We start from the raw sequence: 57,335 nt of genomic DNA, 5'->3' as shown, positions 1-57,335 counted from the left end.
TCGAGAACGCCCGCCAGGAAGTATCGCTGATCGCCACTGCGACGGCGCGCACCAACATGGTCGAGCGCGCCTACAAGGACGAGCGCCGCCGCGACGAGCGCGAACGCTCCGACCGCGAGCGGCTCGATCTGATCATGCAGAAGCGAACCTCCGACGGCTGATCATCGCAAGCCTGCCACAAGCTTCTTCAGTCATTGTGCAACTAACAAAACCGGCAAAGGGCGGACTTTCTTGGCCATTTCCCCACCCAGCGACATCGTCATGGACGTTGCCCGCGCAGCGGAGCCGGCCGATGTCGAGGCCGCGCGCGCGGCGCTCGCGAGAAGGGCGAATGGCACCTCGGCGCCTTTCTCTGTCGATCCATCCGCGACGGTCGATGCCGGCTCCATTCTCTCGCGCGCAACGGCCGACAAGGCGGAAGCCGCCAATCCGGCGAAGAAGTTCCAGCGCTTCGAGGCGATGGTGCTGACCACCTTCATCCAGAACATGATGCCCAAGGACACCGAGGGTGTTTACGGCAAGGGCCTGGCCGGCGACATGTGGAAGTCGCAGCTCGCCGAAAAGGTGGCCGATGTCATGGCCGCGCATGGCGGCATCGGCATCGCCAGATCCATGCTTGCCGACCATTATCTCGACGGCAAGCACAAGGTGCCGGTCGGCCCCATTGCCGGTGGAGCGCAGAAAACCGAGATCGACCGGCAGACCCGGCTTTCGAACTCGATGATCGAGGAGCTTGAGCGCAAAGCAGCACGGTCGATGACCGGCGACGAGACGACCATAAAAACAGATATCAAGATCTAGGGACCTACATGGCCGACCAAACGGACCTTTCCAGCCTTCCCGTACGCACCAGCGCAATGGAGGCGCCCGCCGCCGCGCGACCCGGCAACCTCGCCGCCATCATCGGCCGCATCGAGGAAGTCGTGGACGAGGAAACCGCCGGCATCCGCAGCGGAACGGCCTATGATCTCAAGGCCTCGAACGCACGCAAGAGCCGGTATCTCTACGAGCTGAACCGCGCCATGAAGGGCGCCAACGAGATCGAATTCCTCGAGCAGCATCGCGAAGGCCTGCTGCGGCTGCGCCAGAAGCTGGCCAGGAACGAGGCGGCGATCCTTGCCCATCTCAACGCGGTCAACGAAGTCGCCACGCTTTTGAGGAACGCCATCCAGCGCGCCGATACCGACGGCACCTATTCGGCCGGTGAGTTCGGAATGGCGCGAGCCTGATTGAGATGATCGAGGCGCAAGGACAGACCCGGTGATAAAATTCATCGCCGCCGCGCTGTGGATCTGCGCCGTGACGCTCGGCGCGGTCTTCTATTCCTTCCAGGCAGCGGGCCAGCGCGGCGCGGCCGAGCCGCCGAAGCCGATGCTGGGCGGCCTCGACTATGTCAAGACCGACATGATCTCGGTGCCGCTGCTGCGCGACGGCACGATCGAGGGCTATTTCCTCACCAAGCTCGTCTACACGGTGGAGCCGGACCAGATAAAGAAGCTGTCGATCCCGGCGCAGGCGCTGATGACCGACCAGGTCTATTCCTATCTCTATTCCAACCCGCAGATCGATTTCACCAAGAAGGAATCGATCGATCTCGACGCTTTCCGCAAGTCGATCCGCGACACCATCAACACCCGCGTCGGCGTCGAGCTGGTGCACGAGGTGCTGATCGACCAGGTCAACTTCCTGTCCAAGGACGATATCCGCGACAACGCGCTTCGGCGCCGCAAGAATGCCGGCGACACCGCGGCGGCGATGACCAAGCCTTTCCAGGCGCCGGAGCATTGACTGCCTGGCCGCGTGCGCCGGCGATAGACATGGCCCAGTTTCCCTAAGCGATATGACGCATGGTGACCGCGTTGACGTAAACGTCAACTCGAAGCTATATGCGCCTGTGGTCGCGCTGGAGCGCGGCGCGTCTACCTCGCCCAGCGGCCAAGCGCCGGTGCGCGTCAACGCAACCAACGAGGAGAACCGCCATGGGCGTTCAGGAGATTGCCGACAAGATCAAGTCGCGCGTGGCAAGCGCCGGCTTCGAGCATTCGGTCAAGTTCGACACCGGCAGCGACGGCGTCATCGTCATCGACGGCGCGACCGTCTCGACCACCGACGCGCCGACCGACTGCACTGTCAAGCTGTCGCTCGACGATCTGGATTCGCTGATTGCCGGCGACCTCAATCCGACCATGGCCTTCATGTCCGGCAAGCTGAAGGTCGAGGGCGACATGACCGTCGCCATGGCGCTCAGCCAGCTGCTCGGCTGATCCTTCGCAAAAACAGCAACGCCGCCCGATGGGCGGCGTTGCTGTTTTTGTCGAACCTAAAGCAATTCCAGGAAAAGTGCGTAGCGGGTTTCCGTCCGGAATTGCGTGAAAACAAAGGCTTCAGGCGACGAAACCCAGCGCCTGTCCTTTGATCTTGCGGCCGGCGGCCTTGATCGTGCCTTTGGCGCCGTCCAACGCGCCTTCCTGCAGTTCCAGCGCCAGAAGCCGGTGCCGCTCATAGGGGCCGGGCATGGCAAGCGCCCCCGTGCGGTCGGCTGAGAAGCCGAACCGCCCGTAATAGGGCGCATCGCCGACGAGCAGGATCGCGCCATGGCCGAGCCGCGCCGCTTCGGCGAGTGCGTGCCGCATCAGCGCCGAGCCGATGCCGCCGCTCTTCAATCCCGGCTCGACCGCGAGCGGGCCGAGCAGCAGCGCTGCCGGACCGCCCTCGCCCAACCTCACATCCCACAGCCGCACCGTGCCGACGACCGCGCCCGACGCATCGCGGGCGACAAAGGCCAGGCCTTCCGAGGGCCGGCGGCCGCGCCGCAGCTTCTCGGATGACTTCTTCTTGCGCTTCGGCCCCATGGCGCGGTCGAGCAGCGCTTCGCGCGCCGCGACGTCGCCCGCGCCTTCGCCAAGAATGACGAGGGCCGGCGCCTGGGCGGCCCCCTCGTCCGGCGCGCCGCGCGAGCCAGCCTGTGCCCGCAGGGCCAGGGAGGGCGCAAACACATTTTCAGGCGAAGTGGAAACCGGTTCGCCGTAAGAAAATGAGCCGAGAAGCGCTGCCGTCGAGCCGTTCTCCCCCGCGGAGAAAAGCTCAGCCAACGGTCCGGACGAGGGGGCAATTTCAGTGGCCGCGAAGGCCGATTTGGTCAGGTATTCCATGTCCGCGATCCTTCACGAGCGGAGATCTGTCCCACAAGCGAGCCCGGGCGGGCGACAGGCGCCCGCGCCGGTTTGATCTGAGCGGTTTCTTGCGAAATGCTCAGATCACGTAGGATCGGAGAGGTTCGAAGCCGTTGAAGGCGACCGCCGAGTACGTGGTCGTGTAGGCTCCGGTGCCTTCGATCAGCACCTCGTCGCCGATGGTCAGCGACAAGGGCAGCGGATAAGGCGTCTTCTCATACATCACGTCGGCCGAATCGCAGGTCGGGCCGGCGAGCACGCAGGGCGCGGTCTCCGAGCCGTCATGGCGGGTGACCAGCGGATAGCGGATCGCCTCGTCCATTGTCTCGGCGAGACCGCCGAACTTGCCGATGTCGAGGAACACCCAGCGCACATTGTCGTTGTCGGCCTTCTTCGAGATCAGCACGACTTCCGACTTGATGACGCCGGCATTGCCGACCATGCCGCGGCCCGGCTCGATGATCGTCTCGGGCAGCGCGTTGCCGAAATGCTTGCGCAGGGCCGAGAAGATCGCCTGGCCGTAGGCCTGAGCCGCCGGCACGTCCTTCAGGTAACGGGTCGGGAAGCCGCCGCCCATGTTGACCATCTTCAAGACGATGCCTTCCTCGGCGAGCGTCGCGAACACCTTCCTGGCGTCGCCCAGCGCGCGATCCCATGCCGCCAGGTCGGTCTGCTGCGAGCCCACATGGAACGACACGCCATAGGCATCGAGGCCGAGGCCCTTGGCATGACGCAGCACGTCGACGGCCATCGCCGGCACGCAGCCGAACTTGCGCGACAGCGGCCATTCCGCGCCTTCGCCGTCGGTCAGCACGCGGCAGAACACGCGCGAGCCGGGAGCGGCACGCGCGATCTTCTCGACCTCTTCGACGCAGTCCACCGCGTAGAGGCGGATGCCGAGTTGGTAGGCGCGTGCGATGTCACGCTCCTTCTTGATGGTGTTGCCGAAGGAAATGCGGTCCGCCGGCGCGCCGGCATCCATCGCCATCTCGACCTCGGCAACCGATGCGGTGTCGAAGGACGAGCCCATCGCAGCAAGCAGGCGCAGGATTTCCGGCGCCGGGTTTGCTTTCACCGCATAGTAGATCTTGGAATCGGGCAACGCCTTCTCGAAGGCGCGGAAATTGTCGCGCACGACATCGAGGTCGACGACGAGGCAAGGGCCGTTCGGACGTCGGGTGGCGAGGAAATCAAGGATGCGCTGGGTGGCCATCGGGTCTCTCCATAACGCCTTTCGGCGTGCAATAAGGCTGCGGGACGCGGGCTGTCGGCCTCGCGAGCACGCGGTGGACAAAGGCGGGACGTCAAATCCATGGGACCAGCCGGTGGAGACCCCGGAACCATGCAATGCCGTCTCGCGGCGATGAACCTTGGCCTTGCCCGGCCTCGGTTCGCTTTGTCTGCCTTGGCTTGGATGGGAGACCCGTCCGCACTGCCGGCAATGAAGGTGTGCCTCTTTAGTAACCCCGGTCTTTGGACAACCGGAAGAGAACCAGAAAGGCCCGCACCGTCGTTGCTTCAAGGTGTCCTCGGTCTTGTGGTTGGCCACTGACCGACTGGAGGGGTTGGCTCCAGTTACCTTACCGATTGCCCTCACCATTCGAGGATCGGCGGACACCCACAGGCACGTGCGACTTTGGGCAAGCGCGATATAGGAGCGAAGGATTTCACAATCAATAAAAATCGTAAGCGCAGGTTGTAAAATTTCTGGCATCGAACAATGCTTGCCGCACTGTATCCGGATATCGAACGATGCCAGGAACCCAAGCACCGCTCAACGCCTTCCTCGATCTGCGCCAAATGCCTGTAGCGAATGCGGAATTGGGCCCGCTCGCAGGCCTTCGCCTGGCCGTCAAGGACATCTATGACGTTGCCGGCTACCGCACAGGCTGCGGCAACCCGCAAAAATTCGAGGAGGCGCACGCTGCCTCGCGCACGGCGCAAGCGGTGCAGACGATCCTCGACGCTGGCGCGCGATTCGTCGGCAAGACCCAGACCGACGAGCTGGCCTTCTCGCTGTTCGGCCAGAACGCGCATTTCCCCTACCCGATCAATCCCGCCGCGCCCGAGCGCGTCACCGGCGGCTCCTCCTCCGGCTCGGCGGCCGCGGTTGCCGGCGGGCTGGCGAACATCGCCACCGGCTCCGACACCGGCGGCTCGATCCGCGCGCCGGCGAGCTTCTGCGGCCTGATCGGACTGCGCACCAGCCATGGCCGCATTCCGCTCGACGGCGCGATGAAGCTGGCATCGAGCTTCGACACTTTCGGCTGGTTCGCCGACGACATCGAAACCTATGAGGCGGTCGGCAAGCTGCTGCTTGGCCGCGACCCGCACCAGCATCCGCTCAACCGGCCGCTGTCGATCCGCTGGCTTGATGCCTTCGTCATCGGTCCGGCCGAAGCCGCCGAATATGCGCGCATGAAGGCGCTGGCGGCCGGCGTCATCGGGCAGCCGGTAGAGACCGAATACGCCTTCGCCTCTTTCCCGGACGAGCTTTACTGGTGCTTCCGCCGCTTGCAGGCCTTCGAGGCCTGGCGCGAGCATGGCCCCTGGATCGCGGCCGGCGGCCGGCTCAGCCCGGGCGTCGAGGAGCGTTTCGGCTTCGGCCGCACCATCGACGCCAAGACTGCCGCCACCGAAGCCGCGCGCCGCCTGGCGTTCCGGGCCGAATTCGCGGCGCTGCTCGGCAACAACGGCTTTCTGGTCCTGCCCACCGTTCCCGGCGCGGCGCCGCTCGCTTCAAGCACGCCCGAACAGTTCCAGGCCTATCGCGAAAGGGCGCTGCATCTCTTGTGTCTTTCCGGTCTCTCGGGCTTTCCGCAGATCACCTTGCCGATCGGCTCCGTCGACGGCGCGCCCTTCGGTCTTTCGCTGCTCGGCCCTTCCGGCAGCGACGTTGCCCTGATACGGCTCGGCCGCAGGATTCTCGACGCGGCACGAAAGGTCTGACCATGGATACATTGACGCGCATGCGCGCCTTCATCGACGTGGTCGAGGCGGAAGGCTTTTCGGCCGCGGCGCGCAAGATCGGCCGCTCCAAGGCGCTTTTGTCGAAATATGTGCGCGAGCTGGAGGACGAGCTCGGCGCGCTGCTCTTGAACCGCACCACGCGCCAGTTCTCGCTGACCGAAGCCGGCCACACCTATTATCAGCGCGCCTCCGAGATCGTGCGCGAGGTCGACAGCCTCGCCGAGGCTGTGCGCCAGTCTTCCGGCGACGTTCGCGGCAGGATCAAGCTGTCGGCCGCCCGCACCTTCGCCGATGCCCCGATCGGCCAGTCACTGGTCGACTTCGCCAGGCAGCATCCCGACATCGTGCTCGACATCCATCTCGACGACCGCTTCGTCGACCTCGTCGAGGAAGGTTTCGACCTTGCCGTGCGCATCTCGCGGCTGGAGAACTCCTCGCTGATCGCCAGGCGGCTGGCGCCGTTCTCGGTCAGGCTTTGCGCGTCGCCGGAGCTGATGGCCAAGCATGGCAAGCCGACACGTCCGCAGGATCTCGCCAACATGCCCTGCATCGTCGACACCAACGGCCGCTCGCTGTCCAACTGGCGCTTCAAGGGCGAGGGCGAGGACTCCATCAGCGTCGCCGTTTCAGGCCCGATCGAGGTCAACAGCCCGATCGTGGCGAGAGCCGCCGCGCTCTCCGGCCTGGGCTTTGCCATGCTGCCGGATTTCGTCGCCGCCCCCGACGTCGCATCCGGCAAGCTGGTCACCGCGCTCGACGATCGTCTCCTGGCGGGGACCGGCATCTTCGCCGTCTACCCGCACCGCCGCTATCTGCCGGCCAAGGTAAGGGTCCTCGTCGATTTCCTGGTGCAGTGGTTCAAGACGCGCGACACAGCGTGATAACCCGCGTCCCAATTTCGCCCCCTTTATGTTAACTCTCGGGCCCTCACTCCCGAAGTCGATGGAATCGCGCCCGGAATGCATCTGAAACGGCAAGCAGCCATGCTGGCTTCGGCCATAGTGGCCACGTTCGCCTCGGTCGAGCAGGCCGAAGTGCACCCGCATGTTTTCGCCGAGGCTCGCCTCGACGTCATCCTCAGCCAGGATCACCAAAGTGTGACGGCGCTGCGCCACCTTTGGCGCTTCGACGACCTGTTTTCGAGTACGGTGATGATGGAGTTCGACAAGAACTCCGATCTGAAACTTGACGACAAAGAGCTCAAGGAAGTGGCCGACACCGTTCATTCGTCGTTGGCCGAGTTCAACTATTTCCAGCTCGTCACCCAGGACGGCAAGGACGTGCCGATGGTGCCGCCGCCGCATCTGATGGCGAACTTCGACAACGACCAGCTGATCATCCTGTTCGAGTCGCAGCCGAAGACCCCGATCAAGCTCGCCGGCAAAGTCGACATCGGCGTCTACGATCCGACCTTCTATACAGCGATCGACTTCACCGACGACGCCAACCTTGCCGTCGAAGGCCTGCCCTCGACCTGCACCAAAAAGGTCATCCGGCCCGATCCTGACGAGGCGATCAAGGAAAACCAGAAGACCCTGACGGAGGCGTTCTTCAACGATCCGACAGGCACCAACATGAGCAAGATCTTCGCCACCAAGCTCGAGTTGAACTGCCCGCCGGAAGGATGATTTGGTGATGAAACCGTCGCTGCGCGCAAACAGGTTCCGCAAAAGTGTCTCACGGTTTTGCGATCGGAACCTGCGACAAACAAGGGAATCCAAGCGGATATTCGTGGGGCATCCCACGAATATCCGACTGGCCCTCGGGCTCTTGGCCGCCGCCTTGATTGTGACCCATCTGCCTGTCGCGGCGCATGCGCAAAGCTCGCTCGGCATCGGCACCAATGACGGCATGGCGCCCACCACCACCGGTCCGTTCGCCCATATCCTGATGTGGATCAATCTGCGTCAGCAGGAGTTCTACCATTCGCTGGCGGCCGCCATGAAGGCGATGCGCCAGGACGGCAGCAAGCTTTGGCTGCTGATCGGCTTGTCCTTCGCCTATGGCATCTTCCACGCCGCCGGCCCCGGCCACGGCAAGGCGGTGATCTCCTCCTATATGGTCGCCAATGAAGTGGCGTTGAGACGCGGCATCATGCTCTCCTTCGTCTCGGCGCTGCTGCAGGGCCTGACGGCGGTGGTCGTGATGATGCTTGCCTATTTCGTGCTGCGCGGCACCGCGATCTCGATGACCGACGCGGCCTGGTTCCTGGAAATCTCGAGCTATGTGCTGGTGACACTGTTCGGCGCCTGGCTTTTGTGGCGCAAGCTCGGTCCGTCGATCCTGCACCTGTTCGGCAGGACGCCTGCCTACAGCCTGTCGGCCGCTCATGCCGGCCATTCGCATGGCGGGCATGCGGGCCACTCGCATGCTCATACGCATGCACTGCACGTGCATGACGATCATGATCATTCGCACGGTCACCATCACACCGACCACGACCACCACGATCATGGCCCGGGAGAAGTCTGCGAGACCTGTGGCCATTCGCATGCCCCGGATCCGGCAATGCTGTCGGGTGACCGCTTCGACTGGCGCACGGCCTGGTCGGCGGTGGCCGCCGTCGGCATCCGCCCCTGCTCCGGCGCGCTGATCGTGCTGAGCTTCGCGCTGCTCAACGGCCTGTGGGTCGGCGGACTGCTGTCGGTGCTGGCGATGTCGATCGGCACCGCGATCACCGTCTCGGCGTTGGCGACGATCGCAGTGCTGGCGAAGAACTGGGCCGTCTATTTCGCCGGCGACGGACGGCTCGGCAACCGCATCCATTCGATTGTCGAGATCGGCGGCGCGGCCTTCATCTTCCTGGTCGGCCTGCTGCTGTTGTCGGCGAGCGTAGCGACGGGTGGATAAAGCAGTCCATCATTACGTGGCGATACTGAGCACCCGAAGTCAGCATAAGATTTCTCGGTTGCCATCCGACCCCTTGGCCTGAAGAGCTATTTTAACGATTGTCCTCTTTGATGGATACCTGCCGACACGGTGGGAATCCCAAAATGAATCAAGACATCAGGACACTACTGTTCCGTCTTTCAATCAGCGCCCTTGCCAGTGTCGTGGGCGTTGTATTTCGCCCGTTTTGGCTGTCCTACTGGGGCATGCCCACCTTCATTTTTCTGGCTTGGCTGACCATATCGGTCGCATTGGGATGGGTCGGAAGAAGCCAGCCAAATTCATTTCGTTTCGGATTCATCGCGGGAAGCGGCTTTGCTTCATCCCTTATCGCGACAGTTCTGACTAAGAGCGTAGTTGTCGGAGCAGGGTTACTTATCGCTTTGGCTTACATTGGCATAAAAACAAAATTCTTTGCCCGATGGGGCGGCGAGTCGGGTTCTCATCCGAAACAATAGCATTCGCTGCGAAAACGCATCGCTCAATTGCCGCCCAGCTCATCCTCGATATGCGCGCGGATGATCTCGTCAAAGCTGCTTTCGGCGGTAAACCCCAATTCCCGCGCCCGCCTTGCCTCGAAGCGCGTCGGCCAGCCTTTGACGATCGCCCAGATGGTCTCGTCGGGCTGCTCGCGAATCCGCTGCGCGACGTCGGCGCCGGCTATGCGCTGCAGCGCCTCGATCTGCTCGCCGACCGTGACGGCGACCCCCGGCATTGTGAGGTTGCGGCGCGGACCGACCTTGTCGCCGTCGATCTCGGCCGCATGGATGAGGAAATTCACCGCCGAGCGCGGGCTGGCATGGGTGTGCAGCACCGAGCGCGGCACCGGCAGGATCGCCTCCTGGCCGGCGAGCGGCTCGCGGATGATGCCTGAGAAGAAGCTCGACGCCGCCTTGTTCGGCTTGCCGGGGCGGACGCAGATCGTCGGCAGCCGGATGCCGATACCGTCGAAGAAGCCGCGCCGCGTATAGTCGGCGAGCAGCGCTTCGCTCATCTGCTTCTGCGTGCCGTAGGAGGTGAGCGGCGTCGGATGGAATTCGTCCGGGATGACGTCCGGAAACGGGGCGCCGAACACGGCGATCGACGAGGTGAAGACGAGGCGCGGCGCGAACGCCGCCAGCCGCACGGCGTCGAACAGGGTGCGCGTGCCGTCGAGATTGACGCGGTAGCCGAGGTCGAAATTAGCCTCTGCCTCGCCCGAGACGATGCCCGCCAGATGGAATATCACATCCGGACGCGGAGCCACGAGAGCGGACATGGCGCCGGGCGCGGAAAGATCGCCGGTGTGGATCGAGACATCGACGCCGGCGAGCGCCGGCGCCTGCGGCGCCACGATGTCATGCAGGTCGAGCGCCGTGATCTTGCGCCCGCGCAAGGCGCCGTCCTTGGCGAGCCGCGCGATAAGCTTGCGGCCGACCATGCCGGCCGCGCCCGTGATCAGAATTCTCATCTTCAGAGACCTTTCTTGCGCTGGCTGCGTCCGCGCAGCCACAGGACGACGAACAGACCAACCATGAAGATCACGGCGATGACGGCCGCGAGCACCGTCGACACCTTGCCGGCGGCCAGCATGATGGCCGGCAGGAAATAGGCGGCGAGGCCGAACACGAGGAGTATCACGGCCGCGGCCGTCGCCGCGTTGCGGGTGTCACGATCCATCAGCTGGCGTTCTTTAGTTCGAGGCTGTTCGGGTTCATCATCACGCCGCGATCAGTGATAGTGCCGGCGATCGCGCGGCGCATCATGCGCATGGTCGTGATCATGATGGTGGTCGTGCTCGTCATGGCTGTCCGCGCATTGGCCGAATTCGGGTTCGACAGTGGCATGCTCGATGCCATGCTCGGCCGCAAGCCGTTTCTTGATGGCGCTCACCGCCACATGCGCATCGACGCCGTCATTCAGGCAAGCATGCAGCGTCGCCATGTTGGAGGTCCCGTCGAGAGACCAGACATGCATATGGTGCACCTCGCGCACGCCCTTGACAGCGCCTTCGATGTCCTTGGCGATCAGGTCGCGATCGAGGCTGGCCGGCACGCCTTCGAGCAGGACGTGGGCCGCCTGGCGCATCAGCGACCATGCCGTCGAGAGAATGAGCAGCGACACCAGCACCGACAGGATCGGATCGATGGGCGTCCAGCCGGTTGCCAGGATGATGAGGGCTGCCGCGATTGCCGCGGCCGACCCAAGCAGGTCGCCCAGCACATGCAGGATGGCGCCGCGCATGTTGAGGCTTTCCCGATCGCCGCCATGCAGCACGAAGAAGGAGGCGATGTTGACCAGAAGGCCTGCCACCGCCACCACCAGCATCGGCCCGCCGAGCACCGGTGCCGGGTTCATCAGCCGCCCCCAGGCCTCGTAGACTATCCAGAGCGCGATGACGAAGATGGCGATGCCGTTGGTGTAGGCGACCAGCGTCTTCACCCGGGCGAAGCCATAGGTGAGACGGCCGGTGGCCGGACGGCCCGTCAGGTGGAAGGCATACCAGGCAAGACCGAGCGCGATGGCGTCCGCCAGCATGTGCCCGGCATCGGCGACCAGCGCCAGCGACCCGGTCAGCCAGCCGCCCAGTGCCTCGGCGACCATGAAGCCCGCGGTCAGGCAGGTCGCGATCAGCACCCGTTTCTTGTCGGTCGAGCCATGCACATGGCCGGCACCGGCCGGGCCGTGATCGTGCGAAGCGTGGTCATGCGCCATCGCTGAACTCCTGTCACGCGCCGAAATCAGCGCGGAAATCCTCAAGCCGCCGCCTCTGGCCGCCTTCGCCATCGAAATTCGCCGGATCGAGCCAGCCCTCATAGGCTTTGCGCAAGGCCGGCCATTCCTTGTCGATGATCGAATACCACGCCGTGTCGCGGTTTTCACCCTTGACCACAAGGTGTTGCCGGAAGATGCCTTCGAACGTGAAGCCGAAGCGCTCGGCGGCGCGCTTCGAGGGCTCGTTGCGGTTGTTGCACTTCCACTCGTAACGGCGGTAGCCGAGATCGTCGAAGAGATATTTCGCAAACAGGAACTGCGCCTCGGTCGCGGCCGGCTTGCGCGAGATCAGCGGGCCCCAATAGATGTTGCCGATTTCGCCGACGCCGTTGTTGGCGTCGATGCGCATCAGCGTCTGGCGCCCGGCGATCTTGCCGCTCGCCTTGTCGATGACGGTGAAGAACAGCGGGTCCTCGCTCGCTTCGGCCTTGTCCAGCCAAGGCTGGAAGGCCGCGCGGGTCTCCGGCGGATAGTCCGGCAGCCAGGCGAAACGTCCGCCGGCATCCGAAACCGAGGAGGCCTCGTAGAGGCCGTCGCCATGCTTTGCCGCGCTCAGCGGCTCGAGCCTGACGGTGCGTCCCTCTATCGCTTTGCGCTCCGGCCGCGGGCGCGGCTGCCAATTCTTCAGATCTTCCGACACGGCCATTCCAATCCGTTTGACTTTTGCCTGCGGACGGTCACAAAAACGCTCGCTCACAGAAAGAACCACAGGAACGGGAAAAATGCTCCACACGATCGCGGCCTTCGACCGTCTCGGCGAGGAAAATGCCTTCGCGGTGCTGGCGAGGGCCACCGCGCTTGCCCATCAGGGCCGCGACATCGTCAACCTCGGCATCGGCCAGCCCGACTTCAAGACGCCGCAGCACATCGTCGAGGCGGCGATCAAGGCGCTGCGCGACGGCCACCATGGCTACACGCCGGCAAACGGCCTCTTGGCCACCCGCGAGGCCGTCGTGCGCCGCACGCTGACCACCACCGGCGTCGAGGTGTCGCCCGAGAACGTGATGATCCTGCCCGGCGGCAAGCCGACCATGTTCGCCGCGATCCTGATGTTCGGCGAGGCCGGCACCGAGATCCTCTACCCCGATCCCGGCTTTCCGATCTACCGCTCGATGATCGAGTTCACCGGCGCCACTCCGGTGCCGGTTCCGATCCGCGAGGAGAACGGCTTTGCCTTCTCGGCCGACGAGACGCTGGCGCTGATCACACCCAGGACCAGGCTGCTGATCCTCAACTCGCCCGCCAATCCGACCGGCGGCGTTACCCCGCGGGCCGAGATCGAGAAGCTGGTCAAGGGCCTGGAGAAGCACCCTGAGGTCGCCATCATGTCCGACGAGATCTACGACGTCATGACCTATGACGGCGAAACCCACTGCTCGCTGCTCAATTTCCCCGAGATCCGCGACCGGCTGATCGTGCTCAACGGCTGGTCGAAGACCTGGGCAATGACCGGCTGGCGCATGGGCTGGTCGATCTGGCCGAACGGCGACAAGGGCGCGCATCTCTACGACAAGGTTCGCAAGCTGGCGGTGAACTGCTGGTCCTGCGTCAACGCGCCGAGCCAGTATGCCGGCATCGCCGCGATCGACGGTCCGCAGGACGATGTCGAGAAGATGATGCGCGCCTTCGACAATCGCAGGAAGATCGTGGTCGAAGGGCTGAACGCGCTCCCGGGCATTTCCTGCATCACGCCGAAGGGCGCCTTCTATGCCTTCCCCAATGTCTCGAAGACTGGCTGGAAGGCGAAGAAGCTCGCCTCGGCGCTGTTGGAAGACGCCGGCGTGGCGCTCATCGGCGGCCCCGATTTCGGCGTTCTCGGCGAAGGCTATATCCGGCTTTCCTATGCCAATTCGGAGGAGAACATCCTGCGCGCGCTGGAGCGGATCGAGGCGTTCCTGAACAAGTGATCGATCAAGCGCTCATCCACGCCCAACGAATGGCATCTTCGTCGCCATCACCGTCATGAACAACACATTGGCGTCGAGTGGCAGGCTGGCCATATGCAGCACCGCGTCGGCGACGCGCTGCACATCCATCACCGCTTCGGCGGCGATCGAGCCATTGGCCTGCGGCACGCCCACCGTCATCGGCTGCGCCATCTCGGTCAGCGCATTGCCGATGTCGATCTGGCCGCAGGCGATGTCGAAGGGCCGGCCGTCGAGCGCCAGCGTCTTGGTGAGCCCGGTGATTGCATGCTTGGTCGCCGTATAGGGCGCTGAGCCTGGGCGCGGTGCATAGGCCGACACAGAGCCGTTGTTGATGATCCGGCCGCCCATCGGCTTCTGCCGCCGCATCGCACCGAAGGCTGCGCGAGCGCACAGGAACGATCCGGTGAGATTGACGCCGACGACGTCGTTCCACACCTCGACCGGAATCTCATCGATCAGCGTCGACTTGTAGCCCATGCCGGCATTGTTGAAGAGCAGGTCGACGCGGCCGAAGCCTTCGAGCACGGTCTCGAACATGTCGTCGACTTCCTCGGCCTTGCTGATGTCGCAGGCGATGGCCAATGCCTTGGCCTGCGTCTTCCCCGCCTCTGCGATCGCCTCATCCAGCAGCGTCTTGCGGCGGCCGCAGAACACCGTGTTCCAGCCTGCCTTGAGCAGCGCCGTCGCGACGCTCTTGCCGATGCCGGTGCCGGCGCCGGTAACGATGGCGGTCTTCTCTGCTATGGCTGTCATCGCCGTCCTCCGGTCATGGATGGAAAGACGTGGCATCGCAAATGCATGGGGTCATGGCAAGCCGCTGTTGGCAATAAAGAAAAGGCCAACAAAAAGGGCGGCCATTGGCGACCGCCCCGATCTGAACCGTGCTTGGGAGGAGGAAAAGCCGGTCCGACTGATTAGAATGATGCGCTTGCTGGGTTAACGGAAGATTAACGACCGGCAAGGCCTCCCCGAAGGACGTTTACCACGCCGAATCACCACGGCGAATTGGGCGCCGTTCCCGCCGGCACCTTGGCCGCCGAAACCGTCGCCTCGACATGATCGACCAGGGCGTCCGGCAGGCCGAGTCGGCCAGCGAGCAGGTCGAGATAACCGCGCTCGGTGCGCGTGTCAGGATCGATGGTGAGCCGCGAGGCGGTGTAGAGTTCGAGCTTCTGCGCATCGGTCTTGGCGCCGGCGACCAGCGCGTCGAGATCGAGCGGGCTTTCGAGCTCGGCAAGCAGGAATTTTTCCGCTTCGGCGCCGATGCCCGCGAGCTTGAGCTTGTCGGCGATCTTCTTGCGCTCGTCATCGTCGACATGGCCGTCTGCCTTCGCCGCCGAGATCATCGCCCTGACCAGTGTCAGCGTGAACTCGGCCTCGCCCTGCGGCGCCTGCGAGGGATGGAAGGCGGTGTCGGCCGGCGGCGGCAGCAGCTCCGGCTCGCGGGCGGCCGGCGCCTGCACCGGCTCCTTGCCGGCCTTGTAGTTCTGATAAGCCTTGTAGGCGAGGCCTCCGATCGCAGCCAGGCCGCCGAGCTTGACGGCCGCGCCCGTGACCTGCCGGCCAGTGCCGGTGCCGAGCAGCACGGCTGCCAGCGCGCCGGCGGCGAGCGGATTGTCCTTTGCCATCTGCACCGCCTGCCCCGCCTTGTCGCGGACAGTCGAGCCGGTCCCGGGGATTTGCGAGCCGAGAAGGTCGTCGAGCAGCTTCTTGGGATCGAGCATCAATGCCTCCAGAATGGGCCCGGCCGAACGCGCCCGGGCAGGGTTTCGGACCGGCAAGAGGTAGGCCCCGTGCATCGACATTACAATGACGGGGGCAGCTTTTCGCTCGCAGAGCTGGCCGCTTTAATTGCCGATATGGCGCTTGCCGCCGCGCGCTTGCGCCAGCTCGACCTGACGGTGGCGTTCGGCATAGCGCTCGCGATCCTCGTCGGACCGCACTTCAAAGCAATGCGGGCATGAGACGCCGATTGCGTATTTCGGCGACAGCCGGTCCTCGACCGTCAGCGGATGCCGGCAAGCCCGGCAGAGCTCCGCCTCCCCCTCGACCAGACCATGCGAGACGGAGACCCGCTCGTCGAACACGAAACATTCGCCTTGCCAGAGGCTCTCTTCGGCCGGCACGTCCTCCAGATATTTCAGGATGCCGCCCTTGAGATGGAAGACGTCTTTGAGGCCGAGCGACTTCACATAGGCCGTCGCCTTCTCGCAGCGTATGCCGCCAGTGCAGAACATCGCCACCTTGCGGCCTTCGAGCTCTCCACGATGCTGCTCGACCCAGGCGGGGAACTCGCGGAAGCTGGTGGTCTTGGGATCGACCGCGCCCCGGAAAGTGCCGAGCGAGACTTCGTAGGCGTTGCGCGTGTCGATGACGAGCGTGTCGGCATCCGATATCAGCGCGTTCCAGTCGGCCGGCGCGACATAGGTTCCGGCGCTCGCCGCCGGATCGATATCCTCGACGCCCATGGTGACGATCTCGCGCTTCAGCCGCACCTTCATGCGGTGGAACGGCATTTCGGCGGCGGCGCTGTATTTGACTTCGAGACCGGCAAGGCCTTCGATGGCCTGCAGATGGTCCACAAGCGCGGCAATCGCTTCCTCGCTGCCGGCGACGGTGCCGTTGATGCCTTCACGCGCCAGAAGCAGCGTGCCCTTGATGCCGCGGCCGCAGCAGAAGGCGGCAAGCGGCGCGCGAAGGGCCTCGTATCCGTCGAGCCGCGCGAATTTGTAGAGCGCGGCGACGCGGACTGGCTGAATTTCCATGGCTGTTGTCATGGTCATGCCACTAGACCGTGCTGAAAGCCGTTTCAAGACGACCGATATTCAGCTGGCCACGCGGCATCACGACACGCCGGGTTTCGTGGACTTGGCATATCCCTTCTGCTAATCGGTTTAAAACGATCGAGATGGAGAACCAGCACATGACCAGCAAGACCGAAAAGCTCCTGTCGCTCCTCAATGGTCAGCCGGTCATCCCGGTGCTCAAGATCGCCAACGTGGCAGATGCCGTGCCGCTCGCCCGCGCGCTTTCGCGCGGCGGTTTGCGGGCCATCGAGATCACCTTGCGCACCGCCGATGCGCTGGAAGCGATCCGCCGCGTCGCGGCCGAGGTCGAGGACGCGGTCGTGGGCGCCGGCACCATTCTCGATGCCAAGCAGTTCGACGAGGCAGCCGCCGCCGGTTCGAAATTCATCGTCAGCCCCGGCATCACCAGTCAGCTTCTCGACGCGGCCAAGGACAGCTCCGTGCCGCTGCTGCCCGGCGCCATCACGCCCGGCGAGATCATGGCCGCGCGCGAAGCCGGCCTGCGCTTCCTGAAATTCTTCCCGGCCGAGCAGTCCGGCGGCATCGCTTCGCTGAAGGCTTTCGCCTCGCCGCTCGCCGACGTGAAATTCTGCCCGACCGGCGGCATTACGGCCAAGAATGCTGCCGACTATCTGAGCCTGCCCAACGTCATCTGCATCGGCGGTTCCTGGGTCGCGCCCGACGATCTCATCAAGGCCGGCAAGTGGGACGAGATCGAGGCGCTGGCGCGTGAGGCGAGCAAGCTCAAGAAGTAATCGGTCCGCCCCATAAAGCAAAAGCCGCGCTGGCGGGCCAACGCGGCTTTTCAGCGGCCACGCTGGCTCGCCTATTTCGTTTGGAAGCGCGCGACCGAGAGGAACTTCACCGCGTTGCCCGTGAACCGGCTTGCGTCCGGCACCCCGCCATCCGCCTGGAAGCCGGCCGTATACACTTCGCTCGGCGGCGTATGCACGATGTTATAGGCATAGCGCGGCGCTGTCGTCGGGTCGGATACCGTGGCAATGTTGACGCCGCTGCCCAACGCCCAGCGCGCGGCTTGCGGCGGCGTCGCCACCACCATGGCCTTGGGCCCGGGCTTCAGATCGTGGGCTGACGCCCTGGCTTCCTTGGCCGTCGTCTTCACGCCGGCGCCAATCGCCTGCGCCGGATCGCTCCCGGCCGGGAGCGCGGCAATGGCCTGGCGCGGCGAGGCCGCATCGACGCCCGACGGATCGTTGAATGCGGAGCGCGGCTCCGGCTCGGTCAGCGACGCAAGCTGATATTCGGCGCCGCCGACGCCATCGGCCTCGACGGTGGCATTGGCCTGTTCGAGAACGGCTTTGACCTCGTCCTGCTTGCCGGGCTGCGGCCGTGCGGTCGGCAGCACGGAGAACGCGTCGGTCGCGCTCTTGTCCTGCGAAGCCGTTTCGGCCAGCGCCAGAAGCACGCTCTTGTCCTTCGGCGCCAGATCGGCCGGCGTCGCCGAGCGGTCGGGACGCCAGGTCGGCAGCGGGATGTTGTTGACCGCTACCTGGGCCGGATCGGTGCTCGCGGCCTCGGCGGCGCTGGCCGTGGCGAACGGAACTTTGTCCGGCACGGGCGCCTGCGCAGTCGAAACCGCCTGCTCCGTCGTCGCCGAGGCATCCGCCATGGCGAACGGCACGTTCTGCGGCGTCTGCTGGCCGACATCAACCTTCGGACGCGGCGCGAAATCGGGCAGCGGGATTTCCTTGGGCGGCAGGGCGGCGATGATCGTCTCCGGCGTATCCTGCTGTTGCTCGTCGGCGCCGTCATCCGCGATCTGCGGGATGCTGGCGCGCTTGGCATCCTTCGGCGAAACAATCGCGATGCCCGGAAGATTGCTGTCGCGTGCCGTGGCAGCAGTAGCGACCTGAACCTGCTTCACGGCTTTCCGCTGGGGCGCCGGGGCACTTTCATCGGCGGCGTCGTCGGCCTCGTCGGCACCGCCGCCGAAAAGGGCCGCGAGCAGGCCGCCGGAGCGCTTGGTCGAGCCGCCGGCGCTGGCCAGTTCGATGTTCGGGGTGCCGGCCCCCTTGCGGGCCTGGTAAGCTGCCACTGCTTGCTCATAGCCGGGCAGCGGGCGTCCGTCGCTCGGCACATGCAGCGTCTTGCCGTTGGGGAACAGGCTGACCAGTTCCTGGCGGCTGATGCCCGGCCAATGGCGCACGTTGCCGACATCCATGTGCACGAAGGGCGAACCGGAAGTCGGGTAATAGCCGACGCCGCCGCCCTGCATCTTGAGGCCGATGTTGCGCAGTTTCTTCAACGGCACGCCGGGGATGTAGAAATCCATCGCCTTGCCCAGCATGTGCTGGCTCTTCTCGGCGACGCCGCGGCTGCGCGAGCGCAACAGCGCGTTGGTCGACGGCGAGCGATAGCCGCAGACGACCTGGATATAGTCGGTCGCGCCGCTTTCGCGATAGGCTTCCCAGACGAGGTCGAGCAGCCGCGGGTCCATCTTGGTCGGCTCGTTGCGGCGCCAGTCGCGCAGGATGATGTTGATCTTGCGCAGGCCTTCGGGATCGTAGCGACCATTGCGCTTGTAGACGATCTCGGCCTTCTCGTGGGTGTGCAGGTGATAGAGCTTGAGCGTACGAACCTCGGCCCGGGCGCCCGACGTCGCCGCGGACAGAAAACCGACGGCCAAAATCACGAACGCCAGCCACCTCGGCCAGACGCTCATGTGAAAATGCCGCCCGTTGTTGTGTCGTTCGACTTTGTTCAAATCAAATGGCCTTGCAGGCTGCCGTTTGTCCCCGGATTTGACCAAACGGATGCGTCGTTTTCACATCCGAATATCGATCCTAATGGTTAATCATCGTTTATTGAAGCCGAAATGCGGTAACACCGTGGCGATATCCCGTCAAAAATGATGCACAGCATTTCGTGGTAAACCGCTGGTTTATATCAAGAATCCGGCCTCGCCGAGAACACGATCTGTTACCGTTAGCCTTAATGCGTGATCCTCGGCAACGCCAACCGCTGAAAACCCAACGTTTTCAGGTCAAAAGCGACAATTTGATTCGGATTTTAGGCAGGCAAGCTGGTTCGAGGCTTGCCCCTCATGAGGCAAGCCGGTCGACGCGACCAGCTTCGGGATCAATGCCATATTCCTTCAACTTGCGGTAGAGTGTCGAGCGGCCGATGCCCAATCGCCGGGCGACTTCGCTCATCTGGCCGTTGTAATGGTCGATCGCAAGCTTGATCATCTCGAGCTCGACGTCGGCCAGCGCCCGCACATTGCCGCGCTCATCGAGCGCGCGAAGCGTTCCGAAACGCGACTGCGGCCTGGCTGACGCTTCGCCGTCGGACAAGCCGGCTCCCATTGCATCTGCGACAGTCTCATCCCCTTGGCGAGTCGTGTTCGCAACCGTATCGGTGATGGCGGATGCCGGTTCCGCTCCGAGATTCACGGTTCCTTCCACCTGCGCCCGGATCTGCGGGAATTCCTCCTCGGTCAGCACGTCGCCCTCGGCAAGCACCGACGCCCGGAAGACCGCATTCTCCAGCTGGCGGATGTTGCCCGGCCAGTCATAGGCCTGGAGCATCGCAAGCGCCGTGGCCGATATGCCGGCAAGGCGGCGGCGAGGATCGGTCGGAGCGACCTTTTCCATGAAATGCCGGACCAGGTAGGGAATGTCGTCGCGGCGGTCGCGCAGCGGCGGCACGAAGATCGGGTAGACGTTCAGCCGGTAGAACAGATCCTCGCGGAACTTGCCGTCCTTGACCTGCTGTAGAAGGTTGCGGTGCGTGGCCGAGATCAGCCTTATATCGACCTTGACGGTCGAGCGGCCGCCGACAGGATCGACCTCGCCTTCCTGCACGGCGCGCAAAAGCTTGACCTGGACGTCGAGCGGCAGGTCGCCGATCTCGTCGAGGAACAGCGTACCGGAATTCGCCTCGACGAATTTGCCGATGTGCTTATCGGTGGCGCCGGTGAAGGAGCCCTTCTCATGGCCGAACAGGATCGATTCGACCAGATTGTCGGGGATAGCGCCGCAATTGACGGTGACGAAGGGCTTCGAGCGACGATCGCCGCTGCCCTGGATGGCGCGCGCCACCAGTTCCTTGCCGACGCCGGATTCGCCCTCGATCAGGATCGGGATGTTGGAGGCCGCCGCCTTCTGCCCGAGGCGTATCACGCGGTCCATTGCCGGGCTGCGCGTGATCATGTCCTTGAAGGTGAGGTGGCCGCCGCCGCGCCGCCGCGACGCACGCTTCATCTCGTCCTCGACGGCTTCCACCTTGAGGGCGTTGGAGATCGCGGTCTGCAGCCTGTCAGGCGACGCCGGCTTGACGACGAAGTCGAAGGCGCCGTGCCGCATCGCCGAGACGACGGTTTCGATGCCGCCCTGGGCGGTCTGCACGATGACGGGAATGTTGATGGCGCGCTCGCGCATCGCCTTCAGCACGCCGATGCCGTCGAGACCGGGCATGACGAGATCGAGAATGACGACGGAGACCTCGCGCGCGTTCGGCCCGTCGAGCACGTCGAGGCCGGCGGCGCCGCTATCCGTGACGATCGCGGTGTGGCCGAACTTGGTCAACGCGGCCTCGACCAGCCTGCGCTGCACCGGATCGTCATCGACTATGAGTATGGAACCTGTCATGACTGTTTGAGTTGTCCGCCCGAGAAAATCCCATGGATCATCTTGGCACAGGGTTCTAAATAAGGTTTCAAAAAACCCGGTGAACGAATTCCTTAGGATTTGACCGGCTTCTCCTTTCCCTTTGATTCTGGCCTTGGTTCAAAGAAGGTATTGTCGATGCGCATGATGTTTGGCCGGCGGCTTGCGGCCCCAGCGTCCGGCCAGGGCGCGGCGGAGCTTGGCGACCTGCCGGAGTGGAATCTCGCCGATCTCTATTCGGGCATGGAAGCGCCCGAGTTGAAGCGCGACATCGCCAAGGCGGCCAGCGACGCCATTGCCTTCGAAGCCCGCTGGAAGGGCACTTTGGCCACCGAGGCCGGGCGCGGCGGCGCCGGCCGGCTTGGCGAGGCGCTGAAAACCTATGAGGCGCTCGAGGAACTGATCGGCCGCATCGTCTCCTATGCCGGGCTCGTCTATGCCGGCAACACAGCCGATCCGCAGCGCGCCAAGCTCTATGGCGACGTCCAGGAAAAGATGACGGACGCCAGCGCCCATCTCCTGTTCTTCGCGCTCGAGCTGAACCTGATCGACGATGCGGCGATCGAGAACGCCTTGGCCACCGACAAGGACTTCGGCCACTACCGGCCTTGGGTGCTCGACCTCAGGAAGGACAAGCCCTACCAGCTCGAGGATCGCGTCGAGCAGTTGTTCCACGAAAAGTCGGTCACCGGCCGCGGCGCCTGGAACCGCCTGTTCGACGAGACGATGACCGACCTGCGCTTCGACGTCGACGGCGAGGAGCTGACGCTCGAGCCGGCGCTGAACCGACTGCAGGATGCCAATGGCGAGGTGCGGCGCCGTGCTTCCGAGGCGCTCGCGGCGACCTTCCGCAAGAACCTGCGCACCTTCACCCTCATCACCAATACCTTAGCCAAGGATAAGGAAATCTCCGATCGCTGGCGCGGATTCCAGGACATCGCCGACTCGCGCCACCTCGCCAACCGCGTCGAGCGCGACGTCGTCGACGCGCTGGCCGCGGCCGTGCGCGAGGCCTATCCGCGGCTGTCGCATCGCTATTACGCGATGAAGGCGCGCTGGCTCGGCATGGAGGTGATGAACCATTGGGACCGCAACGCGCCGCTGCCGGAGACGCCGCAGGCGGTGATCCGCTGGGACGACGCCAGGGACACGGTGCTTTCCGCCTATCAGCGCTTCTCGCCCGACATGGCCGAGATCGCCCGCGGCTTTTTCGATCGCAAATGGATCGACGCGCCGGTGCGGCCGGGCAAGTCGCCCGGCGCCTTCGCCCATCCGACGGTGCCGTCGGCGCATCCTTATGTGCTGCTGAACTACATGGGCAAGCCGCGCGATGTGATGACACTGGCGCATGAGCTCGGCCATGGCGTGCACCAGGTGCTGGCCGCCGGCCAGGGCGCGCTGATGGCCTCGACGCCGCTGACGCTGGCCGAGACCGCCTCCGTCTTCGGCGAGATGCTGACCTTCCGTTCGCTGCTCGAGCAGACCGCTGACCGCCGCGAGCGCAAAGCCATGCTCGCCCAAAAGGTCGAGGACATGATCAACACCGTCGTGCGCCAGATCGCCTTCTACGAGTTCGAGCGCAAGGTGCATGCCGAGCGCAAGAACGGCGAGCTGACTTCAGACAGGCTCGGCGAATTCTGGCTGGAGGTGCAGGCCGAGAGCCTGGGGCCCGCGATCAAGCTGCGCGAGGGCTACGAGGTCTTCTGGACCTACATCCCGCACTTCATCCACTCGCCTTTCTACGTCTATGCCTATGCCTTCGGCGATTGCCTGGTGAATTCGCTCTACGCCGTCTACCAGAATGCCGAGCGCGGATTTCAGGAGAAGTATTTCGAGATGCTGCGCGCCGGCGGCACGAAGCATCATTCGGAGCTTCTGGCGCCCTTCGGCCTCGACGCCACCGATCCCGCTTTCTGGCAGATCGGCCTTGGCGTGATCGGTTCGCTGATCGACGAATTGGAGGCGCTCGACAATTGACGACAGCAACGGCGCAGGCATCGACCGTAATAGTTTAGCCGCAACGCATATTAGCAAGAATCTATTCTTGCCCTAAATAGCTGTTCTTGAATAACTCTCCGGCGCATTTTTCAACTGGCTTTCGACAAGCCATATGATAGCGTCCGGCCTCAAGCTCAGCCGGACGCATCGCGCAGGCCAGAGATGGCTGGTCGCGCCGCCACGGCGAATGCGATGACGGCCGTCGGCTTCGGACAAGGCCAACGTCGATGGCTCGATTGAAGCCGGCGATTGCGCCGATCACGGAACCTTTGACGATCCCTGGCGTGAGCTCGCCTTTCCGGGCCTCGGCCAACAGATCGGACTGGAGAGGGAAATGAGCACTTTTTTCTACATGCTCCTGGCGTTCGTTGTGGGTATCCTGGTCGGCTGGTTCATCTGGGGCCGTCTGCGCGGCGAGCTCGACAGCGTGCGTGGCGATCTCGACCGCACGCGGAGCGAGCGCGACAGGCTGCGCGCCGACAGCGATCGGTTGAAGGGCGAGCTCGACGCCAGCGGCCGTGCCCGCGCCGATCTCGAAAGCCGGCTACGCGATACGCCTTCCGCCAAGGCCGGCGCCGACAAGGCCGCCACGCCGGCGCCGTCGGCGCTGATGCCGACGACATCGGCGGCGGCAAAGGCCGGGCCCGCAAAGCCCGCCGCTGCAAAGAAGCCGGCCGCAACGAAGACTGCAGCGGCACCGAAGCCGGCGGCCAAGGCGGCCGCGCCGAAGAAGGCGGCAGCGCCCGCGGCAAAGAAGGCGGCAGCGACCGGCAAGGCCGACAATCTGCGCCGCCTCATCGGCATCGGGCCGGTCAATGAAAGACTGCTCAAAGGCCAGGGCGTCACCACCTACGCCCAGATCGCCGCCTGGACCGCCGCCGACGTCAAACGCATCGAGGAGGTGCTCAATTTCGACGGCCGCATCGCGCGCGAAAAATGGATCGAGCAGGCGAAATTGCTGGCCGCCGGCGACGAAGCGGAGTTTGCCAGGCAGTTCCCAACAGCTGGAACCGCGAGCAACAGCTGAACAATCCGCCTAGTGGCGTAAGGGCGGCGCCCCCACGGGCGCCGTCTTTGTTTTGGGCCAGCCGCCTTTGCGCCGTTCGACGCCGTTCCCTCGATTGCGCCACGCCGAACCCCCATATAGAGCGGTCGGCTGAATTGTCCGCATCCGAGGCTCATGTCCCTGCCCGCAGCCATTTTCCGCAACGACGCGACCGCTCGTCAGCTGGTCTTCGATCGGCCGGATGAGATCATCGTCGCGCACGGGGCTGAAGAGTTCGGGCCTGCGCTTGAAAGAGCCCAGGCCGCCTCCGACTCCGGCAAATGGCTGGCGGGCTATTTCTCCTACGAAGCAGGTTACCTGCTCGAGCCGAAACTGGTGCCGCTGCTGCCAGAAGGCCGCCGCGCGCCATTGGTCTGTCTTGGCGTATTCGATGCGCCTGTCGACCAGGCGGTGCCGCGGATGCAGGCGTCAGCCAGCAACGGCCCGATCTTCGATGCCCGCGCAGCCTGGTCCGCCGACGACTATGCAAGCCGCTTCGCGCGCCTTCACAACCACATCCGCAAGGGCGATTGCTATCAGGGCAACCTCACCTTCCCGGTCCGTGCGCAGTGGTCCGGAGATCCGCTCGCGGCCTTCGACGCGCTCACCGAACGCCAGCCGGTGAAATACGGCGCGCTGGTCTCGCTCGGCGATCCGATCGTCCTGTCGCGCTCGCCCGAACTGTTCTTCGAGATCGATGCCGCCGGCATGATCGAGACGCATCCGATGAAGGGCACCGCGCCGCGCGGGGCGACCAAGGCCGAAGACGCCCGGCTGAAGGCCTTCCTGCGCAACGACGAGAAGAACCAAGCCGAGAACCGGATGATCGTCGACCTTTTGCGCAATGACATCTCGCTGATCAGCCAAGTCGGCACGCTCGACGTGCCGGAGCTGTTCCGTATCGAGACCTATCCGACGGTGCACCAGATGGTCAGCCACGTGCGGGCAAGGCTTTTGCCCGGTATCGGCATCCGCCAAATCTTCGCCGCGCTCTTCCCTTGCGGCTCGATCACCGGCGCGCCGAAAATCCGTGCCATGGAAATCCTGCATGAGCTGGAAGATGCGCCGCGAGACGTCTATTGCGGCGCCATCGGCTGGATTGCGCCCGGTGGCAGGATGCGTTTTTCGGTGGCGATCCGCACCATCTCGCTCTTTGCCGACGGCGAGGCCGTCTACAATGTCGGCGGCGGCGTCGTCTTCGATTCGACCGCCGAGGAGGAGTATCGGGAGTGCCTGTTGAAAGCCCGCTTCGCGACGGGAACGGTGCCGGCTTCGAGCTGATCGAGACCATGCGCTGGGAGCCTGGCTCGGGCTTCCTGCGCTTCGAGCGCCACCTTGCGAGACTTTATGCGTCCGCCGCCGAACTCGGCTTCGTCTGCGATCCTGAACGGCTCGGCGAGGTGCTTTCAAACGCCGTCGGCGGGAGCAAGCTTGCCTTGCGCGTGCGTCTTGCCTTGCGGCGCAATGGCGAAGCGACGGCCGCGGCTCAAGTCTATGAACCGCTGCCGGCGGACAAGGTCTGGCGGCTGCAGCTGGCGCGAATACGGCTCGATTCGGCCAACACGCTGTTGCGCCACAAGACAAGCCTGCGCCAGGTCTACACGCAGGCGCGCGCCGAATATCTCGCCACCCGCGCCGACGAAGTGCTTTTGGCCAACGAGCGCGGCGAGCTCTGCGAGGGCACGATCACCAATCTCTTCGCCGACTTCGGCGACGGCCCGCTTGCCACGCCGCGGCTCGACTGCGGCCTTTTGCCTGGAATATTGCGCGGCGCGCTTCTGGACGAAGGCCGCGCCGTGGAAGCGATCTACAGCTTCGACGATCTGAAGGCGGCGAAGGCGATCTTCGTCGGCAACTCGCTGCGCGGGCTGATCCCGGCGCGGCTTGGCTGACCGCGCCGGAGACATAAACTGGATAGCACCCAAACAGGCATGACCATCCGCCAGCCGACCCACACGCCCTATGACGGGTCCTCGAAACTCTTCACCATCGGGCTGAAACCGCTCGACTTCGACCGCTGGATCGAGGTCGACGAATTGCTGCTGCCGCATCTGGCCGAGAAGCAACGGCTCTATGCGGAAATCCCGGAAAAGGTCTTTGTCGAGGAAGACGGCACAAGCGAGGCTCAGCGCGAAGTGCTGGACCTGCTCGTCGCGCATCTCGAAGCCGCGCACGTTGGCACGCATCGTCGCAACGGAGAGGATGTCGAGCCGATCGGTTTAGAGACGGCAAGCGACAGGCTGCCTCCTGCCCTGCGCGAGGCGCCGCTGGCCAAGGCTTCGCTGCTCGTCCAGGAAGATCTGATCCTGATGCGCCGCGGCGAGCACGGCTGGCGGCTCGCCGCCGGCTCGCTCTGCTTCCCTTCGTCTTGGTCGCTGCAGGAAAAATTCGGCAAGCCATTGCAGGAGATTCACAAACCGGTGCCTGGATTCGGGCCCGGCACGCGGCCGGCCGAGCTCATCAACCGCATGTTCGACGGCCTGCAGGGCCAGGCGGTCGAGCGCTTCAACTGGTCGATCCAAGCCGACGATGCGCTCTATCATCCGCTCTCCAATGTCGAACGCATCGACCGCGCCACGAACCGCCCGAGCCGCTTCGCCGACGGCGATGTCGACGCCCACGCCTTCATCCGCGTCGAACGCCAGACTCTGCGCAAGCTTCCCCTGTCGCGCGACATCCTCTTCACCATCCGCATCCATCTCGATCCGCTCAAGCTGCTCATTCGCCATCCTGAACGGGCAGCCCTCGCCGTCTCCTTCGCGGAGCAGCTCCTGGCCTTGGATCAGCAACAACTCGACTATAAGGGCCTGACCGCGGACCGCGACCGGCTGGTCGAATTCCTCAGCGGCATGGCCTGCACGCCTTAACCAAGGTGCTAGCCGGGCCTGGCCGGCGGTTGGTGCTTTTCGCTGGTTTATGACAATGATCTGTGGTTGTAGCGCTTGGCCGTCGGGCAAAAGGCCCGGCTTTGCGCGTGTTTGAAGGAGTGTGCGAAAAAATGGCGAACGAAAACTGGCCCGTTTACGGTGAAATCACCGGCCCTGTCGTGATGATCGGCTTCGGCTCGATCGGGCGGGGAACGCTGCCGCTGATCGAGCGCCATTTCAAGTTCGACAAGTCGCGCATGACGGTCATCGACCCGCGCGACACCGACCGCAAGCTGCTCGACGAGCGCGGCATCGCCTTCATGCAGGACGCGGTGACCGAGAAGAATTACAAGAAGCTGCTCACGCCGCTTCTGACCAATGGCGGCGGCCAGGGCTTTTGCGTCAACCTGTCGGTCGACACCGGCTCGGTGGACCTGATGAAATTGTGCCGCAAGCTCGGCGTGCTCTACATCGACACCGTCGTCGAACCTTGGCTCGGCTTCTATTTCGACGCCGAGGCCGACAATGCCAGCCGCAGCAACTATGCGCTGCGCGAGGCGATGATCAAGGAAAAGCAAGACAAGCCGGGCGGCCCGACGGCGGTCTCCACGTGCGGCGCCAATCCCGGCATGGTCTCGTGGTTCGTCAAGAAGGCGCTGGTCAACCTCGCCACCGATCTTGGTCTCGAGTTTTCGGAGCCCGCGCAGGAAGACCGCGAGGCCTGGGCCAGGCTTATGAAGAAGGCCGGCGTCAAGGGCATCCATATCGCCGAGCGCGACACCCAGCGCACGAAGAAGCCGAAGCCGATGAACGTGTTCTGGAACACCTGGTCGGTCGAAGGTTTTATCTCGGAGGGCCTGCAACCGGCCGAGCTCGGCTGGGGCACGCATGAAAACTGGATGCCGAAGAACGGCAAGAAGCACAAGCACGGCTCCAAGGCGGCAATCTATCTGGAACAGCCCGGCGCCAACACGCGCGTGCGCAGTTGGTGCCCGACGCCCGGCCCGCAATACGGCCTGTTGGTGACGCACAACGAGTCGATCTCGATCGCCGACTTCTTCACCGTGCGCTCGAAGAAGGGCAAGGTCCAATATCGCCCGACCTGCCACTACGCCTACCATCCCTGCAACGACGCTATGCTGTCGCTGGACGAGATGTTCGGCGCCGCCGGCAAGCCGCAGCCCGTCCACCACGTGCTCGACGAGAATGAATTGGTCGACGGCGTCGACGAGCTCGGCGTGCTGCTCTACGGCCACGACAAGAACGCCTACTGGTACGGCTCGCAGCTGTCGCTGGCCGAGGCGCGTAAGCTCGCCCCCTACCAGAACGCAACCGGCCTGCAGGTGACCTCGGCTGTGCTCGCCGGCATGGTCTGGGCGCTGGAGAACCCGACCGCCGGCATCGTCGAGGCCGACGAGATGGACTACCGGCGCTGCCTCGAAGTGCAACTTCCCTATCTCGGGCCGGTCAGGGGCTACTACACCGACTGGACGCCGCTGGATAACCGGCCGGGTCTCTTCCCCGAGGACCTGGACAAGGACGACCCGTGGCAGTTCCGCAACATTCTGGTCCGATAGCAGCCGGACCTACCGGAGCAATTCGAGGAAAAGTGTGAAACGGTTTTCCGTCCGGATTTGTGTGAAAACAAGGGGATAGAGCGGCTCGCCGTTTCCGCGAAACGGTGGAGACGCTCTCCCTCTGCGCCTTGCAATCGCCCGGAAATCGGGCGATTGAGTATCGGCGGACTGAGGAGAGGATTTTCAAAATGACCATTGCGCGCAAACTGCTTTCGGCAGGCGCCGCGGCAAGCCTTCTGGCTGCGGCCGCCTGCACCACCACCGGCCCCGCGGACCAGCCTTCGATGGCGGCGCCGAAGGGCGTCGAGGGCAACTGGATCGACGCCAAGGGCACCGGCCTGTCGACCTTCGCGGCCGGCAGCTTCACCACCGTCGCCACCGACACCGGCCAGAAACTGTCGGAAGGCAGCTACACCATGACCGGAGCGACCTCGGTCGAGATCCACGGCACCTCGCTGATCCGCCAGACGCCGGTCAGCTTCAACTGCCTGATGGTCTCCATCAGCCAACTCAATTGCACCAGCGCCGCCGGCCAGAATTTCGTGCTGACGCGCCGGGCTTGAGCGTTCGCAAATCGTCAGCTGACAGGGCCGGCGGCGCAAGCCGCCGTCCTTTTTTGTGCCGGCAAACATCTCCCTGATTTGTGCTTGCATCGACCGGAACCCGATGTGAACATGACCGGAGCTGACTGTTATTTTCCAGTCAAGCGAGGGCGTTAAGCATATTCGAAGTCAGCTTATTCGGGAGACGATGATGAAGAAGATTGCCGCGATCCTAGCCCTGTCGGCCTCGGCGCTCGGCCTGTCGGCAGGCGTGTCTTTTGCCGACTACACGCTGAACATCCTGCATTTCAACGATTGGCACAGCCGCATCGAAGGCAACAACAAATACGAGTCGACCTGCTCCGCCGACGAAGAGACCAAGGGCGAATGCATCGGCGGCGCCGGCCGGCTGATCACGGCGATCGCTCAGGAGCGCAAGAAGCTCGAAGGGCAGAACCTGCTCTTGCTCAATGCCGGCGACAGCTTCCAGGGATCGCTGTTCTACATCACCTACAAGGGTGCGGCGGAAGAGGAATTCCTCAATCAGATCAAGCCCGACGCGGTAACGCTCGGCAACCACGAGTTCGACGACGGCGAGACCGCGCTGGTTCCCTATCTCGACAAGGCGAAGTTCCCGATCGTCAGCGCCAATGTCGTGCCCAACGACAAGTCCGGCGCGAAGGACAAGATCAAGCCTTCGATCGTCGTCGAGGTCGGTGGCCAGAAGATCGGCATCGTCGGCGCCGTCACCAACGACACGCCGGAACTCGCCTCGCCCGGCCCGAACATCGCCATCGCCGACGATGTCAAGTCGATCACGGCCGAGGTCGAGAAGCTCAAGGCACAAGGCATCAACAAGATCATCGCGGTCACCCATATCGGCTACAGGCGCGAGCGCGACGTCATAGCGAAAATCCCGGGTGTCGACGTGGTGGTCGGCGGCCACAGCCACACCCTTCTGTCGAACACCGATCCGAAGGCCGAGGGACCATACCCGACGATGGTCGACAACCCCGACGGTTACAAGGTGCCGGTGGTGCAGGCGGCGTCCTATTCGAAATATCTCGGCGAGTTCAAGGTCGTGTTCGACGACAACGGCGTCGTCAAGGAGGCGAGCGGCGCGCCGATCTATCTCGACAAGTCGATCACCCCCGATCCCGCCGTTCTTGCCCGCATCAAGGAGCTCGGCGCGCCGATCGAGGCGCTGAAGAACAAGGAGGTGGCCGAGACCACCAAGGCCATCGACGGCAGCCGCGAGAATTGCCGCGCGCGCGAATGCGAGATGGGCAATCTCGTCTCCGACGCCATTCTCGACCGCACCAAGGGCCAGGGCGTCGAAATCGTCATCTCGAATGGCGGCGGCCTGCGCGCCTCGATCGACCAGGGCACGGTGACTATGGGCGAGGTGCTGACCGTGCTGCCCTTCCAGAACACGCTGGCCACTTTCAAGATCTCGGGCAAGGACCTGGTTGCGGGCCTTGAAAACGGCCTCAGCCAGATCGAGGACGGCGCCGGCCGCTTCCCGCAGGTTGCCGGCATCAAATATTCCTTCGACAGATCCGTCGCGCCCAATGCCGGCCGCGTCAAATCGGTCGAGGTGATGGAGAACGGCGCCTGGACGCCGATCAGCCCGGACAAGCAGTACCTCGTCGCCACCAACAACTACGTCCGCCAGGGCGGCGACGGCTACAAGGTTTTCGCCGACAAGGCGACCGATGCCTATGACTACGGCCCCGGCCTGGAGCAGGTGGTGGCCGACTATCTCGGCGCCCACCGTCCCTATACGCCCAAGCTCGACGGCCGCATCACCGAGCTTGCGGCGGCGGCGGCCGAGCCGGCCAAGCCTGCGGAAGCGGCGAAGCCTGCCGAGACCGCCCCCGCCACCCAGGCGCCTGCGGTCGGGGCAGCAAAACCAGCCGAGACTGCGCCGGCAAACAGCGAGCCGGCGATGCCGGCTCCGCCTTCCGGTTCCAGCGACATTGCCGGCACGCCGCCGGCGGTTTCAACTGAAACCGCTCCGGCCGCGCCCACCGAGACCGCGAAACCGGCCGAAACCGCGCCCGCGGCGCCGGCCGCGGAACCGGCAAAGCCTGCCGAGGCTGCGCCGGCAACCCCTGCTCCCGCCACCGAACCCGCCAAGTCCGCTGAAGCGAAGCCGGCAGAAACCAGCCACACCATCGCCGCCGGCGATACCTATTGGGACCTGGCCAAGAAAGCCTATGGCGACGCCACCAAGTGGAAGCTCATCTCCGAAGCCAACAAGGATTATAAGCCGCGTCGCCTGCCGCTCGGCGCGACGCTGACCATCCCGCCGGCCGCGAAGTAACGCCTGGGCCGGGACTGATCGCACCCGTCCGGGCAACCGGGCGGGTGTTCCTTTTTGAGGTCCTGACGCGATAAGGTGCGGCCAGACGCAGCATTGAAAACCGGCAGGGCATCGCTAGGTTCCGCGGCGCTACCGGAGACTGTTGATGACCATTGCCAACCCCACCGATGCCAAAGCCGCAAAGGCCGTCGGCCTGCCGCCGGCGCATGCCGCGCCGGTCAGGCCGGGCAAGATCGGCATCATGCTGGTCAATCTCGGCACGCCCGACGGCACAGACTTCAGGCCGATGTGGCGCTACCTGCGCGAATTCCTCTCCGATCCGCGCGTCATCGAGCTCAACAAGGCGATCTGGTATCCGATCCTGTATGGACTGGTGCTGACGACCCGGCCGAAAAAATCCGGCGCCAACTACGCCCGTATCTGGAACCGGGAGATGAACGAGTCGCCGCTGCGCACTTTCACCCGCGCTCAAGGTCAGAAGCTGGCCGCCGCACTTACCGATCTGCCCGATGTGGTGGTCGACTGGGCGATGCGCTACGGCAATCCCTCGGCGGCAAGCGTCACTCAGAAGCTGGTCGACCAGGGCTGCGACCGCATCCTCACCTTTCCGCTCTATCCGCAATATTCGGCGACGACGACGGCGACCGCCAACGACCAGCTGTTTCGCGCGCTGATGAAGATCAGGCGCGCGCCGGCGATCCGCAGCGTGCCGCCCTATTATGACGAACCGGTCTATATCGACGCGCTTGCGCGTTCGATCGAGCAGCACCTGGCGACCCTCGACTTCGTGCCGGAGGTGGTGATCGCCTCCTATCACGGCATCCCCAAGCCCTATTCCGACAAGGGCGATCCCTACGGGACGCATTGCCTGGAGACCACGCGGCTGCTGCGGGCAAGGCTCGGCTGGGACGAGAACAAGCTCATCGCCACCTTCCAGTCGCGTTTCGGCGCGCAGGAATGGCTGCAGCCTTACACCGATGTCACCGTCGAGAAACTGGCCAAGAACGGCGTGAAATCGATCGCCATCGTCAATCCCGGTTTCTCCGTCGACTGCATCGAGACGCTGGACGAGATCGGCCGCGAGGCCGCCGAAACCTTCCATCACGCCGGCGGCGAGAATTTTGCGCACATCCCCTGCCTCAACGACAGCGCCGAGGGCATGGCGGTCATCGAAGCGCTGGCCCGGCGCGAGCTTTCCGGCTGGGTGTGACCGGTTTCACCGACAGGCTCGAAACCGGTGCGCAAAAGCCTTCGCTAACCAATATTCCCGATCACCTGATTGTAACGCTGCGGAAACACACTTAAGTGATTCCGTGAGGTCGCCGCCTTTTGAGGGAGAAACGAAATGGGCTTCAGCGGTTTCGATATTGCCATCATTGTTCTTGTCTTCCTGGTCATCATCCTTCTTTTCAAAGGCATCAAGACGGTGCCGCAAGGCTATAATTACACGGTGGAACGCTTCGGCCGGTACACCAAGACGCTGACGCCTGGCCTGAACATCATCAACCCCATCTTCGAGCGCGTCGGCGCCAAGATGAATATGATGGAGCAGGTGCTCGACGTGCCGACGCAGGAGATCATCACCCGCGACAACGCCATCGTCGGTGTCGACGGCATCGCCTTCTACCAGATCCTCAATGCCGCGCAGGCCGCTTATCAGGTGGCCGGGCTGCAGAACGCCATTCTCAACCTGACCATGACCAACATCCGTACCGTCATGGGCTCGATGGACCTCGACGAATTGCTGTCCAATCGCGACGCCATCAACGAGCGCCTGTTGCGCGTCGTCGACGAGGCGGCGCATCCGTGGGGCATCAAGATCACCCGCGTCGAGATCAAGGACATCAATCCGCCGGCCAATCTGATCGAATCTATGGGCCGCCAGATGACGGCCGAGCGCAACAAGCGCGCCCAGATCCTGGCCGCCGAAGGCCTCAAGCAGTCGCAGATCCTCGAGGCCGAGGGCCGCAGGGAAGCAGCCTTCCGCGACGCCGAGGCGCGCGAGCGCTCGGCCGAAGCGGAGGCCAAGGCGACGCAGGTCGTGTCGGAAGCCATCGCCAAGGGCGACGTGCAGGCGCTCAACTACTTCATCGCCCAGAAATATACCGAGGCGTTGACCAGGATCGGCTCGGCCACGAACAGCAAGGTGGTGCTGATGCCGCTTGAAGCCTCGTCGCTGATCGGAACGCTCGGCGGCATCGGCGAGATCGCCAAGGAAGTTTTCAGGAGTGAAGGTACGGCCGGCGCGCAGCGGCAGGCCGCACGCCCGCCGCTGGTTCGGCCGAACGAAACCTGAGATCATAGGAGGCTGCTCCCATGTTCGACCGTATCGTTTCCGAACTCGGCCCGTGGAACTGGATGGTTCTGGGCTTCGTGCTCCTGGTGATGGAGATCGTCGCGCCGGGCGTCTTCATGCTGTGGATCGGCATCGCCGCGCTCATCGTCGGCGCCGTGTCGCTGGCGATATGGGACGCCGCTTTCTGGACCTGGCAGGTGCAGGTGCTGGCGTTCCTGATCCTGTCGCTGATCTCGGCTTTCGTCGGCAAGAAACTGATGGCCGGCCGCCACGACGATGCCGACCAGCCGCTGCTCAACCGCCGCGGCGCGCAGATGGTGGGCAAGCTGGCGACGCTGGCCGAGCCGATCAAGGACGGCCGCGGCCGCATCAAGCTCGGCGACACGCTGTGGCGCGTTTCCGGTCCTGACCTCCCTGCCGGCACGCAAGTGCGCGTTGTCGGCGCCGCCGACACCGACCTGGAGCTGACGGTCGAGGCGGCTTGAACCGAGACAGGTATCGGACGGGCTGAGACTAAGGCAATTCCTGGAAAAGTGCGTGGCTAGGCTGCGCCAATGCGCAGCAGGTCGTGGAAGTGAACTACGCCCACCGGCATTTTGTCTTTGGTCACGACCAGCGCGCCGATATTGTGCTCGTTGAGCATGGCGATCGCCGTGCCCGCCAGCGTCTGCGGATCGATCGTCTTGGGCGTGCGGGTCATGACCTCATCGACGGTCACGTCGGCCAGATTGCGATGCAGATTGCGTGCAACGTCGCCGTCGGTCACGATCCCGACCAGTTTGCCGCTCGCATCGACAATGCAGACGCACCCGACTTTCTTCTGCGACAGCGTCATCACCGCTTCCGGCATCTTGGTGCCGAGCAGGGCGAGCGGCACCTGATCGCCGGTCCGCATGATCTCCGACACCAGGGTCAGGTTGGCGCCAAGCTGCCCGCCGGGGTGCAAGGTTCGGAAGTGATCCGGCGTGAAGCCCCGCGCTTCGAGCAGAGCGATGGCCAACGCGTCGCCCAGTACGAGTTGGAGAAGCGTCGATGTCGTCGGAGCCAGCCCGTGCGGACAAGCCTCGGGCACGACCGGCAGCAGCAAGACCACATCGGCCGCACGCGCCAGCGCCGAGCTCTCGCCGGAAGTAATGGCGATCAGCGGGATGGAAAAACGCCTCGAATAGGCGACGATGCCCATCAATTCCTTGCTTTCGCCCGACCACGACATGGCGATGATGGCGTCGTCCTTGGCGATCATGCCGAGATCGCCGTGATTGGCCTCGGCGGGATGGACGAAAAAGGCTGGCGTGCCGGTCGAGGCAAGCGTCGCGGCGATCTTGGCGCCGATATGGCCGCTCTTGCCGACGCCGGTGACGATGACGCGGCCCTCGATCCGCGAGATCAGGTCGATCGCGGCGGCAAAAGGCTCGGTCAGCCCGTTTGCGAGCGCGGCGGCCAGGGCCGCCACGCCGGTCTGCTCCGTCGCAACCGTTCTCAGCGCCGATTCGATCGCGGCCTGCCTGTCCGGCTGCTTTCTTTCTGGGGACCCCGCATGCATGGCGCAAGCGATTAGCGCTTTGCCGCGCCCCTGTCCAACGGAATTGCCTTCAACCTCCGATTGGGGGCCCAGAGGCGGCTCTCTCAACCCTCCGTTAACCATCCGCATTTACGGTTCGGTAAGTATGGCGCAACCGCGCCGCGCAAGCAGTGGTGACGATGTCCGGGGGCCAGCCTGAAACGAAAATCGGTCGAAGCGGCCTTGCCGTTGCAGCACTGCTGCTGACGGCAAGCGCGCTTGCCATGCTGCATCCCGCCCCGGCATTCTCGCAGGAAACCGAGCTGCGCGGCGAGGTCTCCGAATCGGCCATACTCGCCGACCAGCAGCGCAAGGCCAGGCAGTTGCGGGCGCGGGGATCGCAGGGTCAGACCCCGCCCGCCGCCGCTGCCGTCCAGGACACGGCATCGACGACCTATCAGCCGTCAAGCCCCGGCGCCGTTCCCGATGACGATCAGACGGCGGGCGCGACGGACAGCATCTTCGATCAGCCGCAGGCAACGGACGATCCATTGGCCGACACGAAGGCTCCGGTAAAACCCCGCCGACCTTCGACGGCAAAGCAGCGTGCTCAGGACGCCAAGGCCGGCGCCAAAACCGCCGACAAGAAAAAGGCCAAGAAGAAAACCGGCGAAGCGACGGACAGCACGACCACCGCCGCGACCGCCGGCACAGGCAACCGGACCGACGCCACCGCCACCGGCGATGAAGACGGCAGCAACCGCCGTGCCGTCACCATCGACAGCGTCGACAAGCAGAAGCTGGACCCCGGTCAGGAGCGCACCGCCTCCATTGAAGGCCGGAAGGTCAAGCCGGAGGAGGATCCCTTCGCCGCGCCGGGCGTCAAGGTCGGCACCTTTCTCTTCCGGCCGACGCTCGAGCAGGGCTTCACCGCGACCTCCAATGCCGATTCCAGCAGCACCGGCAAATCGGCGGTTCTGTCCGAGACGGCGCTGCGCTTCACCGCGACCTCCGACTGGCGCGAGAATTCGGCTTTGATTACCGGCTACGGCCAGTTCCGCAACACCGTCTCTGGCCAGAAGATCAACGACGCGCAGGGCCGTATCGAGGGCCAGCTCAGTGTCGACCTCGACAACGAGCTGCGCGCCATCGCCAAGCTGGGCTACGAGGCCGCGCCAGAATCGGCCTCCTCGCCGGATGCGATCGCCGGTGTCACCCAACAGCCGCTGCGCCAGACCGTCGACGGCAGCCTCGGTCTCGAAAAGAGTGTCGGCAAGATGCGCTACGCGCTGACCGGCGCGGTCTCGCATGATTTCTACGGCGATGCCGAACTCTCCAACGGCACCACCGTTTCGCAGAAGGATCGCGACTCCACGCTCTACACCGCGACCTTGCGCACCGGTTACGAGATTTCGCCGGCGCTGACGCCGTTCACGGAAGTCGAGGCCGGGCGGCGCCTCTATGACCTGCGCGTCGACACCGACGGTTTCGAGCGATCCTCGACCAGGCTTGGCGCGCGCGCCGGGCTCGAGCTCGACATGGGCGAGAAGCTGTCCGGCGAATTTTCCGTCGGCTGGCTGCGCGAGGCGATCGACGACAACCGCCTTCCGGCGGTAGCGGGTCCGAGCATCGATGCCGACCTCAAATGGTCGCCCGAGCGCGGCACCACTATAGGCCTGACCGGCAAGACCAGGGTCGAAACAACCACGACGGCTAATGAGAGCGGCGATATCCTCTACTCCGGCCGTCTGACCGGCGAGCGCCAGATCCGCGCCAATCTGACGGCGAACTCGGCGCTCGGCCTCGACTGGCGCGATTACACCGGCTCCGACGGCCACGATTTGATCCTGAGCGCCGAGGCCGGGCTGACCTGGTGGTTGAACCGCTATGCCGGGGTCACCACCAGGGTAAGGACGGAGAAGCTGACCAGCAATCTGCCTGGCCGAGACTATACGACCAACAGTGTCTATCTCGGCCTGAAGGTCCAGCGCTGAAGGGCAGCAACCGCCAAGCCTATGCCGAGATTCAGGTCAGGCCGAGTCGAGAACGGTGGCTTCCGAGAACCGGAGCTGAGCGTACTCAAAGTACGTGAGCACCGGAAGCGCAGGAAACTGCCGTTCGCAGACCGGCCTCACCTGAATATCGGCATAGGCTAAGACGCGGCGCCGCGCCGCTCTACTGGCCGCACCTCGTCCAGCAGCGTGCGGATGACGCCCGCCATGCTTCCGCTCATGTCGCTGCGCCACAGCGCGAAGGCGACATTGGCCTCGACGAAACCCTCCGGCGAGCCGCAATCGAAGGTGCGCCCCTTGTAGTGATAGCCGTAGAAGGGCTGCTCTTTCTCCAGCTTCAGCATCGCGTCGGTCAGCTGAATCTCGTTGCCGGCGCCACGCTCCTGGCTCTCCAGGATGCCGAAGATTTCCGGCTGCAGGATGTAGCGGCCGTTGATGTAAAGATTGGAGGGCGCGGTCCCCTGTTTCGGCTTCTCCACCATGCCGGTGATGCGGAAGCCGTGATGCGCGTCCTCGCCGCGGCCGACGATGCCGTATTTATGCGCTTCCGCCGGATCGCATTCCTGCACGGCGACGATGTTGTTGCCGGTCTCGGCATAGAGTTCGACCATACTCCTCGTGCAGCTCTTTTCCGACTGCATGATCATGTCCGGCAAAAGCAAGGCGAACGGCTCCTCGCCGACCAGCTCGCGGGCGCACCAGACGGCGTGGCCAAGGCCCATCGGCACCTGCTGGCGCGTGAAGCTCGTCTGTCCCGGCGCCGGCTGCAGCCGCTGCAGGCGGGCGAGCTGATCGTCCTTGCCGCGCTGGGCAAGCGTGTCGTACAGCTCGAACTGTACGTCGAAATGGTCCTCGATGACCGCCTTGTTGCGTCCGGTCACGAAGATGAAATGCTCGATGCCGGCCTCACGTGCCTCATCGACCACATATTGGATGACCGGCCGGTCGACGACGGTGAGCATTTCCTTCGGGATGGCCTTGGTGGCCGGAAGAAACCGCGTGCCGAGGCCGGCGACCGGGAAAACTGCCTTGCGAACGCGCTTCATGCTGACACCCCCTGCGTTTCAGCCAATTATCCGCTCGGCGGCACGCTCCGCAATCCCCCAAACATTTCCCGACGGAAATCATTTTCACGCCGGAATGTTGGATTAAGGGCGAGCAGTGAACGTGAGAACTAAAAGCCGCGACACCTCTTTTCGTTCCCCGCGGGACCTATGGTAAACCAAATGCTAACCCGGTTCGGCGTTGAATGATCTTCCTGATTTGACGAAGGAGGAAATGATGTCCGTTCGCAACACCGCGAGGCGCCTGACGGCACTGGCGACGGCCGCCGGCCTCACGCTGGCCTTGCTGATGCCCGCCGGACCCGCTTTCGCCGACGCCGGATTCCGCCAGTGGGTCTCGGATTTCCGCGCAACCGCGGTGGCGGGCGGCGTTTCGGGCGCGGTCTACGATCAGTCCATGAGAGGCATCGAGCCCGACCCGGTCGTGCTGGAAAAGGCCCGCACCCAGCCGGAATTCACCGCGCCCGCCTGGGACTATTTCGACAACCGCGTGCACGACCAGGCAGTCGCCAACGGCCAGGCGATGGCGAAGAAATGGAGGCCGTGGCTCGATCGCATCGAGGCGCGGTTCGGTGTCGACCGCAACATCCTTTTGGCCATCTGGTCGATGGAATCGAACTATGGCGAGACGCTCAAGCGCGACGACATCATGCGCAACGTCGTCCGCTCGCTGGCGACGCTTGCCTATGGCGATCCGAAGCGGTCGAAATATGCCCGCACCCAACTGATCGCGGCCTTGAAGATCCTGCAGACCGGCGACATCGACGAAAGCCATCTGATGGGCTCCTGGGCAGGCGCGATGGGCCAGACCCAATTCATCCCGACCAGCTACCAGCGCTATGCGGTCGACATGGACGGCAATGGGAAGCGCGACATCTGGAGTTCGATCCCCGACGCGCTGGCGACCTCCGCCAATCTGCTCAAGAAGAACGGCTGGCAGGCCGGCAAGACCTGGGGCTATGAGGTCTCCATACCAGCCGGCAAATTGCCCGGCGGCGCAAAGACGATCGCCCAATGGCAGGCGCTCGGCGTCGTCAGGGCCAGCGGCAAGCCGTTCAAGGACCTGACTGACAAGGCGACGTTGAAAGTGCCGGACGGCCGAGGTGGACCCGCCTTCCTGATGATCAGGAATTTCTCCGTCATCAAGGCCTACAACAACGCCGACAAATACGCTTTGGCCGTGGGCCTTCTGGCCGACGAGATCGCCGGCGGCACCGGCCTGGTGCAGGACTGGCAGCGGCCTTTCACCAAGCTCAGCTTCGAGGAACGGCAGGAACTGCAGAAGCGGCTTTCAGATCACGGCTACTATGACGGCAAGTTCGACGGCAAGATCGGCGATGGCTCGAAAGCCGCCATCATGGCCTACCAGGCCAAGGTCGGCTTGAACCAGGATGGCTATCCGAGCCTGGAAGTGCTCAAATGGCTCCGCAAGCAGTAAAGCCTGGGGAAGCGCCAGCATCCTCTCAAAGACGGCAAGGATGCTGTAGCGCTTCGGCTTGCGCATGACTTTCCCACGTCTTCCGGTCATGCGCCAAGGGATGGAGAGGTGTTTGGTTTCGGTTGCGCGTATCAGGCAGAGCATCCGCCGGGCGCCCGTCCTGATTCTCGCCCTTGCGGTGCTTGTCGTCATTGCCGCCGGCGCTTTGCACGCTCCTGCCTTCGCGCAGGAGGAAAGCCGCGGCTGGTCGTTGCGTGACCTTCTGTTCCCGCGCCGCAGCGAACGCGTCGAGCCACCGTTCGAGATCCAGAAATCAAGGCCGAAACCGAAGAAGAAATCCAAGCCGCGCCCGCCGGCCGAGCCGGAAACGCCGATCGTCGAGAAGACGAACGATGCCCATGTCGTGCTGGTGGTCGGCGATTTTCTGGCGGGCGGGCTGGCCGAAGGCCTGGACACGGCCTTTGCCGACAATCCCGCCGTCAGGATCGTCACCCGCGCCAACGGTTCGTCCGGTTTCGTTCGTGACGATGTCTACAATTGGCCAGCCCAGATAAAATCGCTGATCGAAACCGAGAAACCGGCAGCCGTGATCATCATGCTGGGTTCCAACGACCGCCAGCAGATGAAGGTCGGCGACGTGCGCGAGCAGCCGCGCTCGGAGAACTGGACCAAGGAATACGAGCGCCGCGCCGATGCGCTCGGCGAGGCCATCCAGGACACCAAGGTGCCGTTCCTGTGGGTCGGCATGCCGGCTTTCGGTGTGTCGAAGATGAACTCGGACATGCTCGCCTTCAACGACATCTACCATTCGGTCGCCGAAAAGCATGGCGGCGAATTCGTCGACGTCTGGGACGGCTTCGTCGACGAGAACGGCGCTTTCGTCACCTCCGGCCCGGACATCAACGGCCAGCCTGTTCGCCTGCGTTCCGACGACGGCATCAACGTCACCAAGGCCGGCAAGCGCAAGCTCGCCTTCTATACGGAAAAGCCGCTGGCGAAGATCCTGGGCTTGGCGGCGCCGGGAAGCGTCACGACCGTGTCGGCGCCGGCCGGCGCTCCGGTCGAGGCGCCGAAACCGGCCGCGGCGCCCGTCATCGTCGACCGCACCGCGCCGATGCTTCTCGGCGACCCGGCGCTCGACGGCGGCACCGAGCTGCTCGGCGCCGCGCAGCCGGCCAGGGCCGATCCGAACCTGCCAGGCGAAAAACTGATCGTCGAAGGCAAGGCGCCCGCCGCCTCGCCGGGCCGCGCCGACGATTTTTCGTGGCCGACGAAGACGCAGCCGGCGACAGCAGCTGTCGAGTCGGACCCCACGCCCGCCAGCCCTTAATCGACGTCCATCGGATTCGTCGGGATATCCGTTAAGGAGATCACCCTTAGATCGCCCTGCGTGAAAGGATTTCACGCCAGGCCGAACAATGGCATTGTTCTATTCCGCTGGGATTACAGGGGGCCAAAGTATCGGCGACGGGCTGTGCCTTGCTTGGCTTCGTAACTTGGACCCTCCTCCTGCTTGTATGGATGGAGATCCTGCGCACCCATCTTGTGGTGAGTGGGCGCATCCCGGCAAATGGCTTCACGCCGGATAACGCAGGTCTTTCCTTTTTGCAGCGGCTTGCGCGAGCCCACGCCAATTGCATTGAGGGACTCCCGATATTCGGGGGCTTCATGGGCGTGGCCATGATGACTTCGCGGACGGGGATCACCGACCCCCTTGCATACTGGTTTATCGCCGCGCGGCTAATCCAGTCGGCCATTCATCTGGCGTCGACAAGTCCAAACGCGGTCAAGGCTCGATTTTTCGCGTTCGCGGTCCAGATGGCCATCGGCCTCTACTGGGCGGTAAAGCTGCTGGCCGGTTAGGCGCTTCAAGAAGCTTACGGCTCAGTGAGTGCTTTGAAGCCTTACCGCGGCAGCACCGTCGATCCCATCAGCGCCTCGTCGATCGAGCGCGCCGCCTGGCGGCCCTCGCGGATCGCCCACACCACCAGCGACTGGCCGCGGCGCACGTCGCCCGCCGCATAGAGCTTGTCTACGCTGGTCCTGTAATCGCGATCGTTGGCCTCGACATTGTTCGAGCGGCGGCTGTCGGTGACGACTTTGATCTTGCCGTCGAGCTCCTTCATCAGGCTGTCGCCCGCCGGACCGGCGAAGCCGATGGCGATGAAGGCGAGATCGGCGCGGATGACGAACTCGCTGCCGGCGATCGGCTTGCGCTTGTCGTCGACCTCGCAGCAGCGAACACCGGTCAGCTGGCCTTCCTCGCCGATGAACTCGAGCGTCGCCACCTGGAATTCGCGCTCGGCGCCCTCGGCCTGCGAGGAGGACGTGCGCATTTTCGTCGCCCAGTAGGGCCAGACGGCAAGCTTGTCTTCCTTCTCCGGCGGCTGCGGACGGATGTCGAGCTGCGTCACGCGCACCGCGCCTTGGCGGAAGGCGGTGCCGATGCAGTCGGACGCGGTGTCGCCGCCGCCGACGACCACGACATGCTGGCCACCGGCAATGATCGGGTGCGAGGGCCAGGCCACCGACTGGATCGGCTCGCCGCCGACGCGGCGGTTCTGCTGCACCAGATAGGGCATGGCGTCATAAACGCCGCTGAGATCGCTGCCCGGAATGCCGGCCGGACGCGGCGTCTCCGAACCGCCGCAATAGAGCACAGCGTCGAATTCCCCGAGCAGATCGGCCGCTTTCATGTCGACGCCGACATTGACGCCGCAATGGAAGGTCACCCCCTCGCCCTGCATCTGCTCGATGCGCCGGTCGATATAGTGCTTCTCGATCTTGAAGTCCGGTATGCCGTAGCGCATTAGCCCGCCGGGGCGGCTTTCGCGCTCATAGACATGCACGTCATGACCGGCGCGGCCGAGCTGCTGCGCCGCCGCCATGCCGGCCGGGCCTGAGCCGATGACGGCAACGCGCTTGCCGGTCTTCTTCTCCGGCGGATAGGGCCGGATGTGGCCGGTCTCATATGCCTTGTCGGCGATCGCCTGCTCGACCGTCTTGATGGCGACCGGAATGTCCTCGAGATTCAGCGTGCAGGCTTCCTCGCAAGGCGCGGGGCAGATGCGGCCGGTGAACTCCGGGAAATTGTTGGTCGAGTGCAGGTTGCGGATCGCGCTGTCCCAGTCGCCATTGTAGACGAGGTCGTTCCAGTCCGGGATCTGGTTGTGGATCGGGCAGCCGGTCGGCCCATGGCAGAACGGAATGCCGCAATCCATGCAGCGTGCGGCCTGTTTCTCAACCTCCTTGTCAGACATCGGCAGCGTGAATTCGCGGAAATGCCGGATGCGGTCGGAGGCCGGCTGGTACTTGTGCACCTGCCGGTCGATCTCGAGAAAGCCTGTTACCTTGCCCATAGTCCAGTCCCTGCTGTCCGAAGGCACGCTTTTGCAGCGCACCCGTTAACCCCATAAGGCTGCCATGGCAACCGCACCTTGTTGGAGCATGACCTTCGCCGAAAACCGGTTCCCACTTTTCGGGATCATGCTCGCGGGGTCAGGATTGTTGGTGAGGATGCCGGCCGGAAAGTCATCTTTCCGGCCATGCCCGAAACTATTCCGCCGCCACGCTCATGCGCATGCGTTCCATCTCGATCAGCGCGCGGCGATACTCCACCGGCATGATTTTCCGGAATTTCGGCCGGAAGTTCTGCCAATCGTCGAGGATTTCGCGGCCGCGCACCGAACCGGTGAAATGCACGTGGTTCGAGATCAGCTGGTAGAGCCGTTCCTCGTCATGGCTGGTCATGTCGCCCGACACGTCGACGCGGCCCTTGTGGTCGAGGTCGCCGCCGTGATGGAGCAGCTTCTCCATCAGGTCGTCCTCTTCCGGAACCGGCTCCAGCTCGACCATCGCCATGTTGCAGCGCTCGGCGAAGTCGCCCTTCTCGTCCAGCACATAGGCGACGCCGCCCGACATGCCGGCCGCGAAGTTGCGCCCGGTCTTGCCGAGCACGACGACGATGCCGCCGGTCATGTATTCGCAGCCGTGGTCGCCGACGCCCTCGACGACGGCCGCCACACCGGAATTGCGCACGGCGAAACGCTCGCCGGCGACGCCGGCGAAATACGCCTCGCCTTCGGTGGCGCCGTAGAGCACCGTGTTGCCGACGATGATCGAGTCCGCCGCGACGATCTTGGCCTCTTGCGGCGGCCGGATAACGATGCGGCCGCCCGACAGGCCCTTGCCGACATAGTCGTTGCCGGCGCCGACCAGCTCGAAGGAGACGCCGCGCGCCAGGAAGGCGGCGAAGGACTGGCCGGCGGTGCCGGTCAGCTTCACCTTGATCGTGTCCTCGCGCAGGCCCTTGTGCTTGAAACGCTTGGCGACTTCGCCCGACAGCATGGCCCCGACAGATCGGTCGACGTTGCGGATCGGCAGCTCGATGGTGACCGGCTGCTTGGCGTCCAGCGCCGGCTTCGCCAGCTCGATCAGCTTGCGGTCGAGCACGTCGTCGATCGGATGCTTCTGCCGCTCGGTCCAGTGCAGCGCCTCGTGCGGCGCGTCCGGCTTGAAGAACATCTTCGAGAAGTCGAGCCCGCGCGCCTTCCAGTGTTGGATGACGTCGCGCTTTTCCAGGAGATCGGTGTCGCCGATGATCTGGTCGATATGGGTGAAGCCCATCTCGGCAAGCAGCCCCCGCACCTCTTCCGCCACATAGAAGAAGAAGTTGATGACGTGCTCGGGCGTGCCCTTGAAGCGCTTGCGCAACACCGGGTCCTGCGTCGCCACGCCGACCGGGCAGGTGTTGAGGTGGCACTTGCGCATCATGATGCAGCCGGCCGCGATCAGCGGCGCGGTCGAGAAGCCGAACTCGTCGGCGCCGAGCAGCGCGCCGATGATGACGTCGCGCCCGGTGCGCAAGCCGCCATCGACCTGCAGCGCGACGCGCGAGCGCAAGCCGTTGAGCACCAGCGTCTGATGCGTTTCGGCAAGGCCCATTTCCCACGGGCTGCCGGCATGCTTGAGCGAGGTCAGCGGCGAAGCGCCGGTGCCGCCGTCATAGCCCGAGATGGTGATGTGGTCGGCGCGCGCCTTGGCGACGCCCGCCGCGACCGTGCCGACGCCGACCTCCGACACCAGCTTGACCGAGACATCGGCCGCCGGATTGACGTTCTTCAGATCGTAGATCAGCTGCGCCAGATCCTCGATCGAATAGATGTCGTGATGCGGCGGCGGCGAGATCAGGCCGACGCCGGGCGTCGAGTGCCTGACCTTGGCGATGGTCGCGTCGACCTTGTGTCCGGGCAACTGGCCGCCCTCGCCGGGCTTGGCGCCCTGCGCCACCTTGATCTGCATGACATCGGAATTGACCAGATATTCCGCCGTGACGCCGAAGCGGCCCGACGCGACCTGCTTGATCGCCGAGCGTTCCGGATTCTTGCCGCCGCCGGGCAGCGGCAGATAGCGGTCGGCCTCTTCGCCGCCCTCGCCGGTGTTGGACTTGCCGCCGATCTGGTTCATGGCGCGCGCCAGCGTGGTGTGCGCTTCCCTGGAGATCGAGCCGAACGACATCGCCCCGGTCGAGAAGCGTTTGACGATCTCGGCCGCCGGCATGACGTCCTCGATCGCGACCTTCTTGCGGCCGGTCTCTTCCGCTGTTCTGATCTTGAACAGGCCGCGAATGGTCTGCGCGCGCGCGGTCGCGCTGTCGATCTGCGCCGAATACTCCTTGAACGTATCCCAGGAGCCCTGCCGCACGGCGTGCTGCAGGCTGGCGACGGCATCGGGCGACCACATATGCGCCTCGCCGCGCATGCGGAACATGTACTCGCCGCCAACCTCGAGATTGTTGCGCAGCACCGGATCGCTGCCGAAGGCATCGTTGTGGCGGCTGAGCGTCTCGGTGGCGATCTCATCCAGGCCGACACCTTCGATCAGCGTCGCCGTGCCGGTGAAATACTTCTCGACGAAGTCCGACTTCAGCCCGATGGCGTCGAAGATCTGCGCGCCGCAATAGGACTGATAGGTCGAGATGCCCATCTTTGACATCACCTTGAGGATGCCCTTGCCGATCGACTTGATGTAGCGCGAGACCACCTCGTATTCGTCGACCTCTTCCGGCAGCTCGCCGCGCTTGTGCATGTCGAGCAGCGTGTCGAAGGCGAGATAGGGATTGATCGCCTCGGCGCCATAGCCTGCCAGGCAGCAGAAATGATGCACCTCCCGCGGCTCGCCGGATTCCACCACGAGGCCGACCGCGGTGCGCAGGCCCTTGCGGATCAGGTGATGGTGCACGGCCGCCGTCGCCAGCAGCGAGGGAATGGCGATGCGGTCCGGGCCGACCTGGCGGTCGGACAGGATAATGATATTGTAGCCGCCGGCGACCGCCGCCTCCGCGCGCTCGCAGAGCCGGTCGATGGCGCCTTGCATGCCGGCGGCGCCCTCGTTCGAGCCATAGGTGATGTCGATCGTCTTGGTGTCGAAACGGTCCTCGGTGTGGCCGATCGAGCGGATCTTCTCCAGATCGCCATTGGTCAGGATCGGCTGGCGCACTTCGAGCCGCTTGCGGCGCGACGTGCCGACGAGATCGAAGATGTTCGGCCGCGGCCCGATGAACGACACCAGGCTCATCACCAGCTCCTCGCGGATCGGGTCGATCGGCGGGTTGGTGACCTGGGCGAAGTTCTGCTTGAAATAGGTGTAGAGCAGCTTCGACTTGTCCGACATCGCCGAGATCGGCGTATCGGTGCCCATCGAACCCACCGCTTCCTGGCCGGTGGTGGCCATCGGCGCCATCAGAAGCTTGGTGTCTTCCTGCGTGTAGCCGAAGGACTGCTGGCGATCGAGCAGGCTGACATCCTTGCGCAGCGCGCGCGGCTCGACCGGCTTCAGATCTTCCAGGATCAGCTGCGTGTTGGCGAGCCAGGTCTTGTAGGGGTGCCTGGTCGCGATCTCCGACTTGATCTCCTCGTCGGAGACGATGCGGCCCTTGGCGAGATCGATGAGCAGCATGCGGCCGGGCTGCAGCCGCCACTTCTGCACGATCTTTTCCTCCGCCACCGGCAGCGCGCCGGCCTCCGACGCCATGATGACGCGGTCGTCGTCGGTGACGATATAGCGCGCCGGGCGCAGGCCGTTGCGGTCGAGCGTAGCGCCGATCTGGCGGCCGTCGGTGAAGACCACCGCCGCCGGTCCATCCCACGGCTCCATCAGCGCCGCATGGTACTCGTAAAAAGCCTTGCGGTCGGCGTCCATCAGCTTGTTGCCGGCCCAGGCTTCCGGGATCAGCATCATCATGGCGTGGGTGAGCGAGTAGCCGCCCTGGAACAGGAACTCGAGCGCGTTGTCGAAGCACGCCGTGTCCGATTGGCCTTCATAGGAGATCGGCCAGAGCTTCGAAATGTTGTTGCCGAACAGCTCGGAATCGACCGAGGCCTGGCGCGCCGCCATCCAGTTGTTGTTGCCGCGCACGGTGTTGATCTCCCCGTTGTGCGCGACCATGCGATAGGGATGCGCCAGCTTCCATGACGGGAAGGTGTTGGTCGAGAAGCGCTGGTGGACGAGGATCAGCGCCGTATCGAAGCGCGGATCCTTGAGGTCCTTGTAATAGGCGCCGACCTGATAGGCCAGGAACATGCCCTTGTAGACGATGGTGCGCGCCGACAGCGACACGCAATAGGCGCCGACATCCTTGTTGTCGTTCTCGGCATAGATGCGGCCCGAGATCACCTTGCGCAGCAGGTAAAGCCGCGCCTCATATTCCTCGTCGTCCGGGATGTCGGCCGTGCGGCCGATGAACACCTGCCGATGGAACGGCTCGGACGCCACGATATCCGGCGCCTTCGACAGCGACGAATTGTCGACCGGCACGTCGCGGAAGCCGATGAGCGGCAGCCCTTCCGACTGCGCCGATTCGGCGATGATCTCTTCGATATGGGCGCGCAGCGCCGCGTCCTGCGGCATGAACCAGTGGCCGACGCCATATTGGCCGGCCGGCGGCAGTTCGACTCCCACGACCGCCATTTCTTCGCGGAAGAAAGCGTCCGGGATCTGCACCAGCACGCCGGCGCCGTCGCCGACCAGCGGATCGGCGCCGACGGCGCCGCGATGGGTGAGGTTTTCCAGCATCGCCAGGCCGTCCTCGACGATCCCGTGCGACTTCACGCCCTTCATGTTGGCGATGAAGCCGACGCCGCAGGCGTCGTGCTCGTTGCGCGGATCATAGAGGCCCTGCGCGGTCATGCCGTTGGCGGTTCGCAGCCCTTTGGTCAGGACGGTATTTTTAACGGCTGCCGCTTTCGTCTGCGCGGCCTGGCCGTTGATCGCAGATGGCGTCAGTTCCGTCATCGTCCTATCCTCCGTTCTCCACCTTGGCCCCGACTGTCTCAGGACGCTGGTTTGCCTTGGGAAGCATGATGCTTCCCCTTCATGTTGCTGCACGTCTCGCGAAATCCACCGAACCAAACGGCTATACGCCCGGTTCGCATCCGGTATCGTACAGGCCAGAGCCGGGCCGTCTACCCGCCGCTCGCGACAATGGCCGGAATGGCAGCGATGATACGCCAGTCCGGCCTGTTTTGTGCGACAAAATAAGACAGCACTACTGTCCTAAATTTTTTATGGCAGAAATCAGACAGCCGCACAAGACCGATTCACAAAAAACTTGGGCGCCGCGCGACACAAAATTTCGTGACGGGCGTCGGAAACGCAAGCTTTGGTCCAGGCATTTTGGCGTCGATTGCTGGCTTCACCGCTTCGCCGACGATTGGCCCTTGCGCTTCGACTGCCGAAGCGGTCAAGTCCCGCCACTTTCGCCGATCACGATACGGATTTCTCGATGTTCTTTGCATCCGACAACTGGGCGGGCGTCCATCCCGACATTTCGGCCAACCTGTCGCGCCACGCCGCAGGCATCGCGACCGCCTATGGCGACGGCGATCTTGACCGCGCCGTCTATCGTCGCTTCAACGAGATCTTCGAGCGCGAGGTGCAGGTCTTCTTCGTCGCGACCGGCACGGCGGCCAACGCGCTTTCGATGGCTGCGTTGAACCGCATCGGCGGTATCGCGCTTTGCCATTACGAAGCGCATATGAATGTCGACGAGTTCGGCGCGATGGGTTTCTACACCGGCGGCGCGCGCATGGCGCCAGTGGCGGGACCGCTGGGGCGCATGACCCCGGAGGCTCTCGACCGGACCATCAAGCGATATTCGCAGGACCTGGCCCCCGCCGGCCAGCCAATGGCGGTCACCGTCACCCAGGCGACCGAGGTCGGCACGGTCTACAGCGTCGACGATGTCAAGGCGATCGCCGAGGTCAGCCGCCGCCACAAGCTGCCGCTGCACATGGACGGCGCGCGCTTCGCCAATGCGATTGCAGCGACCGGCGTCAGCCCAGCCGAAATGACCTGGAAGAGCGGCGTCGATCTTATCTCCTTCGGCGGCACCAAGAATGGCTGCTGGATGGCCGATGCGGTCGTGGTTCTCAATCCGGATGCCAGCAAGGATCTGCGCCTGCTGCGCCAGCGCGCCGGACAGACTTTTTCCAAGGCCCGCTTCATCTCGGCCCAATTCGAGGCCTATTTCACCGACGATCTGTGGTTGAGGATGGCAGGCCACGCCAATGCGATGGCCGCGCATCTGGCCGAGACGATCGAGGATGCGCCGGCCGGCAGGCTCGCCTGGCTGCCGCAGGCCAACGAAGTGTTTGCCATCCTCGGTCGGGCCACCGCGGAAAAGCTGCAAGCGGCCGGCGCCAAATTCTACGAGTGGGGCGTGCCGCAGGGGTTCGATGGCCACCTCGGCGACAAAGAAGCGATCTACCGCTTCGTCGCCAGCTTCGCCACCACGACGCAAGAGATCGACCGTCTCGGCCAGTTGCTTGGCTGAGCTTGCGGCACTCGGGAGCAGCCAGATGACCAAGCCGCCTCTCGGCTCGACGATGCGGCTGGTCCGTCCGGCGCCGAACGTGCTGGGCTTCTATGACGGCCGCATCGAAGGCGTTCGCATCTGGTCGCACGAGCCGAACTGGCTCGACGACGGCGCTTACACGCTTGGCATCTGCACCTATGCGATCGTCGACGGCTCGCAGGCGCTTGTCTATGACACGCACATATCCCTGCCCCATGCCCGCTTCGTCCGGAAAACCCTTGAGGAGATGGGCGTGACCTCGATCCGCGTCGTGCTCAGCCATTGGCATGACGACCATATCGCCGGCAACGAGGTGTTTAAGGATTGCGAGATCATCGCCAACCGCCTCACCGCCTTGGCGCTCGAACGCGGCCGGGCCGACATCGAGGGCGGTAATCCGCCGATCAAGCCGCTTGTGCTGCCCAACAGGGTTTTCGACAACAGCCTCAGCCTGACGGTCGGGGCGGCCCCCATCGAACTGCGCCAGGTCGAGATCCACAGCCATGACGGCACGGTGCTGCTGATGCCCGACGCCGGCCTGCTTTTGGCAGGCGACACGCTGGAAGACTCGGTCACCTATGTGTCGGAGCCGGAGCGCCTGAGCGAGCATCTGGTCGACCTTGGGCGCATGTCCAGTTGGCAGTTCGATCGAATTCTGCCCAACCACGGTTCCTTTGAGGCGATCGAAGCCGGCGGCTATGACAGAAGCTTCATCGACGCCACCGAGGCTTACGTCCGAAAGCTGCTTGCCTGCCGGCAAGACCCCGACCTAGCCAAGCAGGATCTGCGGACCTTCGGCGCCGAGATTTTCGCCACCACGGCGACCGAGTATTTCGCGCCATACGAAGCCGTTCACCGGCGGAATGTCGAAGCCGTTCTTGCGGCAAATAATAAGTAGGCCGCTGCAGCTAGGCCACAAAGGGCCGCAGCAACAACTCGACGCCGAGCAGGACCAGAAAAATCAGGAACCAGCGGCGAAAAATTGCCGGGCTGATCTTCCGGCGCAGGATTTGCCCCAGCCACATGCCGAGCAGGGCCGGCAGCACGGCAAGCGAGGACATCGCCAGATGTCCCGCCTCGAAGACGCCATGCGAGGCAAGGCCCAGCGCCAGGGCGATCGTCGATACGGTGAAGGAAAGACCGAGCGCCTGGATCAGATCGTCCCGGCTCAAGCCGAGCGCCTGGATGTAAGGCACGGCAGGCACTACGAAGACGCCGGTGCCACCCGTGACCAGGCCGGTGAGGAAACCCACGGCCGGCGACGACCAGCGCTCGCTTTTCTCGGGAACGACAGGCTGCCGCGCGAGCAGGCTATAGGCGGCATAGACGATCAATGCCGCGCCGAGACCTGCCGTCGTCCATTTGACATTGTCGCTGGCGAGCAGCCGCGAGCCGGCGATCGTGCCGATCAGAATGCCCGCCATCATCAGCCAAAGCCGGCGCAGGACCGCCGAAAAACTCGGGCCGGCGAAAAGCTGCCAGACATTGCTGACGAAGGACGGCACGATCAGCAGCGACGCCGCGGTCACCGGCGGCATGATGGTGCCAAGCAATCCCATGGCCAGCGTCGGCAGGCCCATGCCGGTGACGCCCTTGACGATACCGGCGAGCAGGAAAGTGATTGCAACGGTGAGTGTCAGCAGCAGGGAAGAATCGGACATCGCCCTTCATGATCCGCCGCTGCATGCTTCGAAAGAGCCAGAACGGCGCGTTGCCGGTGGCACAATAAAAAGCGGCGCCTCGCGGCGCCGCTTTCGTCTCGGGAGGGAGACGTTGTCTACTACGGGCCCCGCGGGTTACGCGGCGGCCTTGGTTTCGATCTGCTTGGCCTTGTCCGCGGACGAGGTGATCGCGATCTTGCGCGGCTTCAGCTCCTCGGGAATGTTGCGCTTGAGGTCGACGAAGAGCAGGCCGTTCTTCAGCGTGGCGCCTTCCACTTCGACGTGGTCGGCGAGCTGGAAGCGGCGCTCGAAGGACCTCGAGGCGATGCCGCGGTAAAGCAGCTCGGAACCCTCGCTGTTGTTCTCTTCCTTGCGCTCGCCCTTGACGGTCAGCACGTTGCGGTGGGCTTCGATCGAAATCTCGTCTTCCGAGAAGCCGGCAACGGCCATCGAGATGCGATAGGCGTTCTCGCCCGTGCGCTCGATATTATAGGGCGGATAGGTCTGCGCGGTCTCGGGCTGGCCGAGCGAATCGAGCATCGTGAACAGCCGGTCGAAGCCGACGGTCGAACGATAAAGCGGGGAAAAATCAACGTGACGCATGAGTGTTCTCCTTTTGAGCAACATGGTTTGCGTATGACCCGGTGCGAAACCCTCGAAAGGCGTTCCGGATAGGCCAGCGGCCCCGACATCGGCGGCCACAGCATTCATTTGGGAAGCTCAAAAAGCCATTTCAAGGTTTTCCTTGGTCGCAATGCAGCCACGTTCATGAACGGTGGATGAACCACGGCTTCGGCATCCGTTCAGTCATGCGGCATTAGGCTTCGGTCAAGTTCGAGCAATTCCAGGAAAAGTGCGAAGCGGTTTTCCGTCCGGAATTGCGTCAAGACAGAGAGACAAGCGGCGCCCCCCTTCCCTGCGCCGCGACGAGGCCGAACCGGGTGCAACGTCCCTTCCTCCCGGATCGACAGAGGCCGGAAGTGCACCGCAGGCACTTCCGGCCTTCCCGCGCTACAGCGCCGCGCGTCTCTGGACGCGCTAAGGACGCACTAGCACTTTTGATTTCGCGCGTGATCCTTTCCGAAATCGATTCCGATTTTCGGGGTCACGCGCGGCAACCGCGTAAATCCTCGCAACGCCTTTGCTTTCGCCGCCTGGCCGTCTATCACCATGCCGACGCCTCGCCCGTCCGGGCAGAAAACAAGCAACGACGCCGCATGACGGATCTTTTCCATCTGACCGAGGACAATCCCGCGCCGCAGAATGCTGCGGGCGGCTTCTTCACCACACGCGACGGCAAGAAGATCCGCTATGGCGTCTTTGCCGCTGTCAGCCGCCCGCTGCAGGGCACGGTGGTTCTGCTGACCGGGCGCAACGAATGCATCGAGAAATATTTCGAGACCATCCGAGATCTCGCCGATCGCGGCTTCGGCGTCGCCATCCTCGACTGGCGCGGCCAAGGCGATTCCAGCCGCCTGCTGCGTGACCGCCAGCGCGGCTATGTCCGCAGCTTCCGTGACTATACGCGCGATCTCGAGCAATTCTTCGAAGAAATCGTGCTGCCCGACTGCCGCGGCCCCTATTACATCCTCGCGCACTCCACGGGCGCGGTGATTGCGCTGCTTGCCTCGCCGTCGATGGTCAACCGGGTGCGACGCATGGTGCTGCTGGCTCCTTTTCTCGAGGTGCCGGACCTGCCGGTCTCGATCGCCACGGTCCGGCGCGTCTGCACGGTTTTCTGCGCGCTGGGTCTCGGCCGGCTCTATGCCGCGCTCGGTCCGCGCCCGAAAGTGCCGCCCGCTTTCGAGGTGAACAAGGTGACCTCGGATCCTGCGCGCTACCGGCGCAATGTCGGAATCTACGAGGCCTGGCCGCAGCTCGCGCTCGGCGGTCCAACCATCCGCTGGCTGAGGGCCGCCGCCGCGGCCGCGAAAGCCGTCAGCGATCCGGATTTCATGGCAAGGGTGAAGGTGCCGATGCTGATCGTCGCCGCCGGCGCCGACCGGGTGGTCTCGACCAAGGCGGTGGAGGCCTATGCCAGGAAACTGCGGGTCGGCTCGCTGTTGATGATTGACGGCGCGCAACACGAGATCCTGCAGGAGAAGGACATCTACCGCGAGCAGCTCCTGGCGGCTTTCGACGCCTTCATCCCCGGCACGGGTGATGCTCCCTGAGCGCGCCCGATCAGCCGCGCAGCGCCGCCATCGCTGCCGCGTGAAGCTCGGGCGTCGCGGCCGCCAGTATGTCGCCGCCCTTCTCCGCCGGCCCGCCTTCGAAAGTGGTGATGACGCCGCCGGCCTTCTCGATGATCGGGATCAGTGCGACGATGTCGTAAGGCTTCAGGCCCGGGTCGGCGACGATGTCGATGCTGCCGGCCGCCAGCATGGCGAAGGCGTAGCAATCGGTGCCGTAGCGGGCGAGCTGCACCTTTGTCTCGAACTGGTCATAGCGCTTGCGCGCATCGCCCTGGAACAATGCCGGCGTAGTCGTGAACAGCGTCGCTTGCGCGAGTTCGGTCGTCTTGCGGGTCGCGAGCCGGCGCGGGCCGCCCGGTCCTTCATAATGCGACCCGGAAGCGTTGGCGTAGAACAGCTCACCGGTGAAGGGTTGCGACATCATGCCGGCGACCGCCTCGCCGTCGACGGTCAGCCCGACCAGCGTTCCCCACACTGGGATGCCGGAAATGAAGGCGCGGGTGCCGTCGATCGGGTCGATCACCCAGACATGTCGGCTGGCGAGATTCTGGCTGCCATGCTCCTCGCCGAGGATGCCGTGCTCGGGATATTCGGACGAAATCAGCGTCCGGATCGCGCGCTCGGCTTCGCGATCGGCCTCGGTTACCGGATCGAAGCTTCCCGTAAGCTTGTTGGTGACCGCCCCCTGGCTGCGGAAGCGCGGCAGGGTTTCGGCGGCGGCGGCATGCGCGATGCGCCGCATGAAATCGGTGCTGATATCCAAGTCGCTCTCCCCCATCGCGGCCGTTGCCGGCTGCCTGTTTCTCGCGGAACAGGCGCGCTGAAGACCGGTCAGACGCCCGTTTTCTGTTGCCCGAATGTCACATGTGAGCCGCCGAAGCGGAATTTCCACATCATATTGAATTAAAAAAGCCCGCTGTCGATTGACATTTGTGCGGCGCACAATAATTTTGTCATCGGACAGGTTTTCCTGTCCATGCCCTCCTTGGGCGTTTCCTCCCTAGACTTCGACCGTGTCGTGAAAACGATGCGGTCTTTTTTTCAGGCAATTCCGGGAAAAGTGTGAAGCGGTTTTCCGTCCGGAATTGCGTATACAAGAACTCGGCGCGCCAACCGCGCCGTCATTCCGCCGCAAGCGGCAAATCGACGAAATGGTGGTCGGGCAGCGACATCAGGTCGGCCGAGAAGCGGGTCAGGTCGCAGGCCAAGGCGTCGAAGCCGGCCGATTTCTGGAACGTCCGCTCGTCCATGTAAAGCCCGCGATTGACCTCGATCTGCAACGCATGCAGATGCCGCGCCGGCCTGCCGTAATGTTCGGTGATGAACCCTCCCGCATAGGGCTTGTTATGCGCGACGGTGTAGCCCATGCGGACAAGCAGGCCGATGGCCATCTCGGTGAGCGCCGGCGAGGCCGAAATTCCGAACCGATCGCCGATGATGAAGTCGGGCCGCACGCCGTTGTCGCCGACGCGTATACTGGCCGGCATCGAGTGGCAGTCGATCAGCACGGCATAGCCGAACCTGGCATGTGTTCTGGTCAGGAGCCGCTTCAGCGTCTCGTGATAAGGCTTGTACACTGCTTCGATGCGCGCCACCGCCTCGGCCAGCGGCAGGCGGCCGGGATAGATATCGAGGCCTTCGCCGACAAGCTTCGGCACCGTGCCCAGCCCGCCGGCGACACGCGCCGAACGGATGTTGCAGAAGGACGGGACCGGCTCTGCGAACATGCGCGGATCGAGTTCCCACGGCTCGCGGTTGACGTCGAGATAGGCGCGCGGAAAATTGGCCGCCAGCAGTGGCGCGCCGAGCGGCACGGCGCCGCCGAAAAGCTCCTCGACATAGCAGTCCTCCGACCGGCGGATGGCGTTGCGGTCAAGCCGCGCCATGGCCAGGAAGCGCTCCGGATAGTGGCGGCCGCTATGCGGTGAGTTGAACAGGAAAGGGACGCGCTGCTCGGCGCCCGATCGGATTTCGAAGGGTGGGACGACCGAAAAATCCTCGGCTGCCGTTTTCAATTTGCACGAACCAGGAAACAGCACTGCATCATGACGTAAAACTTGCCACCTTGCGTGCGGCATGTCCAGCATTTCGGGCGACGAAACCCCAGCTTGAACCGGATGCGGGACGCCCTTCATTCACTTGATGTTTACCGACACATCCTCATATACAGCATGGTTAACAGCCTTGCCCGGCGGCAGGCTTGGGGCGGGTGATTCGGACGGGATATGATGGCACGCATTCTGCTGGCGGAAGACGACGACGATATGCGCCGCTTCCTCGTCAAGGCGCTGGAACGCGCCGGCTACCAGGTAAGCGATTTCGACAATGGCGCCAGCGCCTATGAGCGGCTGCGCGAAGAGCCTTTCTCGCTGCTCCTGACCGACATCGTCATGCCGGAGATGGACGGCATCGAGCTTGCCCGCCGCGCCACCGAGATCGATCCGGACCTCAAAGTGATGTTCATCACAGGCTTTGCCGCAGTCGCGCTCAATCCGGATTCCAAGGCGCCCAAGGACGCCAAGGTGCTGTCGAAGCCCTTCCACCTGCGCGATCTCGTCAACGAGGTCGAGAAGATGCTGCAGGCGGCCTGAGCCACCTCGGCAGGCATCTACGATGCGCCGCGCCGATGCGACAAACGGAAGCCGTCTTTCCACATTCCCGCTATTGACGCGCCGGATCAAAAGTGGTGTATGCGCGGCTTCGGATGGGCGTGTAGCTCAGCGGGAGAGCACTGCATTGACATTGCAGGGGTCACAAGTTCAATCCTTGTCACGCCCACCATCCTTCCATTAAATTAGCCGATCTCCGCCAGTGGACCCCGCGCACACCGGCTGGGTATATTGCAGCCTCCGCCCGGCCTAGCCTCCGATCGCGCGCGGCACGTCAGGCTAAGCTCCTCCAGCGCCACTGTTGCCGCTGTGTTACAGCGCAACCCCTGAAAGCCATGCTATCAACCCTTAGGTGCAATGGCGGATCGGGAGCGACAGGCGAATTATGAGGAAAGTTCTACTCACGTCGGCAATGCTTGTTGGGTTTTGTTCGCCAGCCTTTGCTGCGGATGCATTGTCGGTCGAGCCCACGTCCTACAATTGGACTGGCGCCTATATCGGCGCAGTGGCCGGCGTCAATTTTCTCCAGGGCGATGTGACGATCCCCAATAACGATCCTAGCGAATACGATGGTGATAGCACCTCGGCATCGGTTGGCGGCCAAGTAGGCTATCAATACCAGTTCGATAACAATTTCGTTCTCGGAGCGGAGGCTCGTCTGGTTGCGGTGTTCAACAAGAAGACGGTGCCGACCATCGACAGTGAAACATTCGAGACCGCTGCCGATTGGCAAGGCGACATCGTCGCCAAGGCCGGATATGCGATGGGCAATTTCCTACCCTACGTTAAGGGCGGCGTGGCCTTCCTGCACCTGCACGATACCGGATATAGCGTTCTCGGTTTTGGCGATACCAAATTTGACAGGACTTATACCGGCTGGACGATCGGTGTCGGCGCCGACTACGCGCTCAATGACAAATGGGTTGTCGGCCTTGATTACGCCTACGCGCATTTCTCGGACCATAATTTCCAAAACGACAGCGCGTTGGTTGGTCCAACATTCGTCAAGCCCAGCACCCATACGGTTTCTCTGAGTCTGAACTACCGCTTTTGATCTCCCTAATGCAGCCGCGGCAAAGACCGCAGCGGCGGTCCCTATATTCGAATCCCCGCCTTCCAGAGTCGCAGCCGCGCCTTCGCCAGAGGACCGGACTGAGGCGTCGTCAATGGCCGTATGTGCCGTTTGATTCTCTTGAACAAGG

52 protein-coding genes and 1 tRNA gene (2 of these 53 cut by a window edge) are annotated in these 57,335 nt (G+C 63.9%); 33 read left to right on the top strand and 20 right to left on the bottom strand.

Annotated features, from left to right (window positions below; translation table 11 throughout):
- The 5 genes from LB523_RS14270 to LB523_RS14250 all read left to right on the top strand — a co-directional run.
- Positions 1-161, top strand: partial view of a hypothetical protein gene (locus LB523_RS14270; protein ID WP_095766354.1) — the 3' portion only. 226 nt of this gene lie to the left of the window's left edge; 161 of the gene's 387 nt are visible here — the last part of the coding sequence; its start codon lies beyond the left edge, outside the window; it ends in the stop codon at positions 159-161.
- 70 nt (positions 162-231) lie between these two features.
- The gene (locus LB523_RS14265) at positions 232-801 is read left to right on the top strand and encodes a rod-binding protein (RefSeq protein ID WP_224603423.1); all 570 of its coding nucleotides are present in this window, start codon (positions 232-234) and stop codon (positions 799-801) included.
- Positions 802-809: 8 nt separating this feature from the next.
- Positions 810-1,229 carry a hypothetical protein gene (locus tag LB523_RS14260; protein WP_224603422.1) on the top strand — a complete coding sequence of 140 codons (420 nt, stop codon included), beginning with the start codon at positions 810-812 and terminating at the stop codon, positions 1,227-1,229.
- A 31-nt stretch (positions 1,230-1,260) separates the two neighbouring features.
- A complete protein-coding gene (locus LB523_RS14255) occupies positions 1,261-1,788 on the top strand; it encodes a hypothetical protein (RefSeq protein ID WP_140842088.1) in 528 nt (175 codons plus the stop codon).
- 191 nt (positions 1,789-1,979) lie between these two features.
- Positions 1,980-2,264: an SCP2 sterol-binding domain-containing protein gene (locus LB523_RS14250; RefSeq protein WP_027165149.1), complete on the top strand. Its 285-nt coding sequence runs from the start codon at positions 1,980-1,982 to the stop codon at positions 2,262-2,264.
- 120 nt (positions 2,265-2,384) lie between these two features.
- On the opposite strand, the gene LB523_RS14245 is transcribed toward LB523_RS14250, so the two are convergent.
- Positions 2,385-2,909 (bottom strand): GNAT family N-acetyltransferase, encoded by a 525-nt coding sequence (locus LB523_RS14245; RefSeq protein ID WP_224524642.1) that lies wholly within the window; start codon positions 2,907-2,909, stop codon positions 2,385-2,387.
- Between the two features lie 343 nt (positions 2,910-3,252).
- Positions 3,253-4,386, bottom strand: a complete 1,134-nt coding sequence (gene odc2, locus LB523_RS14240) for an ornithine/lysine decarboxylase (RefSeq protein ID WP_224603421.1) — start codon at positions 4,384-4,386, stop codon at positions 3,253-3,255.
- A gap of 539 nt (positions 4,387-4,925) precedes the next feature.
- Between odc2 and LB523_RS14235 the strand changes: the two genes are divergently transcribed.
- The 5 genes from LB523_RS14235 (at position 4,926) to LB523_RS14215 (ending at position 9,490) form a co-directional block, all read left to right on the top strand.
- Entirely contained in the window at positions 4,926-6,122 is a 1,197-nt protein-coding gene (locus LB523_RS14235; protein WP_224603419.1) for an amidase, read from the top strand.
- A 2-nt stretch (positions 6,123-6,124) separates the two neighbouring features.
- On the top strand, positions 6,125-7,024 hold the full coding sequence (locus LB523_RS14230; protein WP_095766348.1) for a LysR family transcriptional regulator: 900 nt from the start codon (positions 6,125-6,127) through the stop codon (positions 7,022-7,024).
- A gap of 78 nt (positions 7,025-7,102) precedes the next feature.
- Positions 7,103-7,771: a DUF1007 family protein gene (locus LB523_RS14225; RefSeq protein ID WP_095766709.1), complete on the top strand. Its 669-nt coding sequence runs from the start codon at positions 7,103-7,105 to the stop codon at positions 7,769-7,771.
- Positions 7,772-7,925: 154 nt separating this feature from the next.
- Complete coding sequence (locus tag LB523_RS14220; protein WP_263493077.1) at positions 7,926-8,993, top strand: nickel/cobalt transporter; 1,068 nt, start codon at positions 7,926-7,928, stop codon at positions 8,991-8,993.
- 143 nt (positions 8,994-9,136) lie between these two features.
- Complete coding sequence (locus LB523_RS14215) at positions 9,137-9,490, top strand: hypothetical protein (RefSeq protein WP_224603415.1); 354 nt, start codon at positions 9,137-9,139, stop codon at positions 9,488-9,490.
- A gap of 23 nt (positions 9,491-9,513) precedes the next feature.
- Here LB523_RS14215 and denD read toward each other — a convergent pair whose 3' ends face one another.
- From denD to LB523_RS14195, 4 genes are read right to left on the bottom strand one after another with little or no spacing between them, the layout of a single operon-like run.
- Positions 9,514-10,482, bottom strand: coding sequence for a D-erythronate dehydrogenase (gene denD, locus LB523_RS14210; protein WP_224603413.1), 969 nt, complete (start codon positions 10,480-10,482; stop codon positions 9,514-9,516).
- 2 nt (positions 10,483-10,484) lie between these two features.
- Positions 10,485-10,691: a hypothetical protein gene (locus LB523_RS14205; RefSeq protein WP_224543371.1), complete on the bottom strand. Its 207-nt coding sequence runs from the start codon at positions 10,689-10,691 to the stop codon at positions 10,485-10,487.
- Positions 10,692-10,742: 51 nt separating this feature from the next.
- Entirely contained in the window at positions 10,743-11,726 is a 984-nt protein-coding gene (locus tag LB523_RS14200) for a cation diffusion facilitator family transporter (protein ID WP_224524246.1), read from the bottom strand.
- A 13-nt stretch (positions 11,727-11,739) separates the two neighbouring features.
- Complete coding sequence (locus LB523_RS14195) at positions 11,740-12,426, bottom strand: GNAT family N-acetyltransferase (protein ID WP_224603411.1); 687 nt, start codon at positions 12,424-12,426, stop codon at positions 11,740-11,742.
- 82 nt (positions 12,427-12,508) lie between these two features.
- On the opposite strand from LB523_RS14195, the gene LB523_RS14190 reads away from it, so the two are divergent.
- Positions 12,509-13,693: a pyridoxal phosphate-dependent aminotransferase gene (locus LB523_RS14190; RefSeq protein WP_224603410.1), complete on the top strand. Its 1,185-nt coding sequence runs from the start codon at positions 12,509-12,511 to the stop codon at positions 13,691-13,693.
- A 12-nt stretch (positions 13,694-13,705) separates the two neighbouring features.
- On the opposite strand, the gene LB523_RS14185 is transcribed toward LB523_RS14190, so the two are convergent.
- The 3 genes from LB523_RS14185 to LB523_RS14175 form a co-directional block, all read right to left on the bottom strand.
- Entirely contained in the window at positions 13,706-14,467 is a 762-nt protein-coding gene (locus LB523_RS14185; RefSeq protein WP_224543380.1) for an SDR family oxidoreductase, read from the bottom strand.
- 239 nt (positions 14,468-14,706) lie between these two features.
- Positions 14,707-15,438 carry a tellurite resistance TerB family protein gene (locus LB523_RS14180; protein ID WP_224603408.1) on the bottom strand — a complete coding sequence of 244 codons (732 nt, stop codon included), beginning with the start codon at positions 15,436-15,438 and terminating at the stop codon, positions 14,707-14,709.
- 123 nt (positions 15,439-15,561) lie between these two features.
- On the bottom strand, positions 15,562-16,479 hold the full coding sequence (locus tag LB523_RS14175) for a rhodanese-related sulfurtransferase (protein WP_224603406.1): 918 nt from the start codon (positions 16,477-16,479) through the stop codon (positions 15,562-15,564).
- A gap of 158 nt (positions 16,480-16,637) precedes the next feature.
- Here LB523_RS14175 and LB523_RS14170 point away from each other — a divergent pair, with 158 nt between their 5' ends.
- Positions 16,638-17,276 carry a 2-dehydro-3-deoxy-phosphogluconate aldolase gene (locus tag LB523_RS14170; protein WP_224603404.1) on the top strand — a complete coding sequence of 213 codons (639 nt, stop codon included), beginning with the start codon at positions 16,638-16,640 and terminating at the stop codon, positions 17,274-17,276.
- 71 nt (positions 17,277-17,347) lie between these two features.
- Here the strand turns inward: LB523_RS14170 and LB523_RS14165 are convergent, their stop codons facing one another.
- On the bottom strand, positions 17,348-19,204 hold the full coding sequence (locus LB523_RS14165; RefSeq protein ID WP_224603398.1) for a DUF882 domain-containing protein: 1,857 nt from the start codon (positions 19,202-19,204) through the stop codon (positions 17,348-17,350).
- Positions 19,205-19,583: 379 nt separating this feature from the next.
- On the bottom strand, positions 19,584-21,131 hold the full coding sequence (locus tag LB523_RS14160) for a sigma-54-dependent transcriptional regulator (RefSeq protein ID WP_224603394.1): 1,548 nt from the start codon (positions 21,129-21,131) through the stop codon (positions 19,584-19,586).
- A 156-nt stretch (positions 21,132-21,287) separates the two neighbouring features.
- Here LB523_RS14160 and LB523_RS14155 point away from each other — a divergent pair, with 156 nt between their 5' ends.
- The 11 genes from LB523_RS14155 to LB523_RS14105 all read left to right on the top strand — a co-directional run bounded on the left by LB523_RS14155 (position 21,288) and on the right by LB523_RS14105 (position 34,285).
- Complete coding sequence (locus tag LB523_RS14155) at positions 21,288-23,126, top strand: M3 family oligoendopeptidase (protein WP_224603393.1); 1,839 nt, start codon at positions 21,288-21,290, stop codon at positions 23,124-23,126.
- A 355-nt stretch (positions 23,127-23,481) separates the two neighbouring features.
- The gene (locus LB523_RS14150; protein ID WP_224603392.1) at positions 23,482-24,174 is read left to right on the top strand and encodes a proton-conducting membrane transporter; all 693 of its coding nucleotides are present in this window, start codon (positions 23,482-23,484) and stop codon (positions 24,172-24,174) included.
- Positions 24,175-24,327: 153 nt separating this feature from the next.
- Positions 24,328-25,473: an aminodeoxychorismate synthase component I gene (locus LB523_RS14145; RefSeq protein ID WP_224603391.1), complete on the top strand. Its 1,146-nt coding sequence runs from the start codon at positions 24,328-24,330 to the stop codon at positions 25,471-25,473.
- Entirely contained in the window at positions 25,422-26,084 is a 663-nt protein-coding gene (locus LB523_RS14140; protein WP_224603390.1) for an aminotransferase class IV family protein, read from the top strand. Before LB523_RS14145 ends, LB523_RS14140 begins: the two co-directional genes overlap by 52 nt.
- A gap of 39 nt (positions 26,085-26,123) precedes the next feature.
- A complete protein-coding gene (locus tag LB523_RS14135; RefSeq protein WP_224603389.1) occupies positions 26,124-27,059 on the top strand; it encodes a heme-dependent oxidative N-demethylase family protein in 936 nt (311 codons plus the stop codon).
- 131 nt (positions 27,060-27,190) lie between these two features.
- Entirely contained in the window at positions 27,191-28,636 is a 1,446-nt protein-coding gene (locus LB523_RS14130) for a homospermidine synthase (protein WP_224603386.1), read from the top strand.
- 188 nt (positions 28,637-28,824) lie between these two features.
- On the top strand, positions 28,825-29,199 hold the full coding sequence (locus LB523_RS14125; RefSeq protein ID WP_224603383.1) for a hypothetical protein: 375 nt from the start codon (positions 28,825-28,827) through the stop codon (positions 29,197-29,199).
- 190 nt (positions 29,200-29,389) lie between these two features.
- Positions 29,390-31,504, top strand: a complete 2,115-nt coding sequence (locus LB523_RS14120; RefSeq protein WP_224603381.1) for a bifunctional metallophosphatase/5'-nucleotidase — start codon at positions 29,390-29,392, stop codon at positions 31,502-31,504.
- 145 nt (positions 31,505-31,649) lie between these two features.
- The gene (gene hemH / locus LB523_RS14115; RefSeq protein ID WP_224603379.1) at positions 31,650-32,714 is read left to right on the top strand and encodes a ferrochelatase; all 1,065 of its coding nucleotides are present in this window, start codon (positions 31,650-31,652) and stop codon (positions 32,712-32,714) included.
- A gap of 135 nt (positions 32,715-32,849) precedes the next feature.
- Entirely contained in the window at positions 32,850-33,800 is a 951-nt protein-coding gene (locus LB523_RS14110) for an SPFH domain-containing protein (RefSeq protein WP_224543403.1), read from the top strand.
- Positions 33,801-33,820: 20 nt separating this feature from the next.
- Positions 33,821-34,285 (top strand): NfeD family protein, encoded by a 465-nt coding sequence (locus tag LB523_RS14105; protein ID WP_095766329.1) that lies wholly within the window; start codon positions 33,821-33,823, stop codon positions 34,283-34,285.
- A 56-nt stretch (positions 34,286-34,341) separates the two neighbouring features.
- Here LB523_RS14105 and LB523_RS14100 read toward each other — a convergent pair whose 3' ends face one another.
- Positions 34,342-35,343 carry an SIS domain-containing protein gene (locus LB523_RS14100; protein WP_140842136.1) on the bottom strand — a complete coding sequence of 334 codons (1,002 nt, stop codon included), beginning with the start codon at positions 35,341-35,343 and terminating at the stop codon, positions 34,342-34,344.
- A 158-nt stretch (positions 35,344-35,501) separates the two neighbouring features.
- On the opposite strand from LB523_RS14100, the gene LB523_RS14095 reads away from it, so the two are divergent.
- Positions 35,502-37,295 (top strand): outer membrane beta-barrel protein, encoded by a 1,794-nt coding sequence (locus LB523_RS14095; RefSeq protein ID WP_224603367.1) that lies wholly within the window; start codon positions 35,502-35,504, stop codon positions 37,293-37,295.
- Positions 37,296-37,453: 158 nt separating this feature from the next.
- Here LB523_RS14095 and galU read toward each other — a convergent pair whose 3' ends face one another.
- A complete protein-coding gene (gene galU, locus LB523_RS14090) occupies positions 37,454-38,359 on the bottom strand; it encodes a UTP--glucose-1-phosphate uridylyltransferase GalU (protein ID WP_224603364.1) in 906 nt (301 codons plus the stop codon).
- A 235-nt stretch (positions 38,360-38,594) separates the two neighbouring features.
- Between galU and LB523_RS14085 the strand changes: the two genes are divergently transcribed.
- The 3 genes from LB523_RS14085 (at position 38,595) to LB523_RS14075 (ending at position 41,678) form a co-directional block, all read left to right on the top strand.
- Complete coding sequence (locus LB523_RS14085) at positions 38,595-39,815, top strand: lytic murein transglycosylase (protein WP_224603362.1); 1,221 nt, start codon at positions 38,595-38,597, stop codon at positions 39,813-39,815.
- A 112-nt stretch (positions 39,816-39,927) separates the two neighbouring features.
- On the top strand, positions 39,928-41,145 hold the full coding sequence (locus LB523_RS14080; RefSeq protein WP_224603361.1) for a DUF459 domain-containing protein: 1,218 nt from the start codon (positions 39,928-39,930) through the stop codon (positions 41,143-41,145).
- A gap of 149 nt (positions 41,146-41,294) precedes the next feature.
- Positions 41,295-41,678: an MAPEG family protein gene (locus tag LB523_RS14075; RefSeq protein ID WP_224603360.1), complete on the top strand. Its 384-nt coding sequence runs from the start codon at positions 41,295-41,297 to the stop codon at positions 41,676-41,678.
- A gap of 41 nt (positions 41,679-41,719) precedes the next feature.
- Here LB523_RS14075 and LB523_RS14070 read toward each other — a convergent pair whose 3' ends face one another.
- Together LB523_RS14070 and gltB are read right to left on the bottom strand one after the other, a co-directional pair.
- Complete coding sequence (locus LB523_RS14070) at positions 41,720-43,174, bottom strand: glutamate synthase subunit beta (protein WP_095766325.1); 1,455 nt, start codon at positions 43,172-43,174, stop codon at positions 41,720-41,722.
- 196 nt (positions 43,175-43,370) lie between these two features.
- Positions 43,371-48,107: a glutamate synthase large subunit gene (gene gltB / locus LB523_RS14065; protein WP_224603359.1), complete on the bottom strand. Its 4,737-nt coding sequence runs from the start codon at positions 48,105-48,107 to the stop codon at positions 43,371-43,373.
- A 490-nt stretch (positions 48,108-48,597) separates the two neighbouring features.
- Between gltB and LB523_RS14060 the strand changes: the two genes are divergently transcribed.
- Both LB523_RS14060 and LB523_RS14055 read left to right on the top strand, forming a co-directional pair.
- Positions 48,598-49,647: a threonine aldolase family protein gene (locus tag LB523_RS14060; RefSeq protein WP_224603354.1), complete on the top strand. Its 1,050-nt coding sequence runs from the start codon at positions 48,598-48,600 to the stop codon at positions 49,645-49,647.
- Between the two features lie 25 nt (positions 49,648-49,672).
- On the top strand, positions 49,673-50,566 hold the full coding sequence (locus tag LB523_RS14055; RefSeq protein ID WP_224603352.1) for an MBL fold metallo-hydrolase: 894 nt from the start codon (positions 49,673-49,675) through the stop codon (positions 50,564-50,566).
- 10 nt (positions 50,567-50,576) lie between these two features.
- On the opposite strand, the gene LB523_RS14050 is transcribed toward LB523_RS14055, so the two are convergent.
- Positions 50,577-51,329 (bottom strand): sulfite exporter TauE/SafE family protein, encoded by a 753-nt coding sequence (locus LB523_RS14050; protein WP_224603351.1) that lies wholly within the window; start codon positions 51,327-51,329, stop codon positions 50,577-50,579.
- Between the two features lie 135 nt (positions 51,330-51,464).
- Positions 51,465-51,932 (bottom strand): Hsp20 family protein, encoded by a 468-nt coding sequence (locus tag LB523_RS14045; RefSeq protein WP_095766320.1) that lies wholly within the window; start codon positions 51,930-51,932, stop codon positions 51,465-51,467.
- Positions 51,933-52,546: 614 nt separating this feature from the next.
- Here LB523_RS14045 and LB523_RS14040 point away from each other — a divergent pair.
- Positions 52,547-53,503, top strand: coding sequence for an alpha/beta fold hydrolase (locus tag LB523_RS14040; RefSeq protein WP_224524175.1), 957 nt, complete (start codon positions 52,547-52,549; stop codon positions 53,501-53,503).
- Between the two features lie 10 nt (positions 53,504-53,513).
- Here the strand turns inward: LB523_RS14040 and hisN are convergent, their stop codons facing one another.
- On the bottom strand, positions 53,514-54,287 hold the full coding sequence (gene hisN / locus LB523_RS14035) for a histidinol-phosphatase (RefSeq protein ID WP_224603350.1): 774 nt from the start codon (positions 54,285-54,287) through the stop codon (positions 53,514-53,516).
- 358 nt (positions 54,288-54,645) lie between these two features.
- On the bottom strand, positions 54,646-55,602 hold the full coding sequence (locus LB523_RS14030) for an N-formylglutamate amidohydrolase (protein ID WP_224603349.1): 957 nt from the start codon (positions 55,600-55,602) through the stop codon (positions 54,646-54,648).
- A gap of 150 nt (positions 55,603-55,752) precedes the next feature.
- Between LB523_RS14030 and cpdR the strand changes: the two genes are divergently transcribed.
- From cpdR to LB523_RS14015, 3 genes are all read left to right on the top strand, one after another.
- Complete coding sequence (gene cpdR / locus LB523_RS14025; RefSeq protein ID WP_006199474.1) at positions 55,753-56,115, top strand: cell cycle two-component system response regulator CpdR; 363 nt, start codon at positions 55,753-55,755, stop codon at positions 56,113-56,115.
- A 115-nt stretch (positions 56,116-56,230) separates the two neighbouring features.
- Positions 56,231-56,305, top strand: a tRNA-Val gene (locus LB523_RS14020).
- A gap of 213 nt (positions 56,306-56,518) precedes the next feature.
- Positions 56,519-57,187, top strand: coding sequence for an outer membrane protein (locus LB523_RS14015; RefSeq protein ID WP_224603348.1), 669 nt, complete (start codon positions 56,519-56,521; stop codon positions 57,185-57,187).
- Between the two features lie 41 nt (positions 57,188-57,228).
- On the opposite strand, the gene LB523_RS14010 is transcribed toward LB523_RS14015, so the two are convergent.
- Positions 57,229-57,335, bottom strand: the 3' portion of a protein-coding gene (locus tag LB523_RS14010; protein WP_224603347.1) for a hypothetical protein. The gene runs 1,324 nt beyond the window's last position; 107 of the gene's 1,431 nt are visible here — the last part of the coding sequence; its start codon lies beyond the right edge, outside the window; its stop codon occupies positions 57,229-57,231.

It is taken from the genome of Mesorhizobium sp. ESP-6-4 (genome assembly GCF_020164735.1).
GTDB lineage: Bacteria > Pseudomonadota > Alphaproteobacteria > Rhizobiales > Rhizobiaceae > Mesorhizobium.
Note: the sequence above shows the minus strand (reverse complement) of the source record. Positions and strands in the feature narration are given on the sequence as shown.

Coding starts and splice junctions, on each gene's coding strand:
- LB523_RS14260 (WP_224603422.1), top strand. CDS start 810: ATGGCCGACCAAACGGACCTTTCCAGCCTTCCCGTACGCACCAGCGCA.
- LB523_RS14250 (WP_027165149.1), top strand. CDS start 1,980: ATGGGCGTTCAGGAGATTGCCGACAAGATCAAGTCGCGCGTGGCAAGC.
- odc2 (WP_224603421.1), bottom strand. CDS start 4,386: ATGGCCACCCAGCGCATCCTTGATTTCCTCGCCACCCGACGTCCGAAC.
- LB523_RS14235 (WP_224603419.1), top strand. CDS start 4,926: ATGCCAGGAACCCAAGCACCGCTCAACGCCTTCCTCGATCTGCGCCAA.
- LB523_RS14230 (WP_095766348.1), top strand. CDS start 6,125: ATGGATACATTGACGCGCATGCGCGCCTTCATCGACGTGGTCGAGGCG.
- LB523_RS14225 (WP_095766709.1), top strand. CDS start 7,103: ATGCATCTGAAACGGCAAGCAGCCATGCTGGCTTCGGCCATAGTGGCC.
- LB523_RS14215 (WP_224603415.1), top strand. CDS start 9,137: ATGAATCAAGACATCAGGACACTACTGTTCCGTCTTTCAATCAGCGCC.
- denD (WP_224603413.1), bottom strand. CDS start 10,482: ATGAGAATTCTGATCACGGGCGCGGCCGGCATGGTCGGCCGCAAGCTT.
- LB523_RS14205 (WP_224543371.1), bottom strand. CDS start 10,691: ATGGATCGTGACACCCGCAACGCGGCGACGGCCGCGGCCGTGATACTC.
- LB523_RS14200 (WP_224524246.1), bottom strand. CDS start 11,726: ATGGCGCATGACCACGCTTCGCACGATCACGGCCCGGCCGGTGCCGGC.
- LB523_RS14190 (WP_224603410.1), top strand. CDS start 12,509: ATGCTCCACACGATCGCGGCCTTCGACCGTCTCGGCGAGGAAAATGCC.
- LB523_RS14185 (WP_224543380.1), bottom strand. CDS start 14,467: ATGACAGCCATAGCAGAGAAGACCGCCATCGTTACCGGCGCCGGCACC.
- LB523_RS14180 (WP_224603408.1), bottom strand. CDS start 15,438: ATGCTCGATCCCAAGAAGCTGCTCGACGACCTTCTCGGCTCGCAAATC.
- LB523_RS14175 (WP_224603406.1), bottom strand. CDS start 16,479: ATGGAAATTCAGCCAGTCCGCGTCGCCGCGCTCTACAAATTCGCGCGG.
- LB523_RS14170 (WP_224603404.1), top strand. CDS start 16,638: ATGACCAGCAAGACCGAAAAGCTCCTGTCGCTCCTCAATGGTCAGCCG.
- LB523_RS14165 (WP_224603398.1), bottom strand. CDS start 19,204: ATGAGCGTCTGGCCGAGGTGGCTGGCGTTCGTGATTTTGGCCGTCGGT.
- LB523_RS14160 (WP_224603394.1), bottom strand. CDS start 21,131: ATGACAGGTTCCATACTCATAGTCGATGACGATCCGGTGCAGCGCAGG.
- LB523_RS14155 (WP_224603393.1), top strand. CDS start 21,288: ATGCGCATGATGTTTGGCCGGCGGCTTGCGGCCCCAGCGTCCGGCCAG.
- LB523_RS14150 (WP_224603392.1), top strand. CDS start 23,482: ATGAGCACTTTTTTCTACATGCTCCTGGCGTTCGTTGTGGGTATCCTG.
- LB523_RS14145 (WP_224603391.1), top strand. CDS start 24,328: ATGTCCCTGCCCGCAGCCATTTTCCGCAACGACGCGACCGCTCGTCAG.
- LB523_RS14135 (WP_224603389.1), top strand. CDS start 26,124: ATGACCATCCGCCAGCCGACCCACACGCCCTATGACGGGTCCTCGAAA.
- LB523_RS14130 (WP_224603386.1), top strand. CDS start 27,191: ATGGCGAACGAAAACTGGCCCGTTTACGGTGAAATCACCGGCCCTGTC.
- LB523_RS14125 (WP_224603383.1), top strand. CDS start 28,825: ATGACCATTGCGCGCAAACTGCTTTCGGCAGGCGCCGCGGCAAGCCTT.
- LB523_RS14120 (WP_224603381.1), top strand. CDS start 29,390: ATGAAGAAGATTGCCGCGATCCTAGCCCTGTCGGCCTCGGCGCTCGGC.
- hemH (WP_224603379.1), top strand. CDS start 31,650: ATGACCATTGCCAACCCCACCGATGCCAAAGCCGCAAAGGCCGTCGGC.
- LB523_RS14110 (WP_224543403.1), top strand. CDS start 32,850: ATGGGCTTCAGCGGTTTCGATATTGCCATCATTGTTCTTGTCTTCCTG.
- LB523_RS14105 (WP_095766329.1), top strand. CDS start 33,821: ATGTTCGACCGTATCGTTTCCGAACTCGGCCCGTGGAACTGGATGGTT.
- LB523_RS14100 (WP_140842136.1), bottom strand. CDS start 35,343: ATGCATGCGGGGTCCCCAGAAAGAAAGCAGCCGGACAGGCAGGCCGCG.
- LB523_RS14095 (WP_224603367.1), top strand. CDS start 35,502: ATGTCCGGGGGCCAGCCTGAAACGAAAATCGGTCGAAGCGGCCTTGCC.
- galU (WP_224603364.1), bottom strand. CDS start 38,359: ATGAAGCGCGTTCGCAAGGCAGTTTTCCCGGTCGCCGGCCTCGGCACG.
- LB523_RS14085 (WP_224603362.1), top strand. CDS start 38,595: ATGTCCGTTCGCAACACCGCGAGGCGCCTGACGGCACTGGCGACGGCC.
- LB523_RS14070 (WP_095766325.1), bottom strand. CDS start 43,174: ATGGGCAAGGTAACAGGCTTTCTCGAGATCGACCGGCAGGTGCACAAG.
- gltB (WP_224603359.1), bottom strand. CDS start 48,107: ATGACGGAACTGACGCCATCTGCGATCAACGGCCAGGCCGCGCAGACG.
- LB523_RS14060 (WP_224603354.1), top strand. CDS start 48,598: ATGTTCTTTGCATCCGACAACTGGGCGGGCGTCCATCCCGACATTTCG.
- LB523_RS14055 (WP_224603352.1), top strand. CDS start 49,673: ATGACCAAGCCGCCTCTCGGCTCGACGATGCGGCTGGTCCGTCCGGCG.
- LB523_RS14050 (WP_224603351.1), bottom strand. CDS start 51,329: ATGTCCGATTCTTCCCTGCTGCTGACACTCACCGTTGCAATCACTTTC.
- LB523_RS14045 (WP_095766320.1), bottom strand. CDS start 51,932: ATGCGTCACGTTGATTTTTCCCCGCTTTATCGTTCGACCGTCGGCTTC.
- LB523_RS14040 (WP_224524175.1), top strand. CDS start 52,547: ATGACGGATCTTTTCCATCTGACCGAGGACAATCCCGCGCCGCAGAAT.
- LB523_RS14030 (WP_224603349.1), bottom strand. CDS start 55,602: ATGCCGCACGCAAGGTGGCAAGTTTTACGTCATGATGCAGTGCTGTTT.
- cpdR (WP_006199474.1), top strand. CDS start 55,753: ATGGCACGCATTCTGCTGGCGGAAGACGACGACGATATGCGCCGCTTC.
- LB523_RS14015 (WP_224603348.1), top strand. CDS start 56,519: ATGAGGAAAGTTCTACTCACGTCGGCAATGCTTGTTGGGTTTTGTTCG.